Annotated in this window: 41 protein-coding genes and 1 pseudogene; 19 read left to right on the top strand and 23 right to left on the bottom strand. The window is 65.5% G+C overall.

What is annotated here, in order from left to right; translation table 11 throughout:
• From I6F12_RS36060 to I6F12_RS36080, 5 genes and pseudogenes are all read left to right on the top strand, one after another.
• Positions 1-153 (top strand): annotated as a pseudogene (locus I6F12_RS36060) (chemotaxis protein CheW); the annotation flags it as partial.
• 31 nt (positions 154-184) lie between these two features.
• Positions 185-571, top strand: a complete 387-nt coding sequence (locus I6F12_RS36065; protein ID WP_036015905.1) for a response regulator — start codon at positions 185-187, stop codon at positions 569-571.
• A gap of 61 nt (positions 572-632) precedes the next feature.
• Positions 633-1,511 (top strand): protein-glutamate O-methyltransferase CheR, encoded by an 879-nt coding sequence (locus I6F12_RS36070; protein WP_036015907.1) that lies wholly within the window; start codon positions 633-635, stop codon positions 1,509-1,511.
• Positions 1,512-1,513: 2 nt separating this feature from the next.
• Positions 1,514-1,831: a hypothetical protein gene (locus I6F12_RS36075; RefSeq protein ID WP_036015908.1), complete on the top strand. Its 318-nt coding sequence runs from the start codon at positions 1,514-1,516 to the stop codon at positions 1,829-1,831.
• 141 nt (positions 1,832-1,972) lie between these two features.
• The gene (locus I6F12_RS36080; RefSeq protein WP_036015910.1) at positions 1,973-2,476 is read left to right on the top strand and encodes a response regulator; all 504 of its coding nucleotides are present in this window, start codon (positions 1,973-1,975) and stop codon (positions 2,474-2,476) included.
• A 21-nt stretch (positions 2,477-2,497) separates the two neighbouring features.
• On the opposite strand, the gene I6F12_RS36085 is transcribed toward I6F12_RS36080, so the two are convergent.
• Positions 2,498-2,800 carry a hypothetical protein gene (locus tag I6F12_RS36085; protein WP_225158455.1) on the bottom strand — a complete coding sequence of 101 codons (303 nt, stop codon included), beginning with the start codon at positions 2,798-2,800 and terminating at the stop codon, positions 2,498-2,500.
• Between the two features lie 149 nt (positions 2,801-2,949).
• Here I6F12_RS36085 and I6F12_RS36090 point away from each other — a divergent pair, with 149 nt between their 5' ends.
• The gene (locus I6F12_RS36090; RefSeq protein ID WP_026202588.1) at positions 2,950-3,585 is read left to right on the top strand and encodes a response regulator; all 636 of its coding nucleotides are present in this window, start codon (positions 2,950-2,952) and stop codon (positions 3,583-3,585) included.
• Between the two features lie 175 nt (positions 3,586-3,760).
• Here the strand turns inward: I6F12_RS36090 and I6F12_RS36095 are convergent, their stop codons facing one another.
• Together I6F12_RS36095 and I6F12_RS36100 are read right to left on the bottom strand one after the other, a co-directional pair.
• On the bottom strand, positions 3,761-7,366 hold the full coding sequence (locus I6F12_RS36095; protein ID WP_225158456.1) for a PAS domain S-box protein: 3,606 nt from the start codon (positions 7,364-7,366) through the stop codon (positions 3,761-3,763).
• Positions 7,344-7,763 (bottom strand): response regulator, encoded by a 420-nt coding sequence (locus I6F12_RS36100; RefSeq protein ID WP_036015915.1) that lies wholly within the window; start codon positions 7,761-7,763, stop codon positions 7,344-7,346. The genes I6F12_RS36095 and I6F12_RS36100 overlap by 23 nt, the downstream gene beginning before the upstream one ends.
• A gap of 385 nt (positions 7,764-8,148) precedes the next feature.
• On the opposite strand from I6F12_RS36100, the gene I6F12_RS36105 reads away from it, so the two are divergent.
• From I6F12_RS36105 to I6F12_RS36115, 3 genes are all read left to right on the top strand, one after another.
• Complete coding sequence (locus I6F12_RS36105) at positions 8,149-10,329, top strand: methyl-accepting chemotaxis protein (protein ID WP_225158457.1); 2,181 nt, start codon at positions 8,149-8,151, stop codon at positions 10,327-10,329.
• A gap of 260 nt (positions 10,330-10,589) precedes the next feature.
• Positions 10,590-12,323 carry an L-arabinonate dehydratase gene (araD, locus tag I6F12_RS36110; RefSeq protein ID WP_225158458.1) on the top strand — a complete coding sequence of 578 codons (1,734 nt, stop codon included), beginning with the start codon at positions 10,590-10,592 and terminating at the stop codon, positions 12,321-12,323.
• A gap of 144 nt (positions 12,324-12,467) precedes the next feature.
• On the top strand, positions 12,468-13,187 hold the full coding sequence (locus I6F12_RS36115) for a ribonuclease activity regulator RraA (protein ID WP_225158459.1): 720 nt from the start codon (positions 12,468-12,470) through the stop codon (positions 13,185-13,187).
• Positions 13,188-13,284: 97 nt separating this feature from the next.
• On the opposite strand, the gene I6F12_RS36120 is transcribed toward I6F12_RS36115, so the two are convergent.
• On the bottom strand, positions 13,285-15,384 hold the full coding sequence (locus I6F12_RS36120) for a S9 family peptidase (protein WP_225158460.1): 2,100 nt from the start codon (positions 15,382-15,384) through the stop codon (positions 13,285-13,287).
• A 326-nt stretch (positions 15,385-15,710) separates the two neighbouring features.
• Here I6F12_RS36120 and I6F12_RS36125 point away from each other — a divergent pair, with 326 nt between their 5' ends.
• Entirely contained in the window at positions 15,711-17,147 is a 1,437-nt protein-coding gene (locus I6F12_RS36125; RefSeq protein ID WP_225158461.1) for an MBOAT family protein, read from the top strand.
• Positions 17,147-18,253 carry a hypothetical protein gene (locus tag I6F12_RS36130; RefSeq protein WP_225158462.1) on the top strand — a complete coding sequence of 369 codons (1,107 nt, stop codon included), beginning with the start codon at positions 17,147-17,149 and terminating at the stop codon, positions 18,251-18,253. Before I6F12_RS36125 ends, I6F12_RS36130 begins: the two co-directional genes overlap by 1 nt.
• A 168-nt stretch (positions 18,254-18,421) precedes the next feature.
• On the opposite strand, the gene I6F12_RS36135 is transcribed toward I6F12_RS36130, so the two are convergent.
• The 3 genes from I6F12_RS36135 to I6F12_RS36145 form a co-directional block, all read right to left on the bottom strand.
• Positions 18,422-19,609, bottom strand: a complete 1,188-nt coding sequence (locus I6F12_RS36135) for an aminotransferase class V-fold PLP-dependent enzyme (protein ID WP_036015923.1) — start codon at positions 19,607-19,609, stop codon at positions 18,422-18,424.
• A 102-nt stretch (positions 19,610-19,711) separates the two neighbouring features.
• Complete coding sequence (locus tag I6F12_RS36140) at positions 19,712-20,437, bottom strand: thermonuclease family protein (protein WP_036015924.1); 726 nt, start codon at positions 20,435-20,437, stop codon at positions 19,712-19,714.
• Between the two features lie 216 nt (positions 20,438-20,653).
• Entirely contained in the window at positions 20,654-22,381 is a 1,728-nt protein-coding gene (locus I6F12_RS36145) for a hypothetical protein (protein ID WP_225158473.1), read from the bottom strand.
• Positions 22,382-22,801: 420 nt separating this feature from the next.
• On the opposite strand from I6F12_RS36145, the gene I6F12_RS36150 reads away from it, so the two are divergent.
• Entirely contained in the window at positions 22,802-23,650 is an 849-nt protein-coding gene (locus I6F12_RS36150; protein ID WP_225158463.1) for a caspase family protein, read from the top strand.
• Between the two features lie 117 nt (positions 23,651-23,767).
• On the opposite strand, the gene I6F12_RS36155 is transcribed toward I6F12_RS36150, so the two are convergent.
• The 4 genes from I6F12_RS36155 to I6F12_RS37425 form a co-directional block, all read right to left on the bottom strand.
• Positions 23,768-24,661 (bottom strand): HlyD family efflux transporter periplasmic adaptor subunit, encoded by an 894-nt coding sequence (locus I6F12_RS36155; RefSeq protein WP_036015950.1) that lies wholly within the window; start codon positions 24,659-24,661, stop codon positions 23,768-23,770.
• A gap of 213 nt (positions 24,662-24,874) precedes the next feature.
• Positions 24,875-25,045 (bottom strand): hypothetical protein, encoded by a 171-nt coding sequence (locus I6F12_RS36160; protein ID WP_167361671.1) that lies wholly within the window; start codon positions 25,043-25,045, stop codon positions 24,875-24,877.
• 68 nt (positions 25,046-25,113) lie between these two features.
• The gene (locus I6F12_RS36165) at positions 25,114-26,241 is read right to left on the bottom strand and encodes a beta-propeller fold lactonase family protein (RefSeq protein ID WP_225158474.1); all 1,128 of its coding nucleotides are present in this window, start codon (positions 26,239-26,241) and stop codon (positions 25,114-25,116) included.
• Positions 26,242-26,382: 141 nt separating this feature from the next.
• Positions 26,383-26,514 (bottom strand): hypothetical protein, encoded by a 132-nt coding sequence (locus I6F12_RS37425; RefSeq protein ID WP_260345447.1) that lies wholly within the window; start codon positions 26,512-26,514, stop codon positions 26,383-26,385.
• Between the two features lie 148 nt (positions 26,515-26,662).
• On the opposite strand from I6F12_RS37425, the gene I6F12_RS36170 reads away from it, so the two are divergent.
• Entirely contained in the window at positions 26,663-26,839 is a 177-nt protein-coding gene (locus tag I6F12_RS36170; RefSeq protein WP_156447317.1) for a hypothetical protein, read from the top strand.
• A 99-nt stretch (positions 26,840-26,938) separates the two neighbouring features.
• Positions 26,939-27,061 carry a hypothetical protein gene (locus I6F12_RS37430; RefSeq protein WP_260345449.1) on the top strand — a complete coding sequence of 41 codons (123 nt, stop codon included), beginning with the start codon at positions 26,939-26,941 and terminating at the stop codon, positions 27,059-27,061.
• Between the two features lie 31 nt (positions 27,062-27,092).
• On the opposite strand, the gene I6F12_RS36175 is transcribed toward I6F12_RS37430, so the two are convergent.
• Positions 27,093-27,269, bottom strand: coding sequence for a hypothetical protein (locus I6F12_RS36175; protein ID WP_225114568.1), 177 nt, complete (start codon positions 27,267-27,269; stop codon positions 27,093-27,095).
• 97 nt (positions 27,270-27,366) lie between these two features.
• Here I6F12_RS36175 and I6F12_RS36180 point away from each other — a divergent pair, with 97 nt between their 5' ends.
• Positions 27,367-29,547: a PAS domain S-box protein gene (locus I6F12_RS36180; RefSeq protein WP_225158464.1), complete on the top strand. Its 2,181-nt coding sequence runs from the start codon at positions 27,367-27,369 to the stop codon at positions 29,545-29,547.
• Here the strand turns inward: I6F12_RS36180 and I6F12_RS36185 are convergent.
• The 3 genes from I6F12_RS36185 to I6F12_RS36195 form a co-directional block, all read right to left on the bottom strand.
• Complete coding sequence (locus I6F12_RS36185; RefSeq protein WP_225158465.1) at positions 29,522-32,986, bottom strand: AAA family ATPase; 3,465 nt, start codon at positions 32,984-32,986, stop codon at positions 29,522-29,524. The genes I6F12_RS36180 and I6F12_RS36185 overlap by 26 nt on opposite strands.
• Positions 32,987-33,300: 314 nt before the next feature.
• A complete protein-coding gene (locus I6F12_RS36190) occupies positions 33,301-35,964 on the bottom strand; it encodes an EAL domain-containing protein (protein ID WP_225158466.1) in 2,664 nt (887 codons plus the stop codon).
• Positions 35,965-36,102: 138 nt separating this feature from the next.
• Entirely contained in the window at positions 36,103-36,789 is a 687-nt protein-coding gene (locus I6F12_RS36195) for a hypothetical protein (RefSeq protein WP_225158467.1), read from the bottom strand.
• Positions 36,790-36,969: 180 nt separating this feature from the next.
• Here I6F12_RS36195 and I6F12_RS36200 point away from each other — a divergent pair, with 180 nt between their 5' ends.
• From I6F12_RS36200 to I6F12_RS36210, 3 genes are all read left to right on the top strand, one after another.
• Complete coding sequence (locus tag I6F12_RS36200; protein WP_225137396.1) at positions 36,970-38,043, top strand: LysM peptidoglycan-binding domain-containing protein; 1,074 nt, start codon at positions 36,970-36,972, stop codon at positions 38,041-38,043.
• Positions 38,044-38,252: 209 nt separating this feature from the next.
• On the top strand, positions 38,253-39,581 hold the full coding sequence (locus I6F12_RS36205; RefSeq protein ID WP_225158468.1) for a Spy/CpxP family protein refolding chaperone: 1,329 nt from the start codon (positions 38,253-38,255) through the stop codon (positions 39,579-39,581).
• A 68-nt stretch (positions 39,582-39,649) separates the two neighbouring features.
• On the top strand, positions 39,650-39,892 hold the full coding sequence (locus I6F12_RS36210) for an AbrB/MazE/SpoVT family DNA-binding domain-containing protein (protein WP_311735349.1): 243 nt from the start codon (positions 39,650-39,652) through the stop codon (positions 39,890-39,892).
• A 143-nt stretch (positions 39,893-40,035) separates the two neighbouring features.
• On the opposite strand, the gene I6F12_RS36215 is transcribed toward I6F12_RS36210, so the two are convergent.
• From I6F12_RS36215 to I6F12_RS36225, 3 genes are all read right to left on the bottom strand, one after another.
• Positions 40,036-40,902, bottom strand: coding sequence for a hypothetical protein (locus I6F12_RS36215; RefSeq protein WP_036015956.1), 867 nt, complete (start codon positions 40,900-40,902; stop codon positions 40,036-40,038).
• Positions 40,903-41,120: 218 nt separating this feature from the next.
• Positions 41,121-43,568: an adenylate/guanylate cyclase domain-containing protein gene (locus I6F12_RS36220; RefSeq protein WP_225158469.1), complete on the bottom strand. Its 2,448-nt coding sequence runs from the start codon at positions 43,566-43,568 to the stop codon at positions 41,121-41,123.
• A gap of 192 nt (positions 43,569-43,760) precedes the next feature.
• Positions 43,761-45,833 carry an AsmA family protein gene (locus I6F12_RS36225; protein WP_225158470.1) on the bottom strand — a complete coding sequence of 691 codons (2,073 nt, stop codon included), beginning with the start codon at positions 45,831-45,833 and terminating at the stop codon, positions 43,761-43,763.
• Positions 45,834-46,083: 250 nt separating this feature from the next.
• On the opposite strand from I6F12_RS36225, the gene I6F12_RS36230 reads away from it, so the two are divergent.
• Positions 46,084-46,758, top strand: a complete 675-nt coding sequence (locus tag I6F12_RS36230; RefSeq protein WP_036044931.1) for a Crp/Fnr family transcriptional regulator — start codon at positions 46,084-46,086, stop codon at positions 46,756-46,758.
• An 11-nt stretch (positions 46,759-46,769) separates the two neighbouring features.
• On the opposite strand, the gene I6F12_RS36235 is transcribed toward I6F12_RS36230, so the two are convergent.
• From I6F12_RS36235 to I6F12_RS36255, 5 genes are all read right to left on the bottom strand, one after another.
• The gene (locus I6F12_RS36235) at positions 46,770-46,988 is read right to left on the bottom strand and encodes a DUF433 domain-containing protein (protein WP_225114559.1); all 219 of its coding nucleotides are present in this window, start codon (positions 46,986-46,988) and stop codon (positions 46,770-46,772) included.
• An 80-nt stretch (positions 46,989-47,068) separates the two neighbouring features.
• On the bottom strand, positions 47,069-50,215 hold the full coding sequence (locus I6F12_RS36240) for an efflux RND transporter permease subunit (RefSeq protein ID WP_225148688.1): 3,147 nt from the start codon (positions 50,213-50,215) through the stop codon (positions 47,069-47,071).
• On the bottom strand, positions 50,215-51,144 hold the full coding sequence (locus I6F12_RS36245; protein ID WP_036015974.1) for an efflux RND transporter periplasmic adaptor subunit: 930 nt from the start codon (positions 51,142-51,144) through the stop codon (positions 50,215-50,217). The genes I6F12_RS36240 and I6F12_RS36245 overlap by 1 nt, the downstream gene beginning before the upstream one ends.
• A gap of 158 nt (positions 51,145-51,302) precedes the next feature.
• The gene (locus tag I6F12_RS36250; protein ID WP_225137381.1) at positions 51,303-51,974 is read right to left on the bottom strand and encodes an OmpA family protein; all 672 of its coding nucleotides are present in this window, start codon (positions 51,972-51,974) and stop codon (positions 51,303-51,305) included.
• A gap of 147 nt (positions 51,975-52,121) precedes the next feature.
• Positions 52,122-52,818: tetratricopeptide repeat protein (locus tag I6F12_RS36255; RefSeq protein WP_225158472.1), on the bottom strand; the 697-nt coding region annotated here is incomplete at its 5' end.

The following is a 52,818-nucleotide window of genomic DNA, read 5'->3' on the forward strand; positions in this document are numbered from 1 at the left end:
CCCGAGGACGGTAAGGAAGAAAACCCCGTCAACCTCGACCCCCGCATGGCCAAGCTCGCCGGCGGCGTCCACCGCCTCGACGGACAGCTCATGGTCGTCCTCGACGTCGACCGCGTCCTCGAGCTCGAAACCAAGACGCAAATGGCCGCCTGAGCCAACGAAACATCGAAGCCGGAGAACAGAAATGAAGACGTGTTTGGTGGTCGATGATTCCAGCGTGGTGCGCAAGATCGCGCGCCGGATCCTGGAAGGTCTGGAGTTCGAGGTCACCGAGGCCGAGGACGGCTCGAAGGCGCTCGAGATCTGCCAGCGGCAGCTGCCCGACGCGGTGCTGCTCGACTGGAACATGCCGGTCATGGACGGCTTCGAGTTCATGGGCCACATGCGCCGCCTGCCAGGCGGCGACCAGCCGAAAGTGGTGTTCTGCACCACCGAGAACAACGTGGCTCACATCGCTCAGGCGCTCAGCGGCGGTGCCAACGAGTACATCATGAAGCCCTTCGACAAAGACATCATCGCCGACAAGTTCGCTGAAGTTGGTTTGATCCCGGTCGGACAAGTCATGGTCTGAGTGTGTCAGGCCCAAAGCGCTTGGGCCAGAGTGTTCCAGTACAGCTTTCGAGAGGCCATCCGTGACCCCGACCGAGTATGAGTACCTGCGTAAGTTCCTGAAGGATAATTCCGGTCTCGACCTGTCCGCAGACAAGCAATATCTGATCGAAAGCCGCCTATTGCCGCTGGCTCGCAAGGCCGGGCTCTCCGGCATCGCCGAACTCGTGCAGAAGCTGCAAGGCGGCTCGCGCCAGCTGATCACCGACGTGGTCGAGGCCATGACCACCAACGAGACTTTCTTCTTCCGCGACAAGGTCCCGTTCGATCATTTCCGCGACCACATCATGCCGGAGGTCATCAAGGCGCGTGCGGCCAAGCGCAGCGTGCGCATCTGGTGTGCCGCCGGCTCGACCGGTCAGGAGCCCTATTCGCTGGCGATGTGCCTGAAGGAGATGGGCGCGGCCCTCACCGGCTGGCGCGTCGAGATCATCGCGACCGACCTGTCGCAAGAGGTGCTGGAGAAGGCCAAGGCCGGCGTCTACAGCCAGTTCGAGGTGCAGCGCGGCCTGCCGATCCAGATGCTGGTGAAATATTTCAGGCAGACCGGCGAGACCTGGCAGATCAATCCTGAATTGCGGGCGATGATCCAGCACCGCCAGCTCAACCTGCTGCACGATTTCGCCCAGCTCGGCACCTTCGACGTCATCTTCTGCCGCAACGTGCTGATCTATTTCGATCAGGACACCAAGATCAATATCTTCAACCGCCTGGCGCGCCAGATCGAGCCCGACGGCTTCCTGGTGCTCGGCGCCGCCGAGACCGTGGTTGGACTGACCGACACGTTCCGGCCGATTCCGGAGCGGCGCGGCCTCTACAAGCCGAATGATCCGCGCGCGGCCGCGGCCAAGCCGGTTCTCGCCGGTGCGGCGCCGCGCATGGCGGCGATGGCGGGACGATAATCATGGCCGAGGATGGCAAGGGCGCGGAGCGTGTGACCTTCAGCCGTGGCTATGATGTCTGCATCATGGCCATCGACGGCACCTGGCGGCGCGACTGCAAGCTCAACGCGATCTCCGACACCGACGCGGTTCTCACGGTGGAGGGCTCGATCCAGGGCTTGAACCTGAAGGAGTTCTTCCTGCTGCTGTCGTCCACGGGTCTCGCCTATCGTCGCTGCGAGCTGGTCCGTGTCAACGGCGCCGAAATGGACATCCAGTTCCTGCGCGGCAAGAACCGGAAGAAGCGCGGTGCGGCCGGTGGCCACGACGCCGCGGCCTGATCTCGCCGCCGCCGTCGCTGCGCTTTCCCGCACTTTGCTTCACATTTGCTGAACGTTTCCGAGTCAATTGCTCGCGGCAGCTTTACGCGGCTTCAGCGCGAGCCGTGTATCCATTGACGCTCTCAATCCCAGGATACGGCAATGCCCAGAAGTTCTCTTTCCCCGATCTCGTCAAACCTGCCCGACGGCGCCGAGCGGCGTGCACTTCAGCTCCTGGTGGTCGATGACGACGCCACGCAGCGCCGCCTGATCACGGTCGCGGCCAAGCAGGCGGGCCACGAGGTCACTGTGGCGCCATCGGTGGCGGACGCGATCGAGAAGCTGCGCGCCGCGCGCTTCGACTGCGTGACGCTCGATCTCGTGCTGGAGGACGGCGACGGCGTCGACGTGCTGCGCGAGATGGCGAGCGCGAAGTTTGCAGGCTCCGTGATCGTCATCAGCGGCATGGACGGCAAGCGCCGCAGTGCCGCCCGCAGCTTCGCCCGTTCGGTCGGCATCGAGCTCCAGAGCCTGCCGAAGCCGCTGGATCTCGCGGCGCTGCGCATCAGCCTCGCCAATCTCGGCAAGACCGCGATGGGCCTGCCGGCGATTCACACCTGGGGTGGTGTCGCCACCGACGCGATCGTGGAACGGCACCGCGCCTGAGCTTGCGGAGCCGCCATACGGTCAGACGCGGCTTCCGGCCGCGTTGCCGGATTCCGATAGACATTGCAGGGCGTGGCCGAGGCCCGCCCGGCAGACATTGAGGGCCGCGCTCGCGCTGGCGTAGCGGGGCGTGACGTCGTCGAGCAAGACGACATCTGCGGAACCTTCCGGATCGCTGCCGTGTTCTTGATCCATGGCTGCGGCGATCCGGCGCATGCTGGTCTCGATCTGTGCGATCAGTAAACGAAGGTCCGCCGCAATCAGCTCACGGCTCTCGACTTGGGACGTTGCGACAGGAGGCGGCGTGTCGGCCAAATTTAGCATGGATATTCTCCGTCCAATGCAATTAGGCGCCATGCCGCTACTTGTGCGTTAAGTCCATGTCCCGTACAAATACGGGTGGGCCGAATCCGCGCCGAGCGCCATAACGAATGGCGCGGACGCGAGTCCTTCATGCCAACCGGATGTGGCACATGGCCGAACAAAGCTCTCGCGGTGAAATCTTCGTGGTCGATGACGACCCTGCCGTTCGCGACACCTTGTCGATGGTGTTGAAGGCGGCGGGCTATGAAGTGATCTGTTTTGCGGACGGTGCAGCGCTGCTCTCCGTCGCGCGAAACCGCACGCCGGCTGCAATCCTGCTCGACGTGAATATTCCCGGGAAGTCGGGTCTCGACATCCTGAAGGAGCTGCACGGCGAGGATTATCCTGCGCCGATCTTCATGATCTCCGGGCAGGGCGACATCGCGATGGCGGTGGGCGCGATCAAGAGCGGCGCGCTCGACTTCATCGAGAAGCCGTTCCGCGGCAGCGAGATCGTCGGCCGTCTCGACGAGGCGATCGGTGCCTATGCACGCAGGCAGGCGGAGAACGCGTCGCCGAAATTCGGCTCGTTGCATTTCCCCGGCCGCGAGCCGCTGACGCGCAGGGAGCGCGAGGTGTTGGAGCAGTTCGCCTCCGGCGCCTCCAACAAGGAGGCTGGCCGCACGCTCGGCATCAGTCCGCGCACCATCGAGGACCACCGTGCCAACATCATGAAGAAGCTCGGCGCGCGCAATGCCGCCGACCTGATCCGCATCGTGATGACCGCAGCCCAGCGCGCGTCGTAACATGGTCTCGTGCCACGGCTCAGCAGCGCATCATGCAATGATGCGTTGCTGAGCCGGGTCCATCTCTCCTCACCGACGGTTTCGTAGCCCGGATGGAGCGCAAGCGTAATCCGGGATTTCGCGCGCCGCACGATTGTTCCCGGATTGCGCTGCGCTCCATCCGGGCTACGGGCCTTCACCCGCTCAACGCCTTGCGGATGATCCGCGCCAGATCCGATTTGCGATAGGGCTTGGCCAGCAACACCACGCCGGAATCCAGCCGGCCGTGATGGATGATCGCGTTCTCGGTATAGCCTGACGTGTAGACCACCTTGAGATCCGGGCGCGTCTTCATCAGCTCGTCCGCAAGCTGCCGTCCGTTCATCTTGCCTGGCATGATGACGTCGGTGAACAGAAGGTCGAACGGCTTGCCGGCCGCGACGATCGCGAGCGCCTCCGCGGCGTTCGCGGCCTGCAACGTGACGTAACCCAGCGAATGCAACTGCGCCAGGACGTAGTCGCGCACCAGCCGGTCGTCCTCGACCACCAGGATCGTCTCGTGTCCGCCCTCGATCGTCGCCGGCGTCACGCCCTCGCCGACCGCCGTCGGCGTCTTGCCGGGCGGCAGATACATCTTGATCGTGGTGCCGTGCCCCTCCTCGCTGTAGATCTTGATGTGACCTGCGGACTGCTTGATGAAGCCGTAGACCATCGAAAGCCCGAGTCCGGTGCCCTTGCCGGGTCCCTTCGAGGTGAAGAAGGGATCGAACACCCGTGGCAGCATGTGCGCAGGGATTCCGGTGCCGGTGTCGCTCACGGCGATCAGCACGTAGTGCCCCGGCGGTACGTCGTTGGCGCTGGCATAAACCTCGTCGAGATAGGCGGCGCCGGTCTCCACGATCAGCTTGCCGCCGCCGGGCATGGCGTCGCGCGCATTGAGCGCGAGGTTGAGGATCGCGGTGGTGAGCTGGTTGGGATCGACGATGGCAACGCAATTCTCGTCCTCGAACACCGATTCGATCTGGATCTGCTCGCCGAGCGTCGGACGCAATAACTTTGCGGTGTCGACGATCAGCGAGTTGATGTCGATCTCGCGCGGCTGGAGCGGCTGCTTGCGCGCGAAGGCGAGCAGGTGCTGGGTCAGGTCGGCGCCGCGCGCGGCGGCCTCGTCGATCATCTTGGTGATCGCCGCGAGCTGCGGCTCCTTGGCGACCGCCTCCGCGAGAATTTCGATCGTCCCGGTGATGACGGTGAGAATGTTGTTGAAGTCATGCGCCACGCCGCCGGTCAGCTGGCCGACGGCCTCCATCTTCTCGGCATGGCGGATGCGCTCATCGGCGGCGATCTTGTCGGTGAGGTCGCGGTAGAAGACGTTGAACAGCAGGCCCTCGCGCCGCTTCAGCGCGGTGACGCTCAACTCGGCCTTGAATTCCTTGCCGTCGCGCCGGCAGCACATCAGCTCGCGGCGGCGGTTCAGCGTCCGGCCACCCTCGTCTTCGAGGAAGCGTTTCAGGCCGGCTCGGACCCGGCCACGTTCGCTCTCGGCGACAATGAGGTCGATCGTGCTCTTGCCGAGCACCTCGTCGCGGCGCCAGCCGAACAGCTGTTCCGCCTGCGAGTTCCAGTTCAGGATGCTTCCGGTCTCGTCGGTCTGGACGAAGGCGTCGAGCGAGGTCTCGACGATGTTGCGGGCGAGCCGCTCGCTCTCGAGCAGCGATTCCTGCGCGAGCCGCGCTTCCGTCATGTCGCGCCCGACGAAGAAGAAGCGCTTGGCGCGCTCGGACCAACTGCCGAGCCAGGACAGCCAGACCTCGTGCCCGTTCTTGTGGTAGCAGCGGGTGTCGGCCAGCCTGACGCGCTCGCCGTGTCGCATCGCCCGCATCTCGGCACGGGACTGCTCCAGGTGATCGGGATGGATGAAGTCGGCGCCGCTGCGGCCGATCATCTCGTCCGGCCGATAGCCGAGAATGGTCTCGCTGCTCGGGCTGATCTGCGCGACATGACCCCGCGCGTCCATGACCATGATCAGATCCTGCGACGTCTCGAAGATCTGACGCCGCTCCTCGAGTTGGTGCTGCAGCGCCCGCTCGGCGCGCCGCGCCTCGGTCAGGCTGCGCGCGCTTCCGGACGCGCCGATGATCTCGCCCGACGGTCCCTTGATCGGCGACAGGTCGAGCGAAATCTCGACCGGCGTGCCGTCCTTGCGCAGGCGGACCGTCTCGAAGCGTTCGATCGGCTCGCCCCGCGCGATCCGCCGCAGATAGTCCTTGCCCTGTTCGCGGCGGTCGGACGGGACGATGATCGAGGTGGGCTTGCCGATCGCCTCCTCCGCCGTATAGCCGTAAAGGCGTTCGGCGGCCGGATTCCAGCCGGTGATGATGGCATCGAGCGTCTGCATGACGATCGCATCGTCGGACGATTCCACCGCGGCACTGAACAGGTTCTCGCGCGCCGCGTGATGGCTCCGCGCGGCCTCGGTGAGGCGATGCTCCTCGATCTCGCGTTCGAGCGCGGCCGTTTTCGCGCGCATCTCCTCCACCATCCGCGCAAAGGCCCGGGCCAGCACGCCGGTCTCGCCGCTAGCATCGACGGGGATCTCCGCGGGACGTCCGCTGCCGATGGCCTGCACCGCCTCCGTCAGACGCCCGATCGGGCGGGTCAACGAGCGCGCCAGCAGCACCGCGAGCGCAGCCGCGGCGAGAACAGCCAGCACGCCGACGAGCAGGGACGTTTTTTGAATGGCGGCCGGCACGCGGCCGAACACGGACGGGGGAACAGTCGCGACGATGGCGACCCATTCCTTGCCCGCAAGCGATAACGGCACGAATGCCGCGCCGCTCGTCCGGCCCGCCTCGTCGGTTGTGACCCGCGTGGCCACGTCCGACGTGCCGGCCAGTTCTGACAAGAACGGAAGGTCTTTGCGCCAATCGGTCGGATGGCCCCGCGATGACCCGAACTCCCGCGTCCGGTCGGGATGGACGAGATAGTCGCCGCGCGCATTCACGACGTAGATATCTCCGCCCGAGGTTGTCGCCGCGCGGACCCGCTCGAGTGCCGGGCGCATGTCGATATTGGCCACGATGATGCCGAACGGCTTGTCGTCGGCCGTGAACAGCGGCATCGCCACGCGCAAAGTCGGCGCGTGAGGCGCCGTCGTTCCCCCCTGACGGGTCGCGAGCTCGATGGGAGACACATAGATCTCGCCGGGCCCGAGCCGTATGGTTTCCTGGAAGTAGGCGCGGCCACTCTTGCGCTCCAATTCGCTGTCCGGAGCGATCCGGGCTGCTCCGTTGGGACCCGAACGATCGACGTGGACCAGCTCGCGCTGGTCGTCGTCGACGCCGATGATCCTGAACTGCCCGTAGATGGGCTTGGCGTCGATCTCGGCCGCGAGCCGCGCCGCGATACGCTCGCGCCAGGTCTGCTGCGAGACGCCGTCCGCCGGATCGATCCCGCCGCCGGCATGAGCCCGGATCAGGCCGTTGATTGCCGCTGCGGCGCGATAGCCGACCAGATCGCCGCGTACGCCGGCAACGTAGGATTCAAGGTTGGTTGCAAGCAGGCGGGATTGGGCTTCGACCCGCTCCAGCACCCGCGGAATGACGGCCTGTGTGGTGTTGCGATAGCCCAACCATCCGACTGCGGCCACGGTGACAGCAACCAGCAGGATCATCGCGAGGGCCAGCCGCGTGGCCAGCGTCGTTACTGCTCGCATGGGGAGTTTCGCCGGACCTGCCGCAGCGCTGCGCCATTTTTGGCTTGCAGCAGAGGCGTTCTTGTCATCGGCGGCCGGAGCGGACATCGGACCCCTCTGGCGCGTCGGCCTTCAGGCAATCTGCGACCACGGCAAGCAGTGCATCGGGCCGGAACGGCTTTTGCAGGCTGGCCACGGCGCCGAGCTTGGTCGCCATCTTCAGGAAGTCCGGCTCCGCATAGGCATCCGGCGTGATCGAACGGCCGGAGATGACGACGATCGGAACGGCTGGGGCCAGCATCCGAATGTGACGCATCGTCTCCAGTCCGTCCATACCGGGCATGAAGATGTCGAGAAACAGCAGGTCGAACCGGCTGGCCTCGAACAGCGCCAGCCCCTTGCGGCCATCCTCGGCGACCGTCACGTGATGACCAGCCCGTTCCAGCAGCAGCCGGATGGTGAACTGGACGGCCGGATCGTCATCCACGATCAGGATGTTGGCCACGCCTAAAATCCTCCGGCCGCATTGGGCGTTCCAGCGGCGCCAAATCAAAGCAACAAATGCGAAATTGTTGCGCGGATTCTGGCCGCGCTGCAAGCACCTCGCGTTTGCCGCGAATGCCTTCCTGGCGTGGCGACAGACGAGGCGCTGTGGCCGGTACGCACGCTTGCGTGCATATGCGATCCGGTCCGAAATGCAATAAGTCGTTTCAAAGACAGGAGATATTCTTCCCGCCGTAGTTGTACGGAACCCGATCTTCACCGCGAATTAAAGAGGGCGAACTACTATCTCCGCGAGTTCCATCTCGGTACCTCGCGTATTTCAGTTTCGGCATTCCTTTACCCGACGAAGCCGGTTCCCCCAACCGGCCACCAGCTCGAGATCTCTCATGTTCAAATCGATCGCGAACACCGGAATTCGCACCCGGCTGCTCGGCGGCTTCGCGTTGATCTGCGGCCTGCTCGCAGCGACCGTCATCTACACCGTCGCCGCCGTCTCGGACATTTCGTCGCGGATCAGGACAGTCGTGGATCAACGCGCGCCGGTCGCGATCGCGAGCACGGAGCTCGTCGGCAATCTCTATTCCACGCTTTCGACGCTGCGCGGCTATCTGCTGACTGGCGATGCGCAGGGCAAGCGCGACCGGGCCGCGGTCTGGGCCGAGCTGGATCGCACGGCCGCTGCAGTCGACCGCATGGCAGAGGGCTTTTCCAGCCCCCAGAACAAGACCAATTGGAGCGAGGCCAGAACGTTGATGGCGGAATTCCGCAAGGCCCAGGACAAGGCCGAAGCGGCCGCCTTCACGCCTTCGGCCTATCCGGCGAGCGAATTGCTGGCGAAGGAAGCCGCGCCGCTGATCTCGGCCATGTTCGCCGAGATCACCGGCATGATCGACGAGGAAGAGGCGCTGGAGGCGACGCCGCCGCGCAAGCGCCTGCTCAAGACGTTTGCCGATGTGCGTGGCAATCTTGCCGCCGCGGGATCTCAATTGCGCCTGTACGTTGCCTCGGGCGAGGCGGCCGATCGTGACAAGTTCGAAAAGCCGCTGGCGACGTTCAGGGCCGCGCTTGCGTCGGTCGGTACCCAGACCGATCTGCTCACCGCACGGCAGGCGACCGCTTATCGGGCCATCGTCAAGGCGAACGAGGCGTTCATACCGCTGCCGCAGAAGATCTTCGCCATCCGCCAGACGCCGCAATGGAATATGCCGGTCTTCATCCTGTCGACCGAGGCCGCGCCGCGCGCCGCCCGGATCCTCGACCTGCTCGACGGTCGCAAGGACGCCGATGGCAAGCGCTCGGGCGGTCTCAAGAGCGATCAACAGTCGAAGCTCGCCGACGACGCCCGCAGCGTGGCCGACGCGGTCGAAAGATTGCTCCTGCTGCAATGGATCCTGCTCGCCGCGGCACTTGCTCTTGGAGCGACGATTGCGATCCTGGTTGCGCGCTCCATCACCCGGCCGATCATCGAGCTGGTGAGCGATTCCGCGCGCCTGTCCGGTGGCGACACCAGCGTCGAATTCAGGACGGCCGAGCGCGGCGACGAGATCGGCGTGGTGTCGCAGGCGGTGGCCAAATTCCGCGACAATGTGATTGCCCAGCAACGGGCGGCGGCGTCCCTCGCGCGCGAGGCGGAGGCACGCGAAGCGGCCAACCGCAACATGGAGGGAGCGGTCGAGGAATTTCGCGCGACCTCGCGCGACCTGCTCGCCCTAGTCGGCGAGAATGCGGGCACCATGCGGCAGACCGCAGAGAGCCTCAGCGGCATCGCCAATCATGCGACGAGCCAGGCCGCGTCCGCAGCGACCACCTCCGAACAGACCGCGGGCAACGTCCAGACCGTCGCCGCGGCGGCCGAGCAGCTCGCGGGCTCCATCGTCGAGATCGGCCGCCAGATCGAGCTGTCAAACACGACCGTGCGCTCCGCGGGCGAGGTGACCGCGCGTTCCGAGAGTGAGATCGAAGGGCTCGCGCACGCCGCACAGAGCATCAGCTCGGTGGTCGACCTGATCCAGGCGATCGCGGCCCAGACCAACCTCCTGGCGCTCAACGCCACCATCGAGGCCGCGCGCGCCGGCGAGGCCGGTCGCGGCTTTGCCGTGGTGGCGTCCGAGGTCAAGGCGCTGGCCGAGCAGACCCGCAAGGCGACGCAGGAGATCGCGCAGCACATTGTCGCGATCCAGAATGCGACCGGCAGCGCGGTCGCCTCCGTCAAGGAGGTCGCGACCGCCATGCGCCGGATCGACGAGGTGACCGCGGCGATCGCAAGCGCCGTGGAAGAGCAGGGGGCCGCCACGCGCGAGATCTCGCAGAACGTTCAGATGGCGGCGACAGGGACACAGACGTTGGCGACCAGCATCGGCGCCGTCTCCGGCGCCATCGCGGAAACCAATCGCTCGGCCGACGAGGTGATGGGTGCCGCGAACCACGTCGCGGGGGCGGCCGAACGCCTCGCCGCCGAGGTCCAGGCCTTCTTCGTCAGGCTGCGCACCGGTCCGATGGACCGCGGCAAGAGCGGCGATGCCGATTACCACGGGCCGGAACGGCGCAGCGGCCGCAACGCGGCCTAAAAAGGGAATGGCTCCGGCTAATTCGATCGTCGCGGGAGCGGCGTAGGCCGCCTTCCGCACCCGGGTGAGGGCAGATGTAGCCGGCGCAGCCGGTCGATCTACCCGCTGCGGCTGCACGCCAGCGCCCAAAGCTCCCCTTGCCCTCCTCGGCATACCTGCAGTCTTCACAGGCCTCTTGACCGAGATCATCATCCGGCTCTTTGTCGAGCCCTGATCTTCCGCGTGATCGAGCGGAATACCATCCAGAAATGGGGCCCATCATGAAGAAGAAGACGCCCAACCAGCTCCGCAGCGCGCGCTGGTTCGCGCCCGACGATCTGCGCTCGTTCGGCCATCGCTCCCGCGCCATGCAGATGGGTTACGCGCCGGAGGAGTGGAAGGACCGCCCGATCATTGCGATCCTCAACACCTGGTCGGACGCGCAGCCCTGTCACATGCACTTCAAGTCGCGCGTCGAGGACGTCAAGCGCGGCATCCTGATGGCGGGAGGCCTGCCGCTGGAGCTGCCGGCGCTGTCGCTGTCGGAATCGCTGCTCAAGCCCACCACCATGCTCTACCGCAACCTGCTGGCGATGGACGCCGAGGAGCTGCTCCGCAGCCATCCCGTCGACGGCGTGGTGCTGATGGGCGGCTGCGACAAGACGACGCCGGCGCTGCTCCTGGGAGCAACCTCGATGAACATTCCGGCGATCTATCTGCCGGCAGGCCCGATGCTGCGCGGCAATTGGAAGGGCAAGACGCTGGGTTCCGGCTCCGACGGCTGGAAATATTGGGACGAGCGCCGCGCCGGAAAGATCTCGGACAAGGACTGGCTCGACATCGAGGCCGGCATCGCCCGCAGCTACGGCACCTGCATGACCATGGGCACCGCCTCGACCATGACCGCCATTGCGGAAGCGATCGGCATGACGCTGCCCGGCGCTTCCTCGATTCCCGCTGCCGATGCCAACCATATCCGCATGGCCAGCGAATGCGGCCGCCGCATCGTCGAGATGGTGTGGGAGGATCTGACGCCGAAGGTGATCCAGACCCGCAAGGCGTTCGAGAATGCCATTGCGGTCGCGATGGCGATGGGCTGCTCCACCAACGCCATCATCCATCTGATCGCGCAGGCCCGCCGCGCCGGTCAGGACATCGGCCTCGACGATTTCGAGACGGCGAGCCGCAAGGTGCCCGTCATCGCCAACGTCCGCCCGAGCGGCGATGCCTACCTGATGGAGGACTTCTTCTACGCCGGCGGCCTGCCGGCGCTGATGGGTCAGATCAAGGCGCATCTGCATCTCGACTGCATCACGGTCACAGGCAAGACGGTGGCTGAGAACATCGAGGGGGCCGAGGTCTACAATGCCGACGTGATCCGCGGTATCGACAATCCCATCTACAAGGAGGGCGCGCTCGCCGTGCTCAAGGGCAATCTCGCGCCCGACGGCTGCGTCATAAAACCCTCCGCCTGCGCGCCGCGCTTCCTCAAGCACACCGGCCCCGCGCTGGTGTTCGACGATTATCCCTCCATGAAGAGGGCGGTCGACGATCCCGATCTCGACGTCACCGAGGATCACATCCTCATCCTGCGCAATGCGGGGCCGCAGGGCGGACCGGGCATGCCGGAATGGGGCATGCTGCCGATCCCGACAAAACTCGTGAAGCAGGGCGTGCGCGACATGGTGCGCATCTCGGATGCGCGCATGAGCGGCACCAGCTACGGCGCCTGCATCCTGCACGTCTCGCCGGAATCCTATATCGGTGGCCCGCTGGCGCTGGTGCAGAACGGCGACCGCATCACGCTCGATGTCGCTGCGCGCACCATCAATCTCGATGTGAGCGAGGCCGAGCTCGCAAAACGCCGCGCCGCCTGGAAGCAGCCCGCGCGCCGCTTCGAGCGCGGCTATGGCTGGATGTTCACCAAGCACATCAAGCAGGCCAATGACGGCTGCGACTTCGACTTCCTGGAGACCGATTTCGGCGCGCCGATCGGCGAGCCGTCCATCTACTAGCACCTGTCATTCCGGGACATCGCGAAGCGATGGGCTATGGTGCGCAATTGCGCACCTGAGAATCCATAACCACGATAGGGAGTATGGATTCCGGGCTCGCGCCAAGTGGCGCGCCCCGGAATGACGAACGAGAGAGAGCACGACATGACCAAACTCACCGAAGCCACCCGCAACAAACTCAAATCCGTCTCTACCGCCACCGTCGCCACCGCGCTGTTCAAGCGCGGTCTGCGCATCCAGATGATCCAGGACGTCCGCCCCTTGAGCCCGGACCAGCCGGCCATGGTCGGCGAGGCCTTCACGCTGCGCTACATGCCGGCGCGCGAGGATCTCAACACCATCGACGTGTTCAGGGACCGCTCCCATCCGCAGCGCAAGGCGGTCGAGGATTGCCCACCGGGCGCGGTGCTGGTGATGGACAGCCGCAAGGATGCGCGCGCGGCTTCGGCCGGCGCCATCCTGGTCACGCGCCTGATGAAGCGCGGCGTCGCCGGCGTCGTCACCGACGGCGGCTTTCGCGACTCCGCCGAGATCTCAAGGCTCGGCTTTCCCGCCTTCCACCACCGTCCCTCGGCGCCGACCAATTTGACGCTGCATCAGGCGATCGAGATCAACGTGCCGATCGGCTGCGGCGATGCGCCGGTGTTTCCCGGCGACGTCATCCTTGGCGACGCCGACGGCGTCATCGTGATCCCCGCGCATTTGGCAGACGAGATCGCCAACGAGACCTTCGAGATGACCGCGTTCGAGGATTTCGTCACCGAGGAAGTCGGCAAGGGCCGCGGCATCTTCGGTCTCTATCCCGCCACCGATCCGCAGACGCTCACCGATTTCGCGGAATGGCGCAAGAAGAACGGGCGGTAGCGCTCTCGTAGCCTGGATGGAGCGGAGCGTAATCCGGGAACAGTGTTGATCTCTGCGCGAATCCCGGATTGCTCTCCGCTCCATCCGGGCTACGACGTCACGCCTCCGCCATCCCCGCCGCCCACAGCGCGAACGCGTACACGATCGCGACTTCGTCGAGCCGGTCGAAGCGCCCCGAGGCGCCGCCGTGGCCGGCGCCCATGTTGGTGCGGAGCAGGACCGGGCCGCCGCCGCGCATGGTGGCGCGCAGGCGCGCGATCCATTTGGCGGGCTCCCAGTAAGTGACGCGGGGATCAGTCAGTCCGCCCATCGCCAGGATCGCCGGATAGTCCTTTGCCGCGACGTTGTCGTAAGGCGAATACGACAGGATGGTGCGGAAATCCTTCTCGCTCTCGATCGGGTTGCCCCATTCCGGCCATTCCGGCGGCGTCAGCGGCAGCGTGTCGTCGAGCATGGTGTTGAGCACGTCGACGAACGGCACCTCTGCGACGATGCCGGCGAACAATTCGCCGGCGCGGTTGGCGACCGCGCCCATCAGCATGCCGCCGGCCGAGCCACCATGGCCGATGATGCGCTTGGCGCTGGTGTATTTCGCGTCGATCAGTGCCCGCGCGCTGGCGGCGAAATCGTCGAACGAGTTCGTCTTCTTCTCGCGCTTGCCGTCGAGGTACCAGCCCCAGCCCTTGTCGGCGCCGCCGCGGATATGGGCGATGGCATAGACGAAGCCGCGGTCGACCAGCGACAGGCGGTTGGCGCTGAACGAGGCCGGCATGGCCATGCCGTAGGAGCCGTAGCCGTAGAGCAACAGTGGCGCTGCGCCGTCGAGCTTCAGTCCGCGGCGATAGAGGATCGAGACCGGCACCTCGGCGCCGTCATACGATTTCGCCATGATGCGGGTCGTGACGTAGTCGGCCGGGTCATGGCCTGACGGAATCTCCTGCCGCTTGCGCAAGACGCGCGTGCGCTTGACCATGTCGTAATCATAGACTTCCGACGGCGTCGTCATCGACGAATAGGCAAAGCGCAGTGTCGTCGTGTCGAATTCGTAGGAGCCCATCGTATCGAGCGAATAGGCGGCCTCGTCGAAGGCGATGGCATGCTCCTCCCCGCTAGCGAGGTCGCGGATCACGACCGAGGGCAGCGCATTGGCGCGCTCCAGCCGCACCAAATGGCCGGCATAGAGATCGAGGTCGATGATGTAGATGCCGGGCCGATACGGAATTAGATCGCGCCAGTTCTTGCGCTCGGGCTGGCTAAGCGGCGTGGTGACGATCTTGAAGTCGATGGCATCGTCGGCATTGGTGAGGATGAAAAGTTCGTCGCCGCGGTCGGCGAGCGAATATTGCACGCCCTCCTCGCGCGTAGCGACCAGGCGCGGCGGCGCCTCGGGATTGGCGAGATCGATCAGCCGCTGCTCGCTAGTCTCGTGATCGCCGCCGGCGATGACGCAGAAGCGGCCGCTGGTGCTTTCATGCAGGTGGGTGAACCAGCCGGCATCCTGCTCCTCATAGACCAGCGTGTCGTCGGCTTGCTTGGTGCCGAGCTTGTGCCGCCAAACCTGCATCGGGCGGTGATTGTCGTCGAGCTTCACATAGAAGAAGCTCCTGCAGTCCGCGGTCCAGACCACGCCGCCGTCGGTCTCCTCGACGAGATCGTCGAGGTCCTTTCCCGTCGCCCAGTCGCGGACACGGATCGAAAAATATTCCGAGCCCTTGGTGTCGGCGCTCCAGGCCTGCAGCTTGTGATCGTAGGAGTGGCGGCTGCCGCCGAACTTGAAATATTGGTGGTCCTTGGCGAGCGCGTCGCCATCGAGCACGATCTGGCCGTCGCCGCCGTCGCGCGGCATGCGGCCGAACAGCTCGTGCTGCCCGCCCTCGCGAAACCTGCGGAAATAGGCGAACGGCCCATCCGGTGACGGGACGCTGGAATCGTCCTCCTTGATCCGCCCGCGCATCTCGCGCACCAGCGTCTTCTGCAGGCCCGAGGTGTGGCCGAGCAGGCTCTCGGTGTAGGCGTTCTCCTCGTCGAGATATTTGCGGATGTCAGGATCGAGCACGGCGGGATCGCGCAGCACCTCCTGCCAGTTCGCGTCCTTCAGCCAGGCATAATCGTCAGTCACGGTAATGCCGTGCCGCGTGAAGGAATGCAGCCGGCGCGGGGCGACGGGGGGCTTCGAAGGCGTCTTGGCTTGGGTCACTCGGTCCTCATCAACTACGTGTCGCGGCTCGCCTTCTTAACCTCTCCCCGCCTGCGGGGAGAGGTCGGAATTTGCGAGAGCAAATTCCGGGTGAGGGGGTACAGGCCCCTCGACAGATCTCGCCTGCGGAGACGGGCCCCTCACCCCGACCCTCTCAGGGCGAGCGCAGCTCGTCCCGACCCCGTAAGAACGGGGAGAGCGAGAAGGCGCGTTCCCTTATATCGTTCCGATTCCGCGGATTGCCAGCACGACCGCCCATGCTGCCGGGTTGTTGATCGGCCCCTTGTGTGCTTTGAGGGACAATATCCCGCCGCCGGTCCAGCCCGATGCTGTTCAATTCCTATGCGTTCATCCTGCTGTTCCTGCCGGTCGTGCTCGCCGGCTATTTCCGGCTCGGCCGGCGCAGCAATCTGGCTCCGGTGGTCTGGCTGGCGCTGGCTTCGATCACCTTCTACGCGATCGGCAGCTGGCAGTTCGTCGCCCTTCTGCTGCTCTCGATCGCCTTCAACTACGGCGTCGGCCATCTTCTCATCGTGGCGGAGCTCACGCACCCGCAACGAAAGGCCGCTCTCGCTGTCGGCCTCGTCGGCGATCTCCTCATGCTCGGCATCTTCAAATATGCCGGCTTCGTCGCCGAGAACGTCAACGCGCTGCTCGGCACGCATGTCGCGCTCCACATCCTGCTGCCGGTCGGCATCTCCTTCTACACCTTCACCCAGATCGCGTTTCTGGTCGACGCTTATCGCGGCCAGGTCGCGGCCTATGCGCTGCCGCATTACGCGCTGTTCGTGACTTACTTCCCGCATCTGATTGCGGGGCCCATCCTCCATCACAAGGACATGATCCCGCAATTCGAGCACGAGGACACCAAGCGCCCGGACGGGCATCTCATGTTGTGCGGTGTCATCATCTTCGCGATCGGCCTGTTCAAGAAGACCTGCCTTGCCGACGGCATCCAGCCGCTGGTCGCGCTCGCTTTCGAGGCGCGCTCGCCGAGCTTCGACCAGGCCTGGCTTGGCGCGCTCGCCTACACCTTCCAGCTCTATTTCGACTTCTCCGGCTATTCCGACATGGCGATCGGCATCTCGCTGATGTTCGGCATCTTCCTGCCCGTCAATTTCAACTCGCCCTACAAGGCCACCAGCATCGTCGAGTTCTGGCGGCGCTGGCACATGACGCTGTCGCAATTCCTGCGCGACTATCTCTACATCCCGCTCGGCGGCAACCGCCGCGGCCGCGTGCTGCGCTACGTCAATCTGATGATCACGATGCTGCTCGGCGGGCTCTGGCACGGCGCGGCCTGGACTTTTGTCATTTGGGGCGCGCTGCATGGCGCCTATCTCTGCGTCAATCATGCCTTCAATGCCTTGGTGCCGAACGGTCCGCCGCTGATTGCACGCCCAGCTCGCATCGCCGGCGCCGTGCTGACCTTCCTCGCTGTCGTCATCGCCTGGGTGTTCTTCCGTGCCGAGAGCGTCGCCTGGGCATTGCGGGTGCTCCACGCCATGGCTGCCCCTTCGAACCTCGTGCTCGGCCGCGAGGAGATCGCGGCCCTGGTGCAAGTCGCGATCTATGCGGCGCTGGTGTGGCTGGCGCCGAACACACAAGCGCTGATCGGATACGACCACGGCAACCGCGAGGTCGGCGAGGCCTTGCGGGCAGGGCGCACGCGGCCGTTGGTGCTCTATGCGGCCTCGCTGCTGCTCGCCTTCGGCTTCCTGGGCATCCAGAGCCACAGCGAATTCATCTATTTCCGATTCTGATGCAGGGCGCATTCACCCATCTCGGGCGTCTTCTGCTGGCGAGCGTGGCCTGCGTACTGAGCGCCGCGGCGCTCACCTTCATCGTCGATCCCCTGCAGCTGTTCCGCCCCTCGCGCCTTGTCCCGGCCTTCTACTCGGAGGACACGCGCGTGCAGAATGCCGGGCTGATCAGCAGCCAGCCGTTCGACACCGCCTTCATGGGCACCTCGCTTGCGATCCATTTCCGCCAGAGCGACATCGATCGCGCGCTTCGTGTCCGCTCGCTAAAGCTGGCGATGACCGGCTCCAACTCGCGTCAGCAGGCCTTCGTGCTGGAGCAGGCGATCGACCGCGGCGCAAGGCGCGTGATCTGGGAAATGGACGATTTCATCTTCATCGATGCCGCGGACATCGAGACCGACCCTTATTTGTCCGTCGATCTTTATCGCCGAACCGCCAAGGGCATCGCCTCCTATCTGTTCAGCGCGGCGATGGCGAAGGAATCGGTGTTCGCGCTGCTGCGATCCGTCCCGCTGCTGCGGGAGCCGCTGACCCGGGCGTCGCCTTATCTGCCGGTCAAGTTCGCGCTGGCGGACATCGACGACATCTACGCCCTGCCGCGGGATTTCGACGTCGCGCGAGACTACAACGCCAGAAAGACGCTCGCCGCCTTCACCTACATCACTGATCCCGTGCGCCGTCGCTTCCTCGGCGAAGGCTACAGCTACCAAGCCATGGTCCGGCATTTCGAGCACGACGCCGTCGGCCTGATCGCGCGCCACCCCGACGTGACCTTCGACATCTACCTCCCGCCCTATTCGATCCTGCAATTCGTCGCGATGCGCGATGCCTCGCCCGAAACTCTGAAGATCGTCACCGATCTCACGGCACACATTGCGCGGCGATTGACGCAACTGCCCAACGTCCGCCTGCACGATTTCCGCGCGATCAAGGCCGTCACGCACGATCTTAACAATTACAGCGACGTCATCCACCATTCGCCGGTGATCGATGCGAAGGTGCTGAGATGGCTTGCGAGCGGGGAGCACCGCGTCGACCCGAAAGCGCCGCTCGCGTCGCTGAATGAGCTGAAGGCGCAGGTGGAGGCGTATCGGGTGGAGCGCTGATCTTCCCCTCTCCCCTTGTGGGAGAGGGTGGCTCGCCGCGCAGCGGCGAGACGGGTGAGGGGACCTATCCGCGAGTCCTGGCAGTCGGGAATCGCGGATAGAACCCCTCATCCGGCGCTTCGCGCCACCTTCTCCCACAAGGGGAGAAGGAAGAGGCGCGCGCGCGACTTACACCGCCACCTCTTCCCCGAGATACGCGACCGCCGCCTCCAGCCCGCCCTTGCCGTGCGGGATCTTCAGCGCGTTCAGCCCGACCTCAATCACCCCGAGCGTGCCGAGCAGCATCGGCGCATTGACATGGCCCATATGGGCGATGCGGAAGGCTTGGCCGGAGAGATCGCCGATGCCGGTGCCGAGCACGACGCCGCACTTGTCCTTGCAATAGCGTTGCAGCACCGCCGGATCGTGGCCGTTGCTCATCGTCACCGTGGTCACGGTGTTGGAGCGCTCGCTGGCTTCGGCCACGTTGAAGCCGAGCACCTGGCCTTCCGACCAGACCGAGACCGCACGGCGGGCGGCTTCGCCGAGCAGGCTGTGGCGGCGGAAGGCATTCTCGAGCCCTTCCTCGTGCAGCATGTCGATCGCTTTGCGCAACGCGAACAGCAGATGCACCGGCGCGGTGCCGGCATATTTACGATAATTTTCGGTGCCCTCGCGCTCGCTCCAGCTCCAATAGGGCGTCGACATATTGGCCTTCTTGTGCACCTCGAGCGCGCGCGCATTGGCGGCGACGAAGCCGAGGCCGGGCGGCGTCATCAGGCCCTTCTGCGAGCCGGACATCGCAACGTCGATACCCCATTTGTCCATCTCGAACGGCATGCAGCCGAGCGAGGCGACGGTATCGACCATGTAGAGCGCCGGATGGCCGCTCGCCTTGATCGCCTTGCCGATCGCCTCGATGTCGTTCTGCACGCCGGAGGCCGTGTCGACCTGGACCACGACGACGGCCTTGATGCTGTGCTCCTTGTCGCGGCGCAGGCGTTCCTCGACCTCGTGCGGCCGCACCGCGCGGCGCCAATCGCCCTTGAGCACCTCGACCTCGGCGCCCATCAGCGCCGCCGCGTTGCCCCAGCCGATCGCAAAGCGTCCGCTCTCCAGCACCAGCACCTTGTCGCCGCGCGACAGAACGTTGCTCAGCGCCGCTTCCCAGGCGCCGTGACCGTTGGCGATGTAGATGTAGGACTTGCCCTTGGTCGCGAACAGCTTGGAGATGTCGCTGAGCAGGCTCTCGGTGAGATCCAGCATCTCCTGGGAGTAGATGTCGATCGCCGGACGGTGCATCGCCCGCAGCACCTCGTCGGGCATCGTGGTGGGCCCGGGGATGGCCAGAAACTCCCGGCCCGCGCGAACGGTCATTGCTGTCGGTCCTTATTGCCTGAGAACAGGATGGTGGGTCGCTGAATCATGCTTTTACGTGCCGGCGCGTCCCGAGAAAAGCGCGCAAAATGCAGGGCTGGGTTATCGCTTCGTCTCCCGGCAACCGGCCGCTTCGGCCTCCTCGACAGAGCAGAACCAGCGGGTGCCCTTGCTGATCTTCATCCTGATCTGCGTGTACCAGCGGCTGGTCGGCTGGTGAAAGATGCACTCCCCGGAGCTGTTGACGTTGCCCTTGATGGTGCAGTCCGGCGACGGCGCGACCGGCCCCGAGGCCGAAGCGAGCAGCACCGCGTGCGCGCCGTCAGGCGGCTTGGTCGCGCCGAGGATCGCGGTCTTCTTGTTGCGGACGCGCCAGTCCCACGGCGCGATGAAGGCGCCCTGCCACATCCCTGCCTTGGCCTCCCGCGCGGCCTTTTCATCGGCTTCATAGTCGCGGGACATGTGGGCGTAGGCCAGCGCCCAGCCGTTGCGCACCAGCCATTTCTGGATGTCCTCGCCGCCGACCTCGCAGCGCGCCACGGTGCGGCCGCGCCGGTCGACCGATCTCGGGCGGCAGACCCAAGTCTTGCCCTCGGCGTATCTGGCGAGCTCATCGCGGGCCGCGACGCCGCAAGTCCAGCGCTCGGACTTGGTGTTAAGGCAGAGCTGGTCGATTGCAGGCGCGTCGATGCCGCCGAGCCGGATCCGCGTGGTGCCGATCACCACCGCATCGCCAGCGCGGACCTTTGCCGTGCCGGTGATCTCGGCGGCATCCGCCAGCGAAGGGATGGCGAACAAAGACAGCGCAATCAGGACCTTTCGCAACATGCCCGACCAGTTGTGATGAAAATCTCGATAGACGGCGCAATTGTGGTCGGCTTTTGGCCGCGCGGCCAGCGCATGCCGAACAGATAGGCTTTCAACTTCCTGTCATTTTGCGACGGTCTCGTAGGGTGGGTTAGCCGAAGGCGTAACCCACCACTGTTCGTATCCGCGGAGGTCAGATGGTGGATTACGCTTCGCTAATCCACCCTACGAGACCCCTCACCCTCGCGCCATCGCCCGCTTCGCCACCGCCAGCCCCATCAGCACGAACGCCGAGGTCACCTCCGGGCCACCGACCAGGATCCGCGTCGGCGTCTTCATCTTGTTCCATTCATAGGCGCGGAACGGGCCGCGGCGGCCGCCTTCACCGAGCCCGGCGACGATCACGTTCAGCGCCGGTGCGAAGGCGCGCGGGTCGGCGCCGAGATGGCCGAGCGCGATCAGCGCCAGCGCGGCGTCGAACACGTTCATCTCGGCCGCCATCAGCTCGCCCTTGACGTAGGACAGCACGCGATGGCGGATGAAATCGAAATCGCCGGCGGGATCGATCGCGGCCTGCGCCGCCAGCGGCAGCGCCAGGAAGGCGGCATAGCAGCGGCCAAAATAGGCGCTGTAGAGCTCCGGCAGATAATAGATGTGCGAGCGCGGATTGGCGAAGGCGCCGCTGGCGGCCAGCCGCTTCTGAAAGCCGATGATCCGGTGCAATGTTGCAAGCCGCGACGGCGTCTCCAGCACCTTCCAGCGCTCAAGGTTGCGGAAGCTTACCTCGAGAATGTCGAGATTGAGCGTCGGATCGAGATCGTTGCCGTAAGGGCGCTCGCCCTTGAGATTGTCGATCCAGGTCGCAACCCCGCCCTCATAGTCGATATTGTCGTTGAGCGGCACGGTCACGCGCGGTTCGTTGACGCCGGCGCGCACCTGATAGCCCGCATAGAAGTCCAGGAGCGGCTGGTCGATGATCGCGTCGGTACAGCCGGCCTGCGTCGCCGCGGAGATCGAGCAGGCCGTGGTGTCGCAATCCGGCACGTAGATGCCGAAACCGAGGTCCTGCTTGATCTGCGCGAAGTAACGGGAGAAGCGCGGATGCGGCGCCGGCGCCAGTGCGGTGACGACGTTGAAGCGCGCGCCGCCCAAGCCTTCGACCTCCTCGCGACTGATGTTGACGCAGAAATCGACCATGTCGGCGATCGCGCGCTCCGCCGCGACCTTGTCGGCCGGGGAGGCGAGCCCGGTCTCGACGAAGCCGAGCAGGGCCTCGATGAAGAACGCGTCGTAATAGGCCGAGCGGTGGCGGATCTGCACCGGCTCCCACATCGGCTCGGCAATGCCTTTCCAGGGCGGATTGACCACGGCGCGCGCGGGCGAGCGCGCGATGAAGACGCGGGCGAGGTTGAACAGCAGCGAGGAATTCTTGTAGCCGCGCGCGTTGAGGCCCGTGAGCGCCACGATCAGCTCGCGGCCGCGGACATCAGGATCGCCGATCAGGTTGAAGGCGGCGTAGGTCGGCAGGAAGCCGTTGCGGCGGTACGAGCCGAGCAGATGCTGCGCGCAATCGCGGATCACGCCGTCGATCTCAGCGCTCTGCGGCATGGTGGCGGTGAACGGCACCGGCGGCGGCTTGGGGTGGTCGAGCGCGATGCTGTCGACGAGATCGGCGATCGGCTGCCCGACCGCCGCCCAGTCGGGCTCGGCCTCGTCGCGGGCCTGGGCGAGGGCCGCGCGCAGCCGCGTCAGCATCCCCTCGTCGCGCAGCTCGGGCAGGCCGGCGCGGCGGAGCAGGATCCGCAGCGCGGGATTGCCGAGGGCGGTCCTGTAGAATTTGGCGAGATGCGGATCGCCGCTGGCCGTATCCGACAATACGGGATCGCAGACGTCGTAAAGCGAGGGGCCGTCCTTCCGCGCCGTCAGCGCCCGGCAGGCGGCGCCGGCAAAATAATGAAAGCTCATGAAATACCTGGTCGCGGGGGCCTTGGTCGGGGACATCAGGCACGCTGCCATCTGCGCGCCACCCCCTGCAAGTCGTTGAAAAAGCTACCCGGATTCGCGGGAAAAACAAATGTGATGGAAGTCACGGAAAAGCCGGCACGAAGGCTGCATGATCGCTCTCCGGAAGGCTACGGGGAAGCCGTAAAGGCGGCAATTTGGATCGGAGAATTATCAAGTATATTCAGACGCTTAGTTCAAATTTTGAGCAATCTATTGCCCCAGGGCCTATATCCGGTTAAGGGTTTGTTTGGTGCGGCGCCGCAAATTGCGCGCAATTCGGGGTCACATCCCCGGCCAATCCCTCAAACCTAAAGCCGCTATCGCGCTACTCAAACAGTGTGCGCGCGCTTGGTAGGTCTTTGGCACAGGAAACGAAGCGAGATGAATCTAAAGCAGCTCGACTTTTCCAGACGTACGATCGCCCTCGCCGCGGCCCTCATCGGCACGGTGTCGCTGGTGATCGGCGCCCATGCTGCTCTCAACATGCGTGCGATCGATGCCGCCAAGGCGGTCTCGACCGATCAGATCACCGGTTCGATCGGCCAGAGCTCGCGCCTGGCGCTCGTCATCGGCAATGGACATTACCCCGACGCCAGCGCGCCGCTGACGCAGTCGATCAACGACGCCCGTGCGCTGTCCTCGTCCCTGCGCAAGAACGGCTTCGACGTCGACATGGTGGAAGATGCGACCCGCGACGACATGGTCCGCGCCGTGAGCCGCCTGAAGTCGCGGATCACCCGCGACAGCGTCGTCATGCTGTTCTTCGGCGGCTACGGCGTGCAGGCCGGCCGCGAGAGCTACATGCTGCCGGTCGATGCCGTGATCTGGAAGGAAAAGGACGTCCGCCGCCAAGGCGTGTCGATCGAGGGCGTGCTCGAGATGATGAAGGAGCAGGGCGCCAAGGCGAAGCTCGTCGTGGTCGACGCCTCCCGCCGCAATCCCTACGAGCGCCGCTTCCGCTCCTACAGCCACGGTCTCGCGCCGATCAGCGCGTCCGACAATGCGCTCATCCTCACCTCCGCCTCGCCCGGCAAAGTCGTCGACGACGGGAAGGGCGAGCACAGCGTGCTGGTCAGCGAGTTCCTCAACAACCTCAGCAAGCCCGGCAGCGCCGAGAGCGTCTTCAACAAGACCCGCCTCGCCATCTCCCGCGCCAGCGAAGGCGACCAGGTCCCGACCGTATCGTCGTCGCTGCTCGAAGACGTCCGTTTCGGCGAAGCCGGCGGTTAGTTCGCGGCTCTTGTAGGGTGGATTAGCCGAAGGCGTAATCCACCGCTTCTCTCGCGTCAGCTTGGAAAGCAAAGAGGTGGGTTACGCCTTCGGCTAACCCACCCTACGACGTTGCTCCTACTTCGCCGCTTCCGCGCTCGCCATCACGGGACGCACCGGATCGCCTTCGCGCAGCAAGGCACCGGCGCGGGCGACGACGACGTCGCCCTCGCTAAGGCCGTCGCGGACCTCGATATTGCCGCCGGACATCAAGCCGACCTCGACACGCTTGGTCTCGACGCGGTTGCGGCGGATCACCTGCACCACGGTGCCGGCGGACGAATATTGCACGGCGGTCAGCGGCACCGCCACGTTGCAGCTCTGCCCGGTCTTGATCAGCGCGCGCCCGCTCCCATTCAGCAGCAGCCGCTTCTGCGAGGAGATGCCGATATAGACCATGCCCTGCTGGATGTTCGGCTCGACGGTCGGTCCGATGCGGCGCACCTTGCCGCTGATGTCGCCGCCACCTGGGATCCGCACGGTGGCCTGCTGATTGACCGCGAGCTTGCGCACATCGGTGGTGGCCACGAGGCCGACGAGGTCGTACTCGCTGCGCGCCACGATCGTGAACAGCGCCTCGCCCTTGGCCGAGGCGAAGTTGCCGATCTGCGCGGTCGAGGTCGCGATCACCCCCGCCACGGGCGCGGTGACCTGAAGCGTGCCGCCTTCGGGCAGCGCCAGCCGGGCCAGCACCTGGCCGGCGGTGGTGGTGTCGCCGGCTTCCGCCAGCACGTCCGTGACCTTCAGGCCGGGCCGCTCGGGCCGCACCGAGGTTTCCTCACGCGCGATGATCGTGCCGGTGGCTTCGACGACGTCGGAGAAGCAGGATTTCGCGACCTTCAGCACCGTGACCGCCGGCCCCTTCGGCGCGTCGTCATCGGCGGCACCGGCCGGATGGGGGCTGAGGACGAGCAGGCCGGCGACGGCTGCGGGGCACAGGTTTCGAACAACGGCGCGGGGCAAATGACGCATCGGAAATTCCAATTGGGTAAATTCCACTTGGGCTATGCCTCCAATCGATAGCAGATGGCCGCCGCCCGCACTACGGCCGCGTCGTCCCGAAACAGGACGCCGTGCCGCCGCCGGCAGTCGCGGCAAGCAAGTCTTTGACAAGCGAGTCTTTGATGAGTCGCGGGATTGGAGAACAGGTTCGCTCCGAAGAGCTCGAGTCGCGCGCGGCGGGCGTCAGCGGCGCCGCTCACCCACCGGCTTGCCGCTGGCCCGCTCGATCAGATGCAGCCGCGTGCAGGCCGGACACGACACCGACACGTGCGTGCGATCGCTCGGCTCGTCGGTAAGCCGATGCTGCACGTTCAGGCCCGTCTGGGGGCATTTGAAGACAATCTGCCGGTCCATGACCGAGATATGACGCCAAGCCGGGCCTCGCGAAATTACGGATGTTTACGTAGGTCGGCGATGGCTCCTCACGGCAGTTTCAGGAACTCGACCCAGTTCGGTTTCTTGCCGGTGGGGTAGGATTTCAGCTTGGTCAGCGCGCCGCTGCCCTGGTCGATGGCATGAACCGTCATGCTGTCGGAGAGCTCGCCGACCGCGGCGAGATAGCGGCCGCTTGGATCGACCTGAAAGCCGCGCGGTTGCTTCTCGGTCGGCACGCTGCCGATCGTGGTCAGCTTGCCGCTCGAGCCATCGACCCTGTAGGCGGTGAGCGTGCTGGTGGTGCGCTCGGAAGCGTAGAGGAAGCGGCCGTCCGGCGTGATGTGGATGTCGGCCGCCCAAGGTTTTCCCGAAAACCCTTCCGGCAGCGCGGTGGTGCGCTGGATCTCGTCCCACGCGCCGCTCCTGGCTTCATAAGTGAAGGCCGCGACATCGCCGTTCAGCTCGTGGAGGAGATAGACGAACTTGCCGCCGGGATGAAACACGAAGTGCCGCGGCCCCGATTTCTCCGGCACCTTGGGCCCCGGCGGGTCGTTCGGCGTCAGCGTGCCGGTCGTGGCATCGAATGCGAAGGCCAGCACCTGATCGGAGCCGAGATTGGTCGCAAATGCGAAGCGGTTGTCGGGCGAAGGCAGGAAGGCGTGCGCGTTCAGCCCGGTCGGGATCACCTGCTTGGGCTCGCCGGCAACCCCGTTGCCAAGCAGCGGATTCAGCGCGACCTTGTTGCCGCCATAGGAGGCGCTGAACAGGTACTTGCCGCTGCGGTCGATGGCGATATGGGCCATGCTGTCCGCGAGCGGTCCGTTGCCGAGATGGCTGAGCTCGCCCGTCCTGGGATCGATCGCAAAGCTCACCGCGAGAGTGGGCTGCGAGCGGATTCCGGCAATCAGCGTACGATGATCGGGCGTGATCGCGAGCGGTGTCGAGGAGCCCGGCTTTTCGACGCCCTTGAAGGCGGCCGTCTGCACGAGCGTCATCTCGCCGCTCTCGCTCATCTTGAACACGCTGATGTCGTTGCTGTCGGCATTGCCGACATAGGCAAAGGTTTCGGCCATACCGGCACGGACTCCAGAAATGAGGGTAAGGGAAGCGAACAGGGCGGCGGCGATCGCAGCGCGTGGCGCGCGCGATGCGATGCGTCGGATCGGTCTCGACATCGGTCTCGACATGGGCTCCTCCTGAAAGCTGGCTCGCGGTATTATCGTTTTTGCCGCGAGCATAGCGGGCGGAGCGACGCCGCACCAAAATCCAATGGGGATCGATCGATGCCGAAATCGCATCGGTCGCGGGATGCCGGGTCAGCGCGCCGCTGCGGTTCGGGAGGGCAGACGCAACCCGGACGGCTGGTCCGGCGGCCCGAGCATAGTCCACACGGTGATCGCGACCAGGGCGGAGGTCATGAGGGTCCAGAGGATGAGTCGTTTTCGCATCAGGCCAATCCATCGGTGCAAGCCGCGAGGCCAAGGGCCGCGTCAGCGATCCTGCACTGCAAAGAGCGGCGGTTCTATGAGGCCGTTCACAGGGCGAAAACGGCCGATGCTGTCGCGAACCAATGCGCTGCGAACGCATTGAACCGACATGTCCCGCGCAAACGATCTCGAAGGCAAGCCCGACATGGGCGGCAAGCATGGCGGTCAAGCCGGCCAGCCCAAGCTTCCGCCGCGCCCGCACGAGGGCGAGCGCGATGCGGATGTCGTGGCAAAGCGCCACACCGGCCAAACCGATCGGGCGGCGCCGCCGACCAAACCAAAATAGTTCCTTGCCGCCGCCCTCGCGGCAGGCCCCGCGCCGGGAACGGCGGCATCGCTCTGCCGTTAGCTCGGGGCGTGAGAGAGGGAAAAGGGAGGCTGGCTCGTGTTTTGGATCTGTTGGAACACCGCCTGGTCGCTGATCATCAGCGGCATCATGGTCGCCACCATCGTCAGCCACCCCGACGCCGAATTCGCCGAAGTGCGGGCGGCCCGACAATCGATGTGAGCTTCTCTTACTTTGCCGAGCCCGTTCCGGATCACGTCATGCTGCCGGGCATGAAGCAGCGGATCTTGGGGCGGCCGTTGACGTAATAGGGCCAGACCATGGTGCGCCCGTCGTCGAGCGCCGTGCCGTCGGCGTCGGCACAACAGGGGTGAGGCCCGACTGTCGAAGCGCCGCTCGCGGACGCTTTGACCGCACTCGGCGCCGCCAAGTCTCAACCAGCGGTTGGCGGGCCTTGGAACGCTCTGGGCTTCGATGCGTTCAAGCTGATTGCGTAGGCGCCCGCCTGCGGCACGTCGGGGCTAAGTATGTCGAATGTCGAGGAATTTCCGCTCTCTGCCCGCAAGCTGACCGAATTCGAGGCCCTGGTGGCGGCGGCTCCTGCGGCGCTCGAGGCCATTCCGGGCGCGGTCTATGTCTGCGATAGTGAAGGCTGGATCGTGACCTACAACGGCGAAGCCGCGGAATTGTGGGGCAGAACTCCGGAGCTTGGTTCCGTCGAAAAGTTCTGCGGGTCGCATCGTCTCTACAGGATGGACGGCACCCTGCTTCCGCATTCGGAGTGCCCCATGGCCAATGCGGTCCGGCTCGGCCTCCCCGCGCGTAACACGGAGGTCACCATCGAACGGCCGGACGGCTCGCGGATCACTGCACTCGTGAACATCCGTCCCCTGCGCGATCATGCCGGCCGCATCCAGGGCGCAATCAATTGCTTTCAGGACGTTTCAGATCGCAAGAAGATCGAGGAAGAGGTTCGTGCAAAGACCAAGGATCTCGAGGACTTCTTCGAGAACAGTGCGGTCGGGCTCCATATCGTGGGTGGCGACGGCATCATTCGCAGGGCCAATCAGGCCGAGCTCGATCTGCTGGGCTACAGCGCCGAAGAGTATATCGGTCACCATGTGGCCGAATTTCACGCGGACGCCCCCGTCATCGGCGACATTCTCCACCGACTGTCCTGCGGCGAAAGGCTGGACCGTTATCCTGCCCGCCTGCGCGCGAAGGACGGCTCGATCAAGCACGTACTGATCACCTCCAACAGTCGTGTCGAGGACGGCAAGTTCGTCAGCACGCGCTGCTTTACAGCTGACGTCACCGGGCTGCGCGTGGCCGAGCTGGCGCGCGAGGCGAGCGAGACTCGCCTCGCTGCAACCTACCAAGCGGCCAAGGTCGGCATCGCCGAGGCCGATGAACATGGGCGGCTGCTCCGGGTCAACGATTATCTGAGCGAGATCACCGGGAGATCCCGTGAGGAGCTGCTGGGGATGAGCTTTTCCGACTATACTCATCCCGACGATTGCGCCGCGGATCTTGCCCTCTATGAGCAACAGGTCCGTGGCGAGATTCCAAGCTACACCTGCCGCAAGCGCGCCCTGCGCCCCGACGGCAGCGTGCGTTATCTCGAGATCTTCAGCTCTTCGGTCACGGACAGCGCGGGACGCTTCCGCTACGGCGTTCGCGTCAGTCACGACGTCACGGAAGCCAAGCGATTGCAGGATCGGATTCGCGAGAGCGAGCAGCATATGCGCGATCTGCTCGAGGCGCTGCCCGCCGCACTCTACACCACCGACGCAAACGGCCGTATCACCTTCTACAACAAGACCGCCGTCGAGATGGCCGGGCGCACGCCGCTGCCCGGCGACGAATGGTGCGTGACCTGGAAGCTCTATTGGCCCAACGGCACGCCTCTGCCGCACGACCAATGTCCGATGGCGATCGCGCTCCGGGAGGGTCGGCCCGTGCGTGGAGTGGAGGCTGTCGCGGAGCGACCGGACGGCACGCGCGTGCCGTTCATTCCCTATCCGACGCCGCTATTCGATTCGGGGGGCAGGCTGATCGGTGCAGTCAACATGCTGGTCGACATCACCGAACGCAAGCGCGCGGAAATGGCGCAAACCCTCCTGATTGATGAGCTCAATCATCGCGTCAAGAATACCCTGGCGATGGTGCAATCGCTCGCCGGCCAGACCGCGCGCCATACCAGCAGTCTGGACGACTTCAATCGAACCTTCGAGGGCCGGTTGCTGGCGCTCTCTCGTGCGCATGATCTCTTGACCGAGCGCAAGTGGCAGGACGCTCCGCTCCAGCGGCTCGTCGAGGACATCACGGCGGCTGTTGCGGAGGATGGCCGGATCAGGATGGAAGGTCCACCCGTCGCGCTCAATGCGCGCTCGGCGCTCAGCTTTACGATGGTTCTCAACGAGCTCCTGACCAACGCGACGAAGTACGGTGCCTTGTCGGCGCCGGATGGGACGCTCTTGATGCGATGGAGCCTGCGGAATGCCGGGCACGGCACCATTCTCGATTATGAATGGGTGGAATCCGGCGGCCCGAAAGTCACGCCGCCCAGGCGCCGCGGCTTCGGCACGCGGCTGATGGAGCGCTGTGTCGAGGCGGACCTCGGCGGAGAGTTCGATCTCGCCTTCGAACCGGGCGGCGTGCGCTGTCGCATGTCGATGCCGGTCACGGGCACTGTCGGATCGAATTGATTCGCGCGATCCATGGCTGATCTCTGGATGACAGCATATCGAGCTCGCTTGCGAGCGCGATGGCTTCTTTCACGTCCGGCGTGACGAGCCCTTCACGGAGCCTGCCGACAACAGGCACAAGCAGGTCCGCCGCCTGCTCAAGCTTGTCGGAATCTCGCCAGAGGCGGGCCAGGCTGACGGCTGTCCGCAGCTCCCACGAGCGGGCATTCTGTCCGCGCGCGACTTCCAGCGACTGCACGAACAATTCCTCGGAGTCGGCCGCTGGTCCGGCATGGGCCCGGATGAACTCCCCTTGCAGGCGGTAGATCTCCGCCAGATAGAAGTGATCGCCCGTCCTCTTCGCGACCGTCAAGGCACCATCGAGCGCGCGCAAGGCCGCTTCCGACAGACCGGCCCTCGCATAGCCTTGCGCGAGGAGGCATCTGAACCAGCAACTGGCGAGCCAGGAATTCTGCGCCTCATAACCCTCGACGCCCGTGCGCATTTCGCTCAGACCTGCATCCATGTCCCCGAGCTCGGTCAGCGCCCATCCATGCAGAATGGTGGCCTGTTGCTTCCAATGCAGAAAGCCGTGTTGCGATGAAATGGTCATCGCGCGGCTGGCATAATCTCTGGTGCCCGTGACGTCGCGCAGATGCTGACAAAGGTACGCGCCAAACACTTGCGCGAATGCCAGCGTAAAAGGATGGCGCATTTGCTCGGCATCGGAGATCGCCCGCTCGCTGTGCTGCCGCGCGGTGTCGGGCTGGCCCAGGAACCATAGCAGGTATCCGAGGTACGACATCGACATGACGCCTGGATTGAGGAGCCTTTCCGCCGAACCGCGATGCAGAACCGGATCATCGAGTTGGATGGAGCGACGAAGATGATGTTGCGCCGCCAGAAACCGCCCGCGGTAAAGCATGGTCGCCGCGATCGACCTGTGGGCCTCCACGAGGTACAGGGTCTGCTTCGACAGCAACTCGCTCGGACGTTCCCGTTTGGCGAATTTCAGGAGTGCGGCACTCAGACCGTGCGCCTTGGTCAGGTCAGCCCGAATGAAGTGGTGCATCCAAAGGCCTCTTATCGCCGCTAGCACCTTGTCTTCATCATCGAGCTGCCGTCCGAGCTCAAGGCCTCGGGCAAAATTGTCTTCCACCTCCTGTGTGCCGTAACCTTTGGCAGCGATCAGCGCGTTACCCAGCGCAATGCGAAGCTCCAGCTCCATTTCATCGCGGTCGGGCATCTCGGGACTGCCGAGGACGACCGCTAGGCCACGGCGCAGGTGGCCGATCGCTTCCAAATAGGCTCCCAACCTTGCGGCGTGCCTGCCGGCCTTGATCCAGGAAGCTGCAGCCGGCTGGCTTTGATCGGATTCGGTCAGATGATAGGCGAGAAGCTCCGGCTCGCGCTCGGTCTTTTCCGGATAGTTCTGACTCAGCACCGACGCGATCCGCGCGTGGAGCCGTCTCCTCTCGCTGCGCAACAGGCTCGCATGCGCTGCATCCTGGATCATCACGTGCTTGAACGAGTAGAGCGCATCCGGCGGATGGCCCAGCCGGACGATCAGCCCTGCCTCCTCCAGGCGATCGAGCGCCGCCTCGATCTGGTCGGCTGGTACGGAGGCGACAGCGTTCAGCATCTCGTAGGAGAACTGCCGGCCGATGGTGGCTCCGATCTGTGCGACCCGCTTGAACGGGCCCAGCCGATCCAGACGCGCCATCAGCGAATCCATCAGCGTCGCCGGGATTGCCAGCGGTCGCCACGAACCGGAGAGCACATAGTTTCCGCGTTCCTCGGTCAGAAGGTCGCTTTCGAGAACGGCTTTGGTCAGCTCCTCGACGAACAGCGGCACGCCGTCGGTCTTGACGATGATGTCCTCGACGACTTCCTTCGGCATTTTGCGGCTGCCGGCAACCCGCTCAACCAAGGTCGTCCGCTGCTGCCGGCTCAGCCTGTTCAGCACCAGCGTCGTGATGTGAGAGTGAGCGCTCCAGCTCGGCTTGAATTCGGAACGGCAGGTGATGACGACGAGAATGGGCGTGTACTGGACCCGCTCCACCAGCAGATCGATGACCTCCCGGGATGTCGGATCGATCCAATGGGCGTCCTCGAAGGCGATCACCAGCGGCTGATCGTGCGCGAGGCCCAGGAGATGATTGATGAGGGCGGAGACGATGGCGTCCTTTTGCTGCTGCGGCGACAGATCGAGCGGAGGATAGCGACCTCCGGTCGGGATCGACAGCAGCGCCGCAAAGAGCGGCGTCATCTGCTCGATGTCGCCATGCGCGGCCGCAACGGTCCGCTCGAGACTCGACAGAGACGAGGCCGAAGCATCGTCGCGGTCGAGGCCCAGGGCAAATTTGAGCTGCTCGATGAAGGGATGGAACGCCGTCGAGCTGTAGTAGGGCGAACACTGGAACGAGACATGCCCGTGCCGATCCCCCGCAATCCGCACGAAGATTTCCTGGACGATGCGCGACTTGCCAATGCCCGGCTCCCCGAACAGCACCACGACTTGGCCGTCGCCCGCCTTGGCCTGCTCCCAGCGGCCGAGCAGAACCGTGATCTCGTCGTCGCGATTGACGAGTGGCGTCAGCCGGGAGCCGATGGCTGCGGCAAAGCGGGTCTCCACGCGCGACGGCCGTACCACATGCCACGCCTGTGTTCTTCCGGCTATCCCCTTGAGTGCATGGACCCCGAGATTGCGATAGTCGAACTTTCCCTTCAACAGCGACTGCGTCGACGACGAGATGACCACCCCGTTCGGCGGCGCCAGGCCCTGCAATCGCGCCGCCAGATTGACGGTCTCGCCGACCGCGGAATCGCGCTCCTCGGTCCCCTGGCCGACCAAGTCGCCCACGACCACCAGTCCCGTCGCAATGCCGATCCGGACGGCGGGCGCATGGTTGAGCGCACCCAGCGGCTCGATCGCAGGCGCGGTCGACAATGTCCGCACGATCTCGAGACCAGCCCGCACCGCTCGCTCGGCATCGTCCTCATGCGCCTTCGGGTAGCCGAAATAGACCAGGATGCCGTCGCCGACGAAGCGGGCGGCAAATCCTTCATAGTGTTTGACCACACCCACGCAGGTTTCGCGAAAGCTCGCGATCATGTCACGCACGTCCTCGGGATCGAACTGTGCGGAGAGCGCGGTGGAATCGACCATGTCGCAGAACATCGTGGTGAGCTGGCGACGTTCCGCAACGATTGCCGTAGCGGGCAATGTGTGGCCCGCGGCTGGCGCGGCCATTCCGGAAAGGGACGCCGTTGCACGCTGAAGCCGCTTGCGGTCTCCGAGCGGCAGTCCAATCTGTGCCAGATCCGGTTCGGTCAGGTGGGGCAGGATGTCGAGATCGATGCGATGGCGGGCGAAGAGGTCCGTGTATTGGCTGAGCCCAACGCTTTCAAGCCAGTGTCTCAGACGCTCCGTCCCCGTCCTCGACTCATCATTCGGCATGCGGAAATCCCTGGTTCAAATTGCGCTGAGCGGCTCCAAAATGCCTGTGGTTTGCGCTTGGATTGGGACTCGATGCGACTCTTCGTTGCGGCGGCCAATGGAGGCAAACCATCGGTATTTTGAGCGTTTCTTGCCCGCGTCTCGAAAATGAGGCGGATCGGCGGCTCACCATTTCGACGAGCCAGGTGCGCAGAATTCAATGAATTGATAGCTGTCGGTCGCTGATTGTCAAATCGCCGCACGACCTCGAACCAAACACTCAGCGGCGCCGCTTTCCTCGCAGCGGACATCCGGGCCAGACGTGGCGTCGCCGGCTAGGCCGCGACCGCCTGCGCCGCCAGCAGCTGCTTCAGCTTCGTCGCCGGTACCGCCGGGCTGAACAGCCAGCCCTGCATCTGGCTGCAGCCGAGCTGGCGCAGCACCTCGGCTTGCGCTTCGGTCTCGACGCCTTCGGTGGTGGTCGCCATATGGCGCGCGGCGGCCATGCGCACCACGGCCTGCACGATCGGCGAGGAGTCCTCGGACTGACCGATGTCGCTGATGAAGCTGCGGTCGATCTTGATCTTGTCGAACGGGAAGCGGTGCAGATAGCTGAGCGAGGAATAGCCGGTGCCGAAATCGTCGAGCGCGATGCGCACGCCGAGCTCGCGCAGCTGCTGCAGGATCGCCAGCGCCTCCTCGTCGTCGCGGATCAGCACCGTCTCGGTGATCTCGAGCTCGAGCCGGCCCGGCGCGAGCCCGGACTCCGCGAGGGCGGCGGCGACCTTGAGCGCCAGCGTGCGCGAGCGGAACTGGACCGGCGACACGTTGACCGCGATGTGAATCCGGCCCGGCCACGAGGCAGCCTCGACGCAGGCCTGCTTCAGCACCCATTCGCCGATCTCGCCGATCAGGCCGGTGTCTTCGGCGACCGGGATGAACTCCGCCGGCGAAACCATGCCGCGCTCGGGATGGCGCCAGCGCAGCAAGGCCTCGCAGCCGGTGACGACATTGGCGGTGAGGTCGACCAGCGGCTGGTAGTGCACCTCGAACTCGCCGCGTGCGAGCGCCTGGCGCAGATCGAGCTCGAGCTGGCGGCGCTGCCGCGCCTTGGCGTCGTATTCGGGCACGAACAGGCGGAAGGTGCGGCGGCCTTCCGACTTCGCCGCATACATCGCCAGATCGGCGCGCTTGAGCAGATCGTCGAGATTGTCGCCGTGATCGGGCGCGACGGCGATGCCGATGCTGGCATCGGTCGGAACCTCGTGCCCCCTGCAATCCACCGGTGCGCGCAACGCCTTGAGGATGGTTTCCGCCAGTGCCGTCAGCTCGGCCGGATCGGAGGTGCCGGCCTTGACGATGGCGAATTCGTCGCCGCCCAGCCGCGCGACCATGTCGTTGCCGCTGACGCAGGCGCGCAGGCGGTTCGCCACCTGGCGCAGCAGTTCGTCGCCGACCTCATGTCCGAGCGAATCGTTGACGCCCTTGAACTCGTCGACGTCGATATAGAGGATCGCGAACGGCTTGCCCTGAGCGAGCTCGGCGACGCGGCGTTCCAGATGCCCGCGCAGCAGCACGCGGTTGGGCAGATCGGTGAGGGCGTCGTAATGCGCCAGATGGGCGATGCGCTCGTCGGCGCGGATGCGCTCGGTGACGTCGTCATGGGTGGCGAGCCAGCCGCCGGCAGCGGCCGGCTGGTTCTTGATCTCGATCAGGCGGCCGTCGGCGGTTTCGACGATCGCGCTCTTGGTGCGGCCGACATTGCTCAGGATGTCGTCGCAATAGGCCTCGACGTCGCCCTCGAACGAGCCGGTGTCCCGGCGGTGCCGGATCACATCGCGGAAGTGGACGCCGGGCTTCACCACGGCGACAGAGAGCCCGTACATCTCGATGTAGCGGCGGTTGCAGACGATCAGCCGCTCGTCCTGATCGAACATCAACAGGCCCTGCGTCATCGTGTTCATCGCGATGTCGAGCCGCTGCTTCTCGAGCGACAGGCGGTGCGTCACCTGGCGGAAGATCAGAAACAGCGTGAGCACCAACAGGCCGATCGACAGCGCGGCAATGGTGACGAAGAATTTCGTCTGCGTGCGCCAGGTCGCCAGCGTCGCATCGAGCGACTTGGTCGCGACCACGACCAGCGGCTCGCCGGTGAGCAGGCGCGAGGCGACGATGCGGTCCTTGCCGTCGATCGGGCTTGCGAGCTGGGTGGTGACGAAGGTGCGCTCGAACACCGCCATTTGCTCCGGCGTGCCGGTGCGGAAGTTCTGCCCGATCATCGCTTCGACGTGTGGAATGCGGGCGAGCAGCTGGCCGTTCTGGTGGTGCATCGCGATCGAGGAATCCTCGCCGAGCCCGGTCGAGGCGAAGAAGGATTCGAGCTGCTCGGGCGTGATCGCGCGCGAGACCAGCCCGAGGAATTCGCCGTGCGGGCCGGAGATGCGCCGCGCGAACACGATCGCCGGTCCGTTGCCGAACCGGCCGGGCACGACCTCCACCTCCTCCTGTGCGGCCGGATCGTCCTTGAGACGGTTGAAATAGCCGCGATCGGCGATCGAGATATCGGCGACCGGCCATTGCCGCGACGAGTTGATCAGCACGCCCCTGGAATCGAACACATTGGCGCCGGCGACGTCGGACCAGCCGCTGGCTTTCGCGCGCAGCACCTCATGCACGGCGAGCGTGCCCATCTCGCTGCGGAAGATTTCGGCGGACTGGATGCCGTGGCTCTCGAGCTCGGCGATGATGCTCTTCTGCAGCACCGCAAAGTCCTCGAACTGCCGGTCGAAATGCCGGGCGAGCATGCGGACGGCGTTTTCAAGGCTGTCGCGACCGCTCTCGATGGCATTCTGCCGGAAACGGTCGACCGTGAGCGCGGTGCCGATGGCGGTCGCAAGCATCAGCACGAAGCCGCCGGCGATCAGCCACGTCAGCGGCGCTCCGCGCCAACGGCGGAGCAACGCGCGCGTTCGCGCGGTCCATCGGATCGATGCGCCCATCCAGCCCTCCCGTGGGATGCAAGATGCAGCAAAACCGACAAGACCCGGTTACCATTGACGGTTAGGAAAATATGAATCGGAATGGAATCAGAGGGTTGGTTCCATCGTACAGGAGACCGCGGCGAGACCGCAGGACCTTCAGCGCTTGATTTTCCACTTCAAGGCTTCCGCGTTGCCCTTGGCGAACATCTTCGGCACATCGAATTTGCCGGTCTCGAGATCATAGCGGCATTTCCAATCCGCCAGTCCCTTCACCGCGACGTTCTTCGGATGCTTGTCCGTCTCGCCCGACAGCGAGATCAGGAGATAGCGGTTGTTGGGCCAGCTTACGCCGAGCCAGCGATACGCATCTTCGGTGCCCTTCACCAGATTCGCCGTGATGTGATAGTCGAGCTTCATGCTCTTAGTGTCGGGCCGGCTGCGGAAGTAGGCCCAGGCCAGATCGCCGAGCGACGTCTTGGTCGCGTTGACGAAGCCGCCGTTCTCGAAATGATAGAGAAAGAGGTCCTGCTCGCCCGAGCCGGTCTTCTGCATCCGCACCAGCCATTGCGAGTCGGCCGTAAAACGGAAGCCGGCCGGATAGCCTTGCTCGGGCTTCAACTCGCGCATCTCCCCGCCGCGTCGCGACCAGACCTGCCACTTGAGGTCGGAATCCTCGCCCTCCCTCATATACTGCTCGAGCCTGGTGGCGCCGTCGGGGGAGGTCAAGGCGAGATCGGCATCGTCGGAGAGCGTGAAGCCGGGCGGCGGGGCGGCCAAGGCGGGTGCTGCGGCCAGCGTCAGAGCAACCGCCAGCGATCCCGCGCCACGGGAGAATACGGTCACGGGAGGAATTCCCTTGAAGAATGCCGCCAGGCGGCCTTGATACTTGGACACCCGCGTGGTCGCGCCGGTTCATCCCGCGCGCCTGGACGGAAGCATAATCCTATCGACAGTCTTGCTGCGGCAGCCAAATCGGCGCACCTTGCCGGCCTCGGCTGATTTGCCACCCAAGGTCCTTTTCAAATGATCACCGCCTCCAAGGCCTTCATTGCCTTCTGTCTGCTCGCGCTGGTCGGCACCGCGCTGGTGATCGGCCCGACCGAGCTGCGCCGCCTGCTGCCTGATGGGACGAAGGTCACCGTCGCCGCCAAGCCGGAGGCCAAGGTCGAACCCCAGGTCGGAGCCAAGGTCGAGCCCAAGCTTGAAGCCAAGGTCGAGCCCAAGGTGGAGTTCAAGCCTGAGTCCAAGCCTGAATCCAAGCCAGAGCTGAAGCCGGAACAGCCGAAGCTCGTCGACAGCGCGCCGCCTGCACCCGAGCCGAAGGCGGGCGCGCTGGCCGAGACCCAGAAGCAGGTGGCCGCGCTCGGTGACCTCGTGCCGGTCAAGCCGCCGGCGCCGGCTGCAGATGCCGGCCCCCGTTTCGACGTCGCCCGCATCGACGATCACGGCGAGGCGGCGGTGATTGCCGGCCGCGCCACGCCGGGTGCGCGGGTCGAGCTGCTGCGCGACGGCAAGCCGCTCGACAGCGTGGTCGCCGACGCCTCGGGCCAATTCGTGATGACCCCGCCGCAGCTGCCGGCCGGCTCATATGACCTGACGCTCCGCGCCAGGGCGCCGGACGGCACGGTCACCGAATCCGGCCGGACCATGCCGGTCACAATCGCCGCGGCGGCGCCGCCGCCCGTGCGCATGCCGCCGGTTGCGAAGCAGGAGGCCAAGCCGGCCGAGAAGCCCGACGACAAATCGGATGTCGTCGCCGCGCTGCCGTCGGCCTCGCCGCGGCTGGCGTCGGTGCCTGAGAAGCAAGCGGCCCGGCCGAAACTGATCGGCGCGCCGAAACCCAAGGCCTTCGCGCAGGCGCCGAGGGCCACCGTGGTTGCATCGGCCTCGCCGGCGGAGGCGCTCACCGCCGCGCCGGCCGAGGCCGGCGGCAGCCGGATCATCGCCCGCGGCGATAGCCTGTGGGCGCTCAGCCGGCTCGCTTACGGCGACGGTTCCCGCTACGCCGTGATCTTCAACGCTAACCGCGACAAGATCCAGAATCCCAACTTGATCTATCCCGGCCAGACCTTCGTGATGCCGCAAAAGGCGGAGTGACACGGCACGGCCGGCGCGTTGCGACGCATTGTCCTGTGTCTCTCTGGAACATTCGGTTCCCTCGCGCGTCTTCGTGATGCGACGCATTGCGCACTTGGCGCGGGTGGGAGGGCCAAGACGTGGCCGTACAAGTCGTGGCCAAACAAGACGTGGCCAAACAAGACGTGGCCAAACAAGACCTGGCCAAATTGGTCGTCAGGTCAACGATCATGCCGGGACGCATGGGATTGGCGCTGGCTGGCGCGATCCTGGTGGTTACAGCAGTGCTGCTGCCTGACAGAGCCGAGGCGCAGTTCGGCTTGCGCGGCGGTCCGGTCGGGGTTGCGCGCTTCGCCGTCGGCCACGTGATCGGCCTGTCGCGCCTGCGCCATTCCCGCATGGCGGTGCGCGGCGGCCGCTACCGCTCCGCGGCGCTGAGGTCGCAGGACCCGCGCGGGGCCGACCGCAGCCAGCTGTCGAACCCTTACGTGATGCGTGCGGCCCTCACGGCGCAGGCTGCGCTGGCGGGCTGGCAAGGCGGCCGCCGCCCGCAGGGCTGGTGGCGTCATCCCGATGGCAGCTATGGCTGGGTCGGCCCGGTGTTCTGGCCGTTCGCCCATGACGATCTCACCAATGCGATCGTCTTCGGCGACACCACCAGCCTCTCGCTCTACGGCTACGGCGATATCTATGCCGCGCTGTTCACGCCCTATGCCGCCACCGAGCTTGCCGCCTACACCGTGCCGCAAGGCCGTCGCGCGCGAAAGGTCCCGACCGCGGAGACGCTGTGCGAGGCCAGCGACACCGGCGGCCTGCCGGTCGAGCGCATCGCGAGCGCCGTTGCACCGAACGAAGCTCAGCGCACCGCGCTCGACGAGCTCTCATCCGCCTGGAATGCCGCGCGCGACACCATCCGCACCGCCTGCCCGGCGCAAACGCCAGGGAATGCGGCGGAGCGCCTCGGCCTGATGCGCGAGCGTGTCGAGGCCATGATCAAGGCCATCGACACCATGGAAGCGCCGTTGTCGAAATTCGTCGGCCTGCTCAATGACGACCAGAAAGCCCGGCTCAACGCCTTAGCCAATGAGCGTCGCGCCGCGCTGGCGTCCTACCAGTCCAAAAACGCTGACAAGAACGATATCAAGAACGCGAGCAAGAACGCTGATAAGAACGCTTCCAAGGACGCGCAGGCGGCCAAGGCCTGCCAGGCGGACTACGATCCTGTTTCCGACGAGAACGCCCAGCGCCAATACGAGCAGCTGCTCCAGCAGCAATGGCCCGCCGCCGACATCGCCACCACGCTCCAACTCGACGAGGTCGCCCGCGCCCGCTTCGAGGTGCTGCAGGACACCACGCTCCGCACCATGCAGACGCTCAGCGCCTGCCCGACCGAGCCGGCCGCAACCCCGCAGGCCCGCCTCGCCGCCGTGAAGACGCGGCTGCAGACCATGCTGCAAGCCGTCGGCGCCATCGCCGACGCGCTCGACGATTTCCAGGCCGATCTCAGCGACGAGCAAAAGGCCGGATTCGAGGCGATCGGGCCAAAGCGAGGGGCGTGAGGGGACGCCAGCTTGGAATGCCATCATATCTCCCTATGATATGCAGATAGGGATGCACATCACGGAGGGTGCTGGTGCTGGTTTCCAAATGGGGCAACAGCCTCGCAGTGCGCCTGCCCAAAGCGCTAGTTGATGAACTCGGCCTCAAGGAGGGCGACGAAATCGATATCGTGGCCACTCGCAAAGGCGCGATCGAAATCGAGACCAAGGCGGAGCAGCGTCGGCGTGCGATCGAGAACATGGAGGCGCGCAATTGGGCGGCCTTGCCCGCCGGCTACAAATTCGATCGGGACGAGGCGAACGAGCGGTGATCGCGTTCTTTGACAGCGGTGATTCTGGGACCTTCAGCACGGCCGCAGCATCGGCGGGCTCACCATCGTCAATCCGTTCCTCGGCATGGCTCCGTGAACGCTCGCATCATCGCAAAGTCCGGATCCTTGCGCGGCTTCCATGATCACCCGCACGCCCAGTCGAACTTCATGTCCTTGAAGTCGAGCTGCGCGTTGCCGCCGCCGAAATTGTAGCCGCCGAAATATTCCTCGAACTCGATATAGAACGGGCTCATCTCCGGCACGGCCTGGCAGGGCCGCATGGTGCCGCCGAGGTGGTTGTGGGCGTGGTCCTTGGCCCAGTCGTGCAGGCGGAAATTGTCGCGGCCCGGCTTGCCGCCGACATAGTAGTAATATGGCTGATAGCCGGTCGGCGGATTTTCGCGCACGTGCTCATCCTGCGGGCCCTTGCCGGCGTTGGGATCATCAGCGCGCGGCGACAGCGCGATCGCGCGCGTCTCGCTGAGATCGGCACGCGGCGGGGCTGCAAACATCTTCTTGGCGTAGCTAGGTGCGGCCTCGAAGAAGGCGCTGGCACCGCCGACATCGAGCCAGCGCGGCCGCTCCACCGTTGCCAGCGCAAGCGGCGCCGGCGGCGCGGCGAACGCGCCGTCATATTCGGCCTTCGTCAAGAGCAGCGCGGCATAGGCGTAGTCGAGAATGTCGGTCATGCGCGACAGGCGCGGATGCGACGGCCGCGCCAGCACCGCCTCGCGAATCTCGGGATCGTCGGGCGCGCCGCCGTCATTGTGATCGGGCGCCGTGGCGAAGAACGACAACGCGACGATGTCCGCGCCATGCACCCGGTAATCCTCCGGCAGCTTTAGCGTGAAGCCGTGCATCAAGGGATAGCCGGTGACGGGATCGAGCGGCCATTGCTCGGATGCAATGCCCGGCGGCAGCCCAAACACCCAGCCCTGATCACGCGCGCGATCCGCGGGCCGGTCCAGCATCTGCAAATCATAGGCACGCGAAGGCAGGGCAAGCGTCACGAATCGTCTCCCACGAAGTCCGCCTCGCCGTTGAGGCGATGGTTGGTCGCGGGGAGGAGGGATGTGGTTCGTGAGAGGGAGCTGGGATGCTGCCAATCTGCCGGTGTTTTGCCCGACGTGTCAAATTGCGCGGCACGCGGCCGAGGCCTGCCGTAAGTCATTGATCCCAAAGCCCCTGCCTACTGTGCATGGGGTTGTTTTCGCAGTTTTGTTTGCGGCTACCCCCTTCGCCGCACCGCCGCCGCATCCACCACGTTCTCCACCTCCTCGCGCCAGCTCAGGATCTCCATCGCCAGCACGGGGTGATTGAAGCCCTTGAGCTGGAGATCGTCGAGGGCGCGGGCTTCGACGAAAGGCTCGACCATGCCGTAGACGCGGCGGCTGACCACGATCTGGTTGGGCTTGGCTTCGCTGCAGAGGCGGGAGGCGAGGTTGGTGACGCTGCCGATCGCGGCATATTCCAGCCGCTGCTCGAAGCCGACCTGGCCGAGCGTGGCATAGCCGAGCGCGACGCCGATGCCGAAGCCGAGGCTATGACCGCGGTTGCGCCAGCGCTCGGTCAGGGGGCCGATCGTGTCGCGCATCTCCACCGCCATCTTCACAGCGCGCTTGGTGTGGTCCTCGAACTGGATCGGGGCGTTGAACAGGATCATCACGCCGTCGCCGGCATATTTGTCGAGCGTGCCCTCGTACTTGAAGATCAGCTGGCCAAGCGCGGCGTGATATTCGCGCAGCACGTTCATCGCCTCTTCCGGCTCGGTCGCCTCCGTGAACGCGGTGAAGCCGCGCAGGTCGCAGAACACCACCGTGACCTCGCGGCGTTGGCTGGTGAGCAACCCCTCGGGGCTGTCGGAGGAGGCGATCAGCTGCGCCACCTGCGGCGCCAGGAAACGCTCGAGCTTGCGGATGCGCTCGATCTCGCCGAGCTGGGTCCGGACGCGCTCCTCCAGCGACTTGTTCCAGTCCTTGAGCTGCTCGGTCTGCTCGCGGAGCTTGTCGGCTTGCGCGCGCACGGTCGTGTTCGCCGCCTCCAGCGCGTGGCTCTTGTGGTCGACCTCGGTAAACAGCTGCGCATTGCGCATCGCCAGCACGGCCTGGTTGGCGAAGGTGCGCATCAGGCCGATGATGCTGGGCGCGAACGCCCCGGTGGCGCGGCGCAGCACCACGAGCGAGCCCAGCGTGCCCTGCTGGTCGATCAGCGGCACCACCAGCACCGAGTTGAAGCCGGCCGCGAGCGCGGCCTCGCGCAGCGGCTGCTCGGCGGCATCGCCAAGCTCGGCCAGCGCGATCGGCGCGCCGCTGTCGGCGGCATCGCTCAGGATGTTGCCGCCTTGGGCGATGGTGACGTGCGCGCCCTCAGCGGATTTGTCGATGCCGTTGGCCTCGACCAGGTTGAAGCGGCGCGCTTCGGCGTCGAAGCCGTAGATCAGCACCGCGTCGGCACGGGTGATCTCGATGGCGCGGGCGGCGATGGTTGCAAGCACCGCGTTGAGATCGAGCGAGGAGGCCACCGCGCGGCCGACCTCCTCCAGCACCTTGAGTTCGTGGATCGACTGCGCGAGATCGCGGGTGCGCTCCTCGACCTTGCTCTCCAGGTTCGAATAGGTCTCCTGGATCTGGTCGGCCATGCGGTTGAACTGCCCGGCGAGGTCTTCCAGCTCGTCGGAGGTGTGCACGTCGATGCGGTGGCTGAAATCGCCTTCGCCGAGCTTATGCGCACCGTCGCGCAGCGCCGTGATCGGGATGATCATGCGGCGGGCGAGCAGCGTGCCGGCGAGGATCGCGACCATCAGGCCCATGCCGATCAGAAGCGCGATGCGCACCAGCTGGTCGCGGATCGGCATCAGGGCCTGCGTGGTCGGCTGCTCGAACAGCACGCTCCAGCCGAGCTTCGGCACGATGCTCGCGGCGCTCATCACCGCATGGCCGTTGAAGTCGGTCCCGGACGTCTCGGCTTCGTGGCCGGGCGCGATCGCGGCCGCCACCTGCGGCAGTTTGGAAAGGTCCTTGCCGATCTCGGGCCCTTTCGATGACGTCGCCAGCACCCGGCCGCGCGGATCGACGACATAGGCAAAGGCGGCCTTGCCGACTTGCGCGTCGGACAGGAAGTCGGAGAGGAAACCGAGGTCGATCTCGGCCACGGTGACCCCGGCATTGAAGCCGGAATGCGCCACCGAGATCGACATCAACGGCGTCCGGTCGGCGAACCAGGCCGGCGCGTAGGTGACGCCGCGGGCGACAGCGTCGGTGAAGCGCACGTCGCGGGAGAGGTCGGCATTGCCGCCGGTGGTGGCCGATTGCCTGGAGACGCGCAGCACCTCGCGGCCGTCGCCGTTGAGCTGGAACAGCTGGTTGACGACCGAGACCTGGTGCAGCAGCGACGCATAGTCGGCGCGGCGCTTCTCCAGCGTGTCCTGGCTCGCGCGCGTCACCCAGCTGATCTGGCGGTCGAGCTCGGAAATCGCCTGCTCGATGCGCCGGGCGGCCGCCTGCGCCTTGTCCTCCAGGCCGTCGGTCAGCTGTGTCCGCGTCGCGCGGTAGGAGATCCAGGTCTCCATCGCCCCGTTGACGGCAAGGACGAACACGACGAGGCCGACGAGGGAGACGACGTATTTGGCGAACAGGCCCTCGCGCAGAGATCGTGTCTTGTCGTTCGCTCCTGCCATCCCGATCCTCTCGCGCCGCCACTGACGCTGCGCGCTATGGGCCGTACAGGCCCTTCCAAGCCGTTCTAGCACAATTTGGACCGAAGGGCCGTCGCGCGGCCGGGGACCGGCCCGTGTGGTTACCCCCTGTGGCCTCCTGGGCAGGTGGACGGGCGGCGATGGTCGCAGCCCGATCTGTTCGAAGGAGGGAGCTTAGCGGTTGAAGAGCTGCCGCAGCACGTCGTTCATTGGCTGACTGTCCTGCTGCGCGGCCGGCGGATCCTCCAGGGCGGGGGCCGCAGGGGAGGCCTGCGGCGCCGGCGTCGAGGGCGTTGCCGGCAGGCTGCGGTTGCGCCCGGTGCCGGTGCCAGTGCCGCTCCCCGCGCCGCTGGAGAGACCCTGCTGGATCAGATTGCCGATCGCTTCCCCGAGCGGGCCCCCGAGCAGATTGTTCTGCCCCGGTTGCTGGCCTTGCGGATTGGCATTGCCGGTTGCATTGCCGCCCGGCAGGGCGGTGCCGCCAAGACCGAGGCTGCCGAGGATGTTGCCGAGCCCGGCGCCGTCGGGGCCGAACAGGCCCTTGCCCATCTCGCGCAGCTTGGCATAGGCGGCGTCGGGATTGTCCAGCATGCCGGCCATGTCGGGATAGATCCGCGGCTGCGACCAGGAGCCCTGGATCATCACGGGAATGCCGAAGCCGACCGGCTCGGAGGTGCGGCCCTGGCCTTCGGTCGTCATCACGAGCTTCGGCTCGACGCGAAAGCCCATCATCTTGGTGTCGAGCGCGATGGTGCCGGCGCCGGTGACGCGCACCAGCGGCCCGATCAGGTTGAGATCGGTCGTCACCGCCTGACCCTTGTCGATGCGGAAGGAGGCCGAGAGCTGCGACAGATCCGTGCTCTGCTCCTGGCTCGGGTCCTGGTTTCCGTTCTGGTTTCCATTCTGGTTTCCTTGCCAGCCGGAGAGCGTGCTCGTCGTCAGCGAGCGGATCATCTGCGCGACATTGATGCCGCGGATCGCGCCGTCCTGGAAATTGACGAAGGCCGTCCCTTGCATGTTCGCCATCAGCGCGCGCTGGCTGTTGCCGGCGCTGCGCAGGGCGAGCTTGGCCTGCAGCTTGCCGTCGATGCGATCGAACTCGGCAAGGCCCTGGAGCAGCGGCAGCGCGCGCACGCCGACTAGGTCGGAATGCATGGCAAAGCTCGGCGCGCCGGTCGTCGCGTCCAGGATCACCTCGCCCGAGACCTGGCCGCCATAGGCGCCGAGATTGGCCGTGCCGGCCTTCAGCACGCCGCCGGCGAGCTTGGCGTCGAGCGCCAGCGGCGCGATGCGCGCATCGCCGATCACCGCCTCGTTGGCGGAGATCCGCACTTGCGCATCGACATAGTTGAGCCCCGAGACGTCGATCGGCGCATTGCTCCAGGGCTGCCCGGACACGCCTTCCGGCGATTTCGCCAGCGGCATGGCGAGCCGATGGAAGTCGAGATCGACCTTGACCAGCGGCTTGCTCGCGATGTCGACGGAAGCCCAGCCATTGAAGGCGCCATCGCCGAGCCTGCCGTTCACGCCGTTGATCATCACGACATTGCCGCTCAGCCGCATCTCGGCCTGGCCGGTGAGCTGGGACTTCAGCACGCTGGGCATATCGATGGCGAAATCCACATGAAACGCCGGCCGTTCGGCCGGCGAGGCCGCTTTGATGTCGAACTTGGTCGGGTGATCGCCGACGCGCGCGGTGCCGGTGATGTTGACCTTGCGATCGCGGTCCAGGGTCGCGTCGGCGTTGATGGCGCTGATGCGGCCCTCGACACGGTCGCGCAGGCGCGAGAATGCCACCTCGCCGTCGGTGATCTTGATGCGGTCGATGGTGGCGCCCTTGGTGTCGAGCGCGAGCGGCTTCGAAGGCGCGGCCGCATTCGGCAGGCGCTCGCGCAGCAGCGGCTGGTAGAGCACGGGACGGGTGACGACGAGCTCGCTGATCTCGGGCCTGCCGGACCACACGCTCGCGAGCGACATGTCGGCCTGCACGCGATCGATCGTCAGGCGCGTGATGCCGCTGCGGTCCTTGGGGTCGGCCAGCGTGAGGTCGTTCAGCGTGACGTTCAGCGTCGGCCATAGGCTGATCTTGGTGGTGCCGTCGATCGACAGCCGATAGCCGGTCGCACTCTCGAGGCGCGAGGCGATCGTCGAGGTCAGGAAGCCCGAGGGGATCCCGACCACGAGCAGAAGTGCGATCACGACGATGACGGCGGCCAAAGCCCCGCCGACGAATTTCAATGCTCTCATGTCGACTTTCCAGCAACGGACAATCCGCGCCGAACCCGGCCGATCACCCGTCCTTTGCGCCCGGAGTTTATCCCCGGACGGGAAGCGGCTCCAAGCGCGTAAAAATAGCCAGGGGGTGCTGCAAAGTTATGTGACTTATGACACACTTCTCCGGCGCTGTTTTACGCGATCCTGAAGTTGATGGTTTCAAGCGATTTGCCAAGACGATTTGCCAAGAGACGATGACCAGCACGTTCACAAGGACATTGACATGAGCAAGCAGGCCGAATTTGCGGTCATCCTGAAGATGAACCCGATGTTCGCCGATCTCGGCGCAGACGAGCTCCAGCGGCTGTCCAATCTCTGCCACACCCAGCATTTGGCCAGCGGCGAGGTGCTGTTCCAGAAGGGCGATCCCGGCAATGCGCTGTTCGGCGTGCGCCGCGGCCAGGTCCGCATCGAGACCGGCGCCGCCGACGGTAGCCGGCTGACGCTGAACTTCATGGGGCCGGGCGACCTGTTCGGCGAGGTCGCGGTGCTGGACGGCCAGAACCGGACGGCGGACGCGACCGCGGGCGAGGCCAGCGAATTGTTCGTGCTGCGGCGCGAAGACTTCCTCGGCTTCCTCGAGCGCGAGCCCAAGGTCGCGATCAAAATCATCGCGCTGCTGTGCCAGCGCATCCGCTGGCAGAGCGAGCGCATGGAAGAATCCATGCTGCAGCCGCTGCCGGTGCGGCTGGCGCGGCGGCTCTGCGCGCTCGCCGCCGATTTCGGTTCCGAGGTCCACATCTCGCAGGAGCAACTCGGCGTCTTCGTCGGCGCCGCTCGCGAAAGCGTCAACCGCCAGCTCCAGGCCTGGCGCAAGGAAGCGATCCTCGATCTCCAGCGCGGCCGGATCCTGCTGCGGAACATGACCAAGCTGACCGCGATCGCGCGGAACGAGTAGGGCGAGCAGTTTCACTCTTGCTCGGCGGGTGGAGACAGATCGACGGCTAGATCCTCGGCGAGGAACGCCGCGTATCGCAGTGCCTCATCGATGTCCTCGCGCTCGAGATACCGATATTCATTGAGGATCGATTCGCGCGTCTCGCCGGCCGCCAGCAGGCCGAGCAGCCGCGCAACCGGAAAACGCAGCCCGCGAATGCAAGCTTTGCCAGTGCAGACGGCAGGGTCCATCGTGATGCGCGAAGGCCATGCCATAGGCTAGCGGACGCAAACGACTTGCGCCACCGTGGGCTTCCAAGCTGGCGTGGACCCTACTCCGCCGCGGGCCGTGCGACGCTCGTCACCGCCGGCCTGGCTTCCGCCTCCGCAGCCCCATGATGGTCCGTCTCCGCATCCTCGCTGTGCACGATCAGCCGCTTGGCGAAGCGCCAGATCAGGGCGCCGAAATCGTCCATCACCATGAACATCGCGGGCACGAACACCAGCGACAGGAGGGTCGAGAAGATCAGGCCGCCGATCACCGCGAGCGCCATCGGCGAGCGGAATTCGCCGCCGGCGCCGACGGCCAGGGCGCTCGGCATCATGCCCGCGGCCATCGCGATCGTGGTCATCACGATCGGACGGGCGCGCTTCATGCCGGCGTCGATCATGGCCTCTTCGCGCGGCGTGCCGGCCTTGATGGACTCGATGGCGAATTCCACCAGCATGATCGCGTTCTTGGTGACGATGCCCATCAGCATCAGGATGCCGATCCACACCGGCGTGGTGAGCTGCTTGCCGGTGACGAGCAGGGCCGCGATCGCGCCGCCGATCGAGAGCGGCAGCGAGAACAGGATGGTGATCGGCTGCAGGAAGGTGCCGAACAGCAGCACCAGCACCGCATAGACCATCATCAGCCCCGCCGTGATGGCGGTCGCAAAACCCTCGGACAATTCGTTCAGGCTTTCGGCATCGCCCGAGGGCGAGACCTTCACGCCCTTCGGCAGGGTCTTCATGACCGGCAGGTCGTAGATCTTCTTGGTGGCATCGCCGAGCGCGGCGGAGCCGACGAGGTCGGCGGCAACGGTCGCCTGCCGTTCGCGATCGTAGCGGCCGATGCTGGTCGGACCCTGGTCGAGCTTGACGTCGGCGATGACCGAAAGCGGCACGCCGCCCTTCTCGCCGCGCTCGCCGAGCGGCACGCGGAGCTGCTCCAGCGTCTTCAGATCGCCGCGGGCGGCGTCCTCGAGCTGCACGCGGATCGGCACCAGGCGGTCGCCGACGTCGAACTTGGCGAGTGCCGGTCCGACGTCGCCGATGGTGGCGACACGGATGGTCTGCGACAGGCTTTCGGTGGAGACGCCGAGCCGTGCGGCGAGATCGGCGCGCGGCTCGATGCGCAGTTCGGGGCGCTCCAGCGAAGTTTCGGAGATGACGTTGGCGATGGTGGGAATGCGCTTCATCTGCGTCGCAAGCTCGCTCGCGACGTTGTTGACGATGTTGGGGTCGACGCCTGTCACCACCAGCGAGATCGCGCGCAGGCCGTTCTCGTCCAGGAACCAGAAGCGGATATCGGGAACGTTCTCCAGCTCCTGGCTGATGGAGAATTCGAGCTCGCGCTGGGTGATGTCGCGGCTGTCCTTGGGTGTGTAATTGATGATCAGGGCGGCGCGGCGCACCTCCTGGGTGCCCGGCGGGACGCGGCCGCCGTCGACGAAGATGCTCTTGACCTCGGGCCGCTTGCGCAGGCGCGCGACGATGTCCTCGGTGACCTTCTCGGTGTAGGCGAGCTGGGTGCCCGGCGGCAGCTCGAGCGCAAGCAGCGAGCGCGCGCTGTCCTGGGCCGGCAGGAAGCCCTGCGGCAGCAGCGTGATGCTCCAGATCGAGGCGGCGAAGACGCCGAGCCCGATCAGCACCGTGATGAAGTAGTGCTTCACCGACCAGGCAACGATGCGATGATAGGAGCGCAGGATGGGACCGGGCGGCGGCTCCTCGTGCGTACTGTGCTTGAGGAAATAGGCGGCCAGCACCGGCGTGACGAAGCGCGCGGCGAGCAGCGAGAAGAACACCTGCACCGAGACGGTGATGCCGAACTGCTTGAAGAACTGTCCGGCAATGCCCGACATGAAGCTCGCGGGCGCGAAGATGGCGATGATGGTCAGCGAGATCGCGATGACGGCGAGGCCGATCTCGTCGGCGGCCTCGAGCGCGGCCCGGTAGGGCGACTTGCCCATGTTCATGTGCCGGACGATGTTCTCGATTTCGACGATGGCATCGTCGACAAGAATGCCCGTCGAGAGCGTGATGGCGAGGAAGCTGACGAGGTTCAGCGAGAAGCCGAGCAGGTCCATCGCCCAGAACGCCGGGAAGATCGACAGCGGCAGCGAGATCGCGGCGATGATGGTGGCGCGCAGGTCGCGCAGGAACAAGAGCACGATGATCACGGCGAGGATGGCGCCTTCGAAAAGGGTCGAGATCGCCGCGTGGTAATTGCCGTTGGTGTATTCGACCGAGGTGTCGATCACCTTCAGGTCGACGTCGGGATAGGCCGCTTTCAGCGCGTCGATGCGCTTCTGCACGGCCTCGGCCACCTTCACGTCGCTGGCGCCCTTGGAGCGCTTGATGCCGAGCGCGACCACCGGCTCGCCGTTGAAGCGGGCGAAGGTGCGGCGGTCGGCGATGGTGTCGGTGACGGTGCCGAGATCGTCGAGCCGGACCTCGCCGCCGCCGAACAGCGGGATCATGGTGCCGGCGAGATCGCCAAGCGTCTTGGCGCCGGCGAGCGTGCGGATCGCCTGGTCGTTCTTGCCGATCTCGGCGCGGCCGCCGGCGACGTCGACATTGGTGCCGCGCAGGCTCTGGCTGACATTGACCGCGGTCAGGCCCATCGCCTGCAGGCGATCGGGATCCAGCGAGACCAGGATCTCGCGCTCGACGCCGCCGATGCGCTCGACCTGGGCGACGCCGCGCACGCCCTGCAGCGCGCGCTTGACCACGTCGTCGACGAAATAGGAGAGCTGCTCCGGCGTCTTGCCGGGCGAGATCGCGGCATAAGTCACGATCGGCAGGCCGATGACGTCGACGCGCTGGATCAGCGGCTCGGTGACGTTCTGCGGCAGGTTGGAGCGCACGCGCGTCACCGCGTCCTTGACGTCGTTGAGCGCGCGATCGGTGTTGGTCTCGAGCGCGAACTGGATCGTGGTGACCGACAGGCCGTCGGTGATCGACGAGGTGATGTGCCTGACGCCCTCGACGCCGGAGACCGCGTCTTCAACCGTCTTGGTGACCTGGGATTCCAGTTCGGCCGGTGCGGCGCCGAACTGCGACACCGCCACCGAGATCACGGGGATGTCGGCCGAGGGCAGCCGTGTGATCGCAAGCTTGGTGAAGGACACCCAACCCAGCACCAGCAGGATGATGGAGAAGACGACCGACGGCAGCGGATTGCGGATCGACCATGCCGAGATATTGAGAGCCATCAGCGTACCCGCGTGCGATCGAGTTCATCGGCGAACATGGTCTTGATCTGGTCGCCGTCATGGAGCGAAGAGCCGGCGTCGGCCACGACGATTTCGCCGACCTGCAGCCCTTCCAGGATTTCCGTCGCGCTGTCGGACGACAATCCGACCCGCACCTTGCGTGTCTCGACGACATTGCCCTTGACGACCTGCACCGTGAGGTGATCGATCGCGGTCTTCGGGATCGAGACGCCGCAGCTTCGCTTGGCGTCGATCGAGGCGCGAGCGAACACGCCGACCTTGAGCGAGGGGTTGTTGGCGACGCTGATGCGGACCCGCCCGAGTTGCGTGGCGCGGTCGATCTCGGGTGCAACCAGCCGGACCCGCCCGATCAGGTCGGGCGCATCGTCGCGGCTGATCCGCACGGTGGCGCCGGAGGTGAGCTTGGACATGTGCACCGCCGGAACCTGGGCGTCGAGCTCGATCTCGTTGTTGACGGCGATGCGGAACATCGGACCGGCCTGCGGCGAGGCCGGCGCGCCGACGATGGTGCGGACTTCGGTGACAAGGCCCGGCGCGGGGGCTTTCAGCGAGATCGGGCCTTGCGGGCCGGGCCGCTGCGGCTGGCCCGGAATCTGCGGCGGCGCGGTCAGGCGCGCCAGCTCCTGATTGTCGGCGACGATCGTGCCCTCGGTGACCAGGAGGTCGGTGACCCTGGAGCCTTCCTGATCGGCAACGACCACCGCCTCGCGGCGCGGTACGAAGAAACCGGTCACCCGCACCAGATCGGAGAAGCAGGCATTGGTTGACTTCGTCACGATGACGAGCGCCTCGCTTTGCGTCTCCTTCGGCTCGGGACGCTTGCGATGCTCGAACAGATAATAGCCGATGCCGAGCGCGGCGACGAACAGCACGGTTCCGGCCGGCTTGAGGTATTCAGTCAAATTCATCGCCGGATCATCCTGACCTGGCTCACGGCCATCCGCGCGAGGCCCAAACGGAGCGCTTTTCTGACATGAAGCGGCGTCCCGCAAGGCTGCGGGACGCGCTTTGGAAACGAGACCTTACACGACATCACGACTTGTCACTGGCAATGGATTCGTCGTGCTCACTTCGATGCGGTGGTCTTGTTTTCCATGTTGACGACCTGCACGCGCCGGTTGGCCTCCGCCAGCGGCTGGTTCGGGTCCTTGAGCTTGCTCTTGCCGTAGCCGACGGTGACGAGATCGGTCGCGGAGATGCTGTACTTCTCGACCAGGTAGCGCTTGATCGAATCGGCGCGACGCTCCGAGAGGTCCTGGTTGTAGGCTTCGCCGCCGGCGGCGTCGGTATGACCGGCGACCACGAAGGTCGAGCCCTTCAGATCCGGGCTGGTCAAGGCGCGGCCGAGCGCCTGCACCGAGGGCAGCGACTTGGCGCTGATATTGGCGGAGTTGTAGTCGAACGTGATCTCGAGATCGATGTTCGGCTTGTCCTTGGCGGCCAAGGCGATTTCCTCGCGCTCGGTCGACGACAGCGAACGCGTCGAGCGGCCGCGCACCGACTGGATCAGCTTGGAGTCGGTCGCGCTCGGTGCAGGGGCGGTCTGCGGACCGATCGAGAGGCCGCGCGTCAAGGGCTTCTTCGGCGCCGGCGCCAGCGCGCGGACGATCTCGTCCTCGGTGATATTCTTGCTGTTGCCGTCATCGCCCGCATATGCGGCCGAGGTCGGCAGTGACAGCGCGGCGCCGACGGTGATGATGGACAGAATCGCGGTAAGCCAATTTGCAGCCGATCTCATTCCCAGTCCCTCCTGCGCAGCCAGCTCACGTGCTCTCAAAATTCAAGCAACACGCCCCCGAAAAGGCCTGTTGCGGCATCCGCCCATTGGTCTTCCCAGGGCTGTTCAAGGTTCGAGCCTTGGACGGGGGCCCAACTCAAAAAAATACTAGCGCACTCCGTAGCTTGCGAATTCCTGAACGATGTTCGGATCCATCGCCTTGGCATTGGCGATGTCCAGCGCCCCCTCCTGGGCCGAGCCGTTGCGTTGCTTGGCAAGGCCGCGTCCGTAGAGCGAGGACGTCAGGCGCGGGTTGATCTTCAGGGCCGCGTCGAAATCGGCGATCGCATTCTTCACCGCGCCCGACTTCAGATTGACGAGCCCGCGGCTGTCCAGCGCATCGACGAAGTTCGGCCGCAGCCGCAGCGCCTCGTTGCAATCCTTCAGCGCGGCCTGGAGGTCGCCGACCACGGTGCGGGTCCAGCAGCGGTTGTTGAGGGCCTCGACGTCCTTCGAATTGATCCGGAGGGTGTCGTCGAAATCCTTGATGGCGAGGCTGTAGGCGCCCTTGCTGGCATAAACCTGGCCGCGGCGGTACAGCGCGTTCACGTCGTCAGGGTTGGCGGCAATCTTGGCGGTCAGGCTCTTGATCGTGGGATCGTCAGCCAGGGCGGCAGCGCTCGGCCCACCGTCCGTGCTCGGCGCGGGAGCGGGATCAACCGGCTTCACCGGCGGTGGCGGCGGGGGCAGGGCGGCCTCGATCTGCGGCCTCGGCGTGGGAGCAGGCGCGGGCGCCGGTGCCGCCGCCGCGACTGGAGCCGCAGGTGGCGGAGGCGCGGGAGCGGGAGCCGCAGCCGCGCTGTCG

The organism is Bradyrhizobium sp. IC4059, assembly GCF_020193615.1.
In the GTDB taxonomy this organism is placed as follows: Bacteria; Pseudomonadota; Alphaproteobacteria; order Rhizobiales; family Xanthobacteraceae; genus Bradyrhizobium; species Bradyrhizobium yuanmingense.

What these genes read in the sequence shown, in the direction of transcription:
- I6F12_RS36065 (WP_036015905.1), top strand. Translation starts at nt 185, where the DNA reads ATGAAGACGTGTTTGGTGGTCGATGATTCCAGCGTGGTGCGCAAGATC.
- I6F12_RS36075 (WP_036015908.1), top strand. Translation starts at nt 1,514, where the DNA reads ATGGCCGAGGATGGCAAGGGCGCGGAGCGTGTGACCTTCAGCCGTGGC.
- I6F12_RS36080 (WP_036015910.1), top strand. Translation starts at nt 1,973, where the DNA reads ATGCCCAGAAGTTCTCTTTCCCCGATCTCGTCAAACCTGCCCGACGGC.
- I6F12_RS36085 (WP_225158455.1), bottom strand. Translation starts at nt 2,800, where the DNA reads ATGCTAAATTTGGCCGACACGCCGCCTCCTGTCGCAACGTCCCAAGTC.
- I6F12_RS36090 (WP_026202588.1), top strand. Translation starts at nt 2,950, where the DNA reads ATGGCCGAACAAAGCTCTCGCGGTGAAATCTTCGTGGTCGATGACGAC.
- I6F12_RS36095 (WP_225158456.1), bottom strand. Translation starts at nt 7,366, where the DNA reads ATGTCCGCTCCGGCCGCCGATGACAAGAACGCCTCTGCTGCAAGCCAA.
- I6F12_RS36105 (WP_225158457.1), top strand. Translation starts at nt 8,149, where the DNA reads ATGTTCAAATCGATCGCGAACACCGGAATTCGCACCCGGCTGCTCGGC.
- araD (WP_225158458.1), top strand. Translation starts at nt 10,590, where the DNA reads ATGAAGAAGAAGACGCCCAACCAGCTCCGCAGCGCGCGCTGGTTCGCG.
- I6F12_RS36115 (WP_225158459.1), top strand. Translation starts at nt 12,468, where the DNA reads ATGACCAAACTCACCGAAGCCACCCGCAACAAACTCAAATCCGTCTCT.
- I6F12_RS36125 (WP_225158461.1), top strand. Translation starts at nt 15,711, where the DNA reads ATGCTGTTCAATTCCTATGCGTTCATCCTGCTGTTCCTGCCGGTCGTG.
- I6F12_RS36130 (WP_225158462.1), top strand. Translation starts at nt 17,147, where the DNA reads ATGCAGGGCGCATTCACCCATCTCGGGCGTCTTCTGCTGGCGAGCGTG.
- I6F12_RS36135 (WP_036015923.1), bottom strand. Translation starts at nt 19,609, where the DNA reads ATGACCGTTCGCGCGGGCCGGGAGTTTCTGGCCATCCCCGGGCCCACC.
- I6F12_RS36140 (WP_036015924.1), bottom strand. Translation starts at nt 20,437, where the DNA reads ATGTTGCGAAAGGTCCTGATTGCGCTGTCTTTGTTCGCCATCCCTTCG.
- I6F12_RS36145 (WP_225158473.1), bottom strand. Translation starts at nt 22,381, where the DNA reads ATGAGCTTTCATTATTTTGCCGGCGCCGCCTGCCGGGCGCTGACGGCG.
- I6F12_RS36150 (WP_225158463.1), top strand. Translation starts at nt 22,802, where the DNA reads ATGAATCTAAAGCAGCTCGACTTTTCCAGACGTACGATCGCCCTCGCC.
- I6F12_RS36155 (WP_036015950.1), bottom strand. Translation starts at nt 24,661, where the DNA reads ATGCGTCATTTGCCCCGCGCCGTTGTTCGAAACCTGTGCCCCGCAGCC.
- I6F12_RS36160 (WP_167361671.1), bottom strand. Translation starts at nt 25,045, where the DNA reads ATGGACCGGCAGATTGTCTTCAAATGCCCCCAGACGGGCCTGAACGTG.
- I6F12_RS36165 (WP_225158474.1), bottom strand. Translation starts at nt 26,241, where the DNA reads ATGTCGAGACCGATCCGACGCATCGCATCGCGCGCGCCACGCGCTGCG.
- I6F12_RS37425 (WP_260345447.1), bottom strand. Translation starts at nt 26,514, where the DNA reads ATGCGAAAACGACTCATCCTCTGGACCCTCATGACCTCCGCCCTGGTC.
- I6F12_RS36170 (WP_156447317.1), top strand. Translation starts at nt 26,663, where the DNA reads ATGTCCCGCGCAAACGATCTCGAAGGCAAGCCCGACATGGGCGGCAAG.
- I6F12_RS36180 (WP_225158464.1), top strand. Translation starts at nt 27,367, where the DNA reads ATGTCGAATGTCGAGGAATTTCCGCTCTCTGCCCGCAAGCTGACCGAA.
- I6F12_RS36185 (WP_225158465.1), bottom strand. Translation starts at nt 32,986, where the DNA reads ATGCCGAATGATGAGTCGAGGACGGGGACGGAGCGTCTGAGACACTGG.
- I6F12_RS36190 (WP_225158466.1), bottom strand. Translation starts at nt 35,964, where the DNA reads ATGGGCGCATCGATCCGATGGACCGCGCGAACGCGCGCGTTGCTCCGC.
- I6F12_RS36200 (WP_225137396.1), top strand. Translation starts at nt 36,970, where the DNA reads ATGATCACCGCCTCCAAGGCCTTCATTGCCTTCTGTCTGCTCGCGCTG.
- I6F12_RS36205 (WP_225158468.1), top strand. Translation starts at nt 38,253, where the DNA reads ATGCCGGGACGCATGGGATTGGCGCTGGCTGGCGCGATCCTGGTGGTT.
- I6F12_RS36220 (WP_225158469.1), bottom strand. Translation starts at nt 43,568, where the DNA reads ATGGCAGGAGCGAACGACAAGACACGATCTCTGCGCGAGGGCCTGTTC.
- I6F12_RS36225 (WP_225158470.1), bottom strand. Translation starts at nt 45,833, where the DNA reads ATGAGAGCATTGAAATTCGTCGGCGGGGCTTTGGCCGCCGTCATCGTC.
- I6F12_RS36230 (WP_036044931.1), top strand. Translation starts at nt 46,084, where the DNA reads ATGAGCAAGCAGGCCGAATTTGCGGTCATCCTGAAGATGAACCCGATG.
- I6F12_RS36235 (WP_225114559.1), bottom strand. Translation starts at nt 46,988, where the DNA reads ATGGACCCTGCCGTCTGCACTGGCAAAGCTTGCATTCGCGGGCTGCGT.
- I6F12_RS36240 (WP_225148688.1), bottom strand. Translation starts at nt 50,215, where the DNA reads ATGGCTCTCAATATCTCGGCATGGTCGATCCGCAATCCGCTGCCGTCG.
- I6F12_RS36245 (WP_036015974.1), bottom strand. Translation starts at nt 51,144, where the DNA reads ATGAATTTGACTGAATACCTCAAGCCGGCCGGAACCGTGCTGTTCGTC.
- I6F12_RS36250 (WP_225137381.1), bottom strand. Translation starts at nt 51,974, where the DNA reads ATGAGATCGGCTGCAAATTGGCTTACCGCGATTCTGTCCATCATCACC.